Below are 57,671 nucleotides of genomic sequence, written 5' to 3'. Positions count from 1 at the left end.
GATTTGTATGAACAGAATTAACCTCATTACTTTAGGTGTAAGGGATATTGGAAAATCACTCAAATTTTACCGTGACATCGGTTTTGAAGCATCGGTCACAGGAAATGAAGAAAAACCTGTCATTGCGTTCTTTAGAAATGAAGGATCAAAATTAGAGTTATTTCCGCTTGAAGAATTGGCAAAGGATATCAATGAAGAAAACCCTCCTGAATTGTCCAAAGGAGGGTTCTCAGGAGTCACGCTCGCTTATAATGCAAAATCTGAAACGGAAGTTGATGATATTCTTCAATCAGTCGAAAAAGTCGGTGCTCAAATTGTGAAAGAACCGCAAACATTATCATGGGGTGGATATGGAGGTTATTTCATTGATCCCGATGGCTATTACTGGGAAGTTGCGTACGGTTCGAATTGGGAATTTGACGACGCAAACATGCTGATCATTAAAGATTAGATTTATGATACATATCACTAGTGGATGTATGCAAAAACCGGAATATCCAGAAATTTGGGGAGCTTCAGCGAGAATTTTCTAGATCCTAATGGATATTATTAGGAAGTGGCATATAGAGAACTGGAACCTTGATAAAAATAACTTGCAGGAAAAGGGGGATGAGTATGTGCTCAGCTTCCTTTTATATTGTCTACTACAGTTCTTGGTGGATTACTTGCCATCTTGTATATTGTTGCTGATCGGAATATACTCGCTCCAATAGTTGCTCATGTTCTGATTAATTTATTTATTGAACCTTGGCTGATCCTAGCCGCTGTAACTGGTAAGCGGGAAGGCACAAAGTCATCGCCAGATTAAAATATTTTTTTATTCAATTAAAGGCGCGATTGTGGCATAAGGATTTGATTTTTAAACGACTTTATTGTTACGTTCATAAGCTCGTATTCGGTAGTTGCACAAGAAATCATACACTATTATTTTTACACCATCCGTAAATGTGGACGGTGTAATGCTTTTTTTAGCTTTAAAATTAAACAACCTTATTATCATTGCACAGCGGTGCTAACATTCAGTGGGGGGAGAGGGAACGCAGACTACGACCGCCATGTCCTGGGACTAAGATACAATAGTTCCTAGCCACTGAAAACCGTTGTGGCAACGTCTGCATGACCTACTTCCTGCAGGCCTAATCCCCCACCGAATAGAGTTTCACTTTTTGGTTTAACTTACCCCGCAAATGGATCAGTGTCCAGAGGACTATCCCGTCAACAAATGTTGAAGGACTTCCCGGAAGTGCGAGAAGTCTTTTGAATTGAATTACACGTTTTCCATTCGATAAATCGCTTTACGGTCACGCAGATGGCAGTCATTTTGTTTAAAAATTCCTATCATAGCAAGGTTTGCTTGATCGGTACTGCCTACATAATAACTTGCATTCAGGTCTTTCAAAAGAGCCAGCGTTTTCCAGTGGATCTTTTTACCAAACCCATGCCCGCGGTATTCGGGCTTCACCCCAAAATAAAATAGACGACCTTCATCTTCGGTTCCCATCTCAATATGGGGAATGGCCATTCCAATCACAGCCTGATCTTTTGAGAAAATATAGCAATTAGTACGCCAATTCGTCCCCAGTTCTTTTCTTAAAGAGCTCATTACTTGATCCATTGTTTGTTCCTTATTTTTATTTGCCGTCCCACTTCGGCAAAGTTCATACAGCTGAACAAATTCCTGATCAGTCATTCTGCCTTCAGCAAGACAATGTGTTTGTATCTCTGTTTGTCTAAAATTTTCCTGTTCCAGTCTTCTTGTATATTCTACCATTGTGGAAATTTTACGAAATCCCAGGTTCACCATCTCTTCTTCCAGCATTGGATCCATCAGTACGGAAATATAACCTGCTTTTTCTGTTTTCCAATCATTCAATAATTGATTAAATTCTTTTAAATATTCATCGTTCGCTGTATTACTCTGTTTCATCTGATCAACAAGCCAGTATTCCTTCTCATTTTTAATAATGTTAAACAGCTTTTTTCTGCTCATGTTTCAGCAGCCATTCCTTTCTCCACAACCCGCCACCATAGCCTGTCAATTTCCCGTTTGCACCGATAATTCTGTGGCAGGGGATAATAATGCTGATTTTATTTTTCCCGTTGGCGCCGCCGACTGCTCGGACAGCTTTTTCACTGTTCACAGCAATGGCGATATCCCGGTAGCTTCCTGTTTTTCCGTAGGGAATTTCCGTTAGTGCGTTCCACACCTTTTTCTGAAATTCTGTCCCTTTCAGCACATAACCAATGGAAAATGTTTTTCTTTTTCCCTGAAAATATTCATCCAATTGCTCGCTGCATCTGTGGAAAATAGATGGATGATTTTGATCTAAATTATTTTCTGTTTGCTTTTTATCCGTGAAGTTTAATTCATAAATCGCTTCGTCCGTACCAATAATTTCCAGCACTCCAACCGGTGAATCATATTCTATTTTATAAAAATTCTCCTCCATCTCATACACTCCAATTCTATTTAATAGTCTGTTATATTCATTTTAACAGATTTGGCAAATAAGAAGACATGGTATAAAAAATTGATTATAATGAAGGATAGATTTGCAGGGAGGGGTTTCGTGTGTACGAACTAAAAACAAAGGAAACTGACGCCAGTGTAATTGAGTTCATTAATAAGGTGGAAAATGAAAGAAAGCGGGAAGAGGCTCTTAAGCTGCTGGATATTTTCACCGAGGAGACCGGATATGAAGCGAAGATGTGGGGACCCAGCATCATTGGCTTTGGCTCCTATCATTACAAATATAATTCGGGTCATGAGGGGGATGCACCATTGGTCGGCTTTTCGCCAAGAAAGGCAAAAATCAGCCTGTACTTTGCGACAGGTGATCCTGATCGTGAAGCACTGCTGAAGGATTTTGGCAAGCATACGACAGGCAAAGCATGTGTGTATATTAATAAAGTAGCGGATATTGATGTGGATGTTTTAAGGAAAATGATTCACCAATCGATAGCCTTTTTAAGGGAAATGTATCCGCAGCAAGAGGGGTGATTCGGTTTATGCAAGCAACATTTAGCCTGTATCCATCTTCCATTGCCGATAAAGAACAGTTGGCTGCACTTCGGCTGGAAGTAATGGAAGCAGATATCAAGCGGCACGGTATTGAGCCGGAGCGCGTTTACCAGCGTTTTATGGAAAAATTCGATCCGTATACAACGTACATTGTCGAAGCCGAGAATCAATTTATGGGTTGTATCTCGATTGTTCCTAAAGAACACGGACATCATCTCAGCCATTTTTATTTAAAGCCAGAGTTTCAGGGGAACGGGATCGGCTCGGAAATTCTAAAATATATTATCGAAAAACATCGTGAAACGGATCAGCATTTATCCCTGGCTATTTTCAAAGGGAGTGCGGCAAAGCATTTATATGAAAGGCATGGGTTTGTAGTAGTAGAAGAAGATGAATTTGTGGAGAGAATGAGGCTGACTTATGAGTGATTGTTTTAAATGAAAAACCGATGGAGTAAATTTTCTCACCGGTTTTTTTATTTACCCTAAAATGCCCAGGTTCCGGGTTCGGGGAATATGGGAATGTACTTTATCACTGCCAGGATAGGTTTAATCAAACATAATAGACTCTAAAATGCCCATCACTTGATCTGTTACTTCATGTGGTGCTTCCTCAACAAATTTGTATCTTCTCGCTTTTAAATCAAATGTTTTTACTTGATCTGTAAAAACCTTGCCGTGTGTTTGTATTCCTGCAGGCAGTTCAACAAAAAAAGCCCAATCTCTGGATGTACTTGTAATGGGACAAACCATGGTTACAGTAGAAACTTCATTATAGCTTTGTTTGGATACTACGATTGCCGATCGTCTTCCTGCTTGTTCATGTCCACTTTGGGCATCAAAATCACATATAATGATATCCCCTTGTTTTAAAGACACCCCCATCTAAAATTGTTCATCTCCTACGCTGCCTGTTTGAATTTCTCCTGGAGGGTACTGTGTTTTTGCTTCAGCAACCAGTTCATCCAGCGAATATTTTTTTCTTGTTACTTTTTTCGGTTTTATAATTAATGATTGATTTGCATAATCTACAGTCACTTCCAGAGGAGACCCGTTCTCAATGTTGAGGGCTTTTTTCCATTCACTTCGAATAATCACAGCAGAACTATTCCCTTGCTTTTTCAAGGTCGTTTCCATTGTGTCTTCCCTCCCTCTAAATCTTTTCTCATTCATTATATCACCACTTTTTACCAATGTACATACTAATGTTCATACATATTGTATGTCATTATAGCCATTTGATGATTGCTTTATTCAATTAGAATATAGAATACCAACGTGATATTCAGGATATCTGTTCGATAAAAATTGAATAGTTAAGCTGTGTTTATCACTATATGAAAATAAAGAGACGGAACAGGTATGCAATTCATTGTCGAACTAACACTAAATGTCATTTTCCTTGTTAATAAAAAAGAAAGAACTTGCTCTCCATAAGCAGGTCCCCACTTTGGATAAGTCCTTTCTACGCCACTTCCGGCCGTATAGACTTTCCAATTATCCCATGTTTCGGCGCACACACAAAACTTACCAAAAATATAAGCCCAGTTGCAAATGCCATCGAGCCGGAAATAGAGGTATCGATCCAAGCGGCAATATAATAGCCCCCCACTGCGGCTGCAACGCCAAAAGCTCCACTAAGCACAAGCATGACAGCCAATCGATCTGTCCAAAGGTAAGCAGCCGCAGCCGGGGTAATCAGCATGGCAACCACCATGATAGCACCCACAGCATCAAAAGAAGCCACAGTAGTTACAGAAACAAGGCTCATAAATAAATAATGCATAGCAACAACCGGGATGCCCAAACTTGCTGCAAGCTTCGGGTCAAAAGAAGTAATTTTCCATTCCTTATAAAAAGCGATGATGAAAAACAGCACCACAATAAAGGCAAATGCCAGTAAAGCCGTAGCCTCAGGGATTTGACCGATGATCGGCAACGTTATCGTATTCCACGGGATAAATGTAATTTCTCCCATTAAAGCATGCTGAACATCCAAATGGGCATTCCCGACGCTTGTTGAAATCAGGATAACCCCAATCGCAAACAACGTGGTGAACACAATCCCCATGGAAGCGTGATGTTCCACTCCGAGAGAATGCAGCCACTGAACAAGGAATGCTGTAGCCAAGCCTGCCAAAATGGCACCAATTAATATAGGCGGGCCGCTTAACTGCCTCGTAATAAGAAATGCAACCACAATACCGAGCAGTACTGTATGACTAATCGCATCCGCCATCATCGCCATTTTTCTCAGAATTAAAAAAACACCAATCAGACCACAGGTAAGTCCTACGAGAGAAGCGGTTAGTATAATCCACCCAGTATAGGTCATTTAATTCACTCCTTTTGAGGGGAAATGGGCGTTTACCTCTTTATACCCCATTCGTCTTTGATGATATTTAAACTGTAAAAATTTAACCGAAATCCCCTTTTCCTTTCCAAAAAGCAAAGAAAATACAAATATCAAAGCTGCTGCAATGACAATAAAAGGTCCTGTTGGCCAACTGCTGCCCATAGCGCTGATCAAGGTGCCTCCTGCTCCCGCTATCCCCCCGATGCCTGCGGATAATAACAGCATCCAATGAAAGGATTTTGTCCAGTACCTGGCGCTTACTGGTGGAATGATCAGTAGCGCTGCGATCAAAATCACCCCAACTGCCTGAATGCCAATGACGATCACCGTTACCAGTAAAATCATATATAAAGCACTCATTCCTTTGATGGAAAAACCGGAACCTTGCGCAAAGGATGGATCAAATAAAAACAGCTTCCATTCCTTAAACAACAAGTAAATCAGGAAAATAACGACAATACTGAGCCCGATCATCGTATACATATCACTACGGACCATTGCTGCAGCCTGGCCGAAAATAAAATTGTCCAGTCCACTTTGGTTTCCTCCTGCTGTCCGGTTAGCAATCGTCAGCAGCATAATACCAAAGCCATAAAATACGGATAAAATAATTCCCATGGAAGTATCTTCCGTAATTCTTGTGGAAGCGCGGATGGTTTGGATAAACCAGGCACCAATAAACGCACTCACGGCAGCACCACTGATAAGTACGGCAATATGCTTTTCACCGAACAGTAAAAATGCAAGCACTACTCCCGGCAATGCAGCGTGAGCAAGCGCGTCACTCATCAGGCCGTGTTTTTTCCAGTAGGATAAACAACCGACCAGTCCTGCGGCAATGCCCAGCACTAATGTACTTACAAGAACCCATTGTAGGTTACTGCTTAACAACAGTGTGCTCATCAGCCCGCTCCTTTCCCATCCAGCGCATATTGCCCCCATAAGTTTGGGCAATATTTTCCTTGGTAAATACTTCTTCTGTCTTTCCATAATGCATGACGGTCCTGTTTAAAAACAGAACTGAATCAAAATAATCTTCTACTGTCTGCAAATTATGATGAACGACCATCACCGTTTTTCCACGGCTTCTTAATTCTTTTAAAATAGCCATAATCGCCCGCTCCGTCTGTGCATCTACACCTGCAAGGGGTTCATCCATGATGTAAAGGTCAGCATCCTGCACCAGTGCCCGTGCTAAAAACACGCGCTGTCTCTGACCGCCGGAGAGCTGACTTATTTGTCTGTTGGCGTAAAAATCCATCCCCATTTTCTTCAATGCATCATAAGCTTTAACCTTATGATGCCGGCGGGGGCGTCTGAGCCAGCCAATTTGCCCGTACAGCCCCATGGTTACGACATCGATAGCCGTCGTTGGAAAGTCCCAGTCCACCGACCCGCGCTGGGGCACATAGCCGATTTTTTTCTTCACTTTTTTTAAAGGTCTACCGAAAATCTTTACTTCACCGGATAAGCGGGGATGAAGATCCAATATCGTATTTAATAGGGTGGATTTACCCGCGCCGTTAGGGCCGACGATCCCTGTTAATGAACCCTTTTCTATTTCAAACGTGACATCATGGAGGGCTGTGTTTTTCCGATACGCTGCAGCAAGATCTTTCACTTGGACGACTTTATTTTCCACACTAATCATCCTCATTTCCTGTCAGGGCTTCATAAATCGTATCGACATTATGTTTATACATTCCTATATAGGAACCTTCCTTTGTATCTTCTTCTCCCATGGCATCAGAATACAATTCCCCGCCAAGCTCTACTTCAAGCCCTTCATCCTGTGCACCTTCCAGTACAGCCTGAATGGCACTGTCATTAATACTTGTTTCGATAAAGATGGCCGGAACTTCATGATCTTTAATGATGTCAATCGTTTCATTAATATCGGAAATACCAACTTCCCCGTCCGTGCTTAAACCTTGCAAGCCGATCACTTCGATATCATGCAGTTCTCCAAAATAACCGAAAGCATCATGGGCAGTAACCAACACACGCTGTTCTGCTGGGATATCGGCAAGCTTTTCGGCATGCTTTTTCACTTCTTCCAGATCGGAAACATATGCATTCCAGTTATCCTCAAAATAATCTGCATCTTCCGGCGCGTATGCCTTTAATTCTTCCACAGCTTGGTATAAAGCTTCTTCCCATAAATGAAAATCAAACCAGATATGCGGATCCGTCACACCATCTTCTTCATCCAAAAGCAGATCGTCTGAAATGGTTTCTCCTATTGCCATCACGGGCTTGGTTTCGGAAATTTCGTTAAAAATATCCACCATATTTTCCTCTAAATTCAGTCCGTTATAAAAAATGAGATCCGCTTCATCAATAGTTGAAATATCACCCTGTGTAGCCTGATATAAATGCGGATCAACGGATGGTCCCATCAGGCTGGTTACCTCGACCAGGTCCCCGCCAATTTCGGCGAGCGGTTCACCAATTTGTGCAATGGTTGTTACGATATTCATTTTTTCTCCATCATCGTTATCAACTCCTTCGTTTCCTGCTCCTTCTTCAGAGCCACATGCTGCAAGAAACAGGATGATACTAAGTATAAAAAGCCTTTTTACCTTTTTGTTTAACATCTTCAATTTGCCTTCCTCCCCTTTTGTTGCCTAAGGGCAAAATAAAATCGTTAATACTAAATTAAAGCTTTTGTTCTCTCGTGTCAAGTATTTGTCGTAAAGAACAATGTTTTGCATCGAGGAAACTTAATGATTTATATCTATGAATAAAATCAGCGGATGTGACCATTATTTAAAAAATAAGCAGATATTAGAGATTGACTTTATTTGACCAATATGATATTAAAAGTAGTGTAAACTATTTTTAAATATGCAGTAAGGAGAGTAGAATAATGGAGAAAAAGACGTTTCAGGCCGAATCCAAGCGGTTATTGGAAATGATGATTAACTCAATTTACACAAAGCATGAGGTATTCTTACGCGAGCTGATTTCCAATGCAAGTGATGCAATCGATAAAACATATTACAGGGCATTGACAGATGAAACGATCAGCTTTGATCAAAGTAAATACTACATTAAAATAGAGCCGGATCAAACGAACCGGACACTTAAAATTTCTGATGCAGGTATTGGCATGACCAAAGAGCAGCTTGAGGAAAACCTTGGTACGATTGCCCAGAGTGGGTCGCTTGCATTTAAAAAAGAAACTGAAATCAAAGACGGCCATGATATTATTGGTCAATTTGGGGTTGGTTTTTACGCTGCGTTTATGGTTGCAGACGTTGTAACCGTAATTAGTAAAGCGGTAGATGCTGACCAGGCGTATAAGTGGGAATCGGAAGGCACGGAAGGGTATACAATAGAACCTTATGATAAAGAAGAGACGGGAACGGAGATCATTCTGAAATTAAGAGAGAATGGGGAAGACGTGGATTTTGACCAGTTCCTGAACGAACAGCGTCTGCAGGAAATCGTGAAAAAGTATTCTGACTTTATCCGCTACCCGATTCGCATGAATGTGACAAAGAGCAAGCCTAAAGAAGATGATAGTGAAGAATATGTTGATTATACAGAAGAAGAAACAATTAACAGCATGGTTCCCATCTGGAAAAAGAATAAGAGTGAGCTGACCGATGAGGACTATGAGAATTTTTATCTTGAAAAGAATTACGGGTTTGACAAGCCCTTGAAACACATGCATATCAATGTGGATGGAACGATTCGCTACAACTCTATTTTATATATCCCGGAAAGTGCACCATTTGATTTTTATTCAGCCGAATATGAAAAAGGGCTGGAGCTTTATTCCAATGGTGTGTTAATCATGGATAAAAGTGCGGATCTTTTACCGGACTATTTCAGTTTTGTAAAAGGGATGGTTGATTCCGAGGACTTGTCCCTTAATATTTCCAGAGAGATGCTACAGCATGATAGACAGCTGAAAGTAATCGCAAAAAATATCCAAAAGAAAATTAAGAGCCAGCTGGAAGGCATGCTGAAAAATGAAAGAGAAAAATATGAGACTTTCTTTAGTGCGTTTGGCAGACAGATTAAATTTGGTGTGTATAGCGAGTTTGGCGCCAATAAAGATGTGTTGAAGGATCTCCTGATTTTTTATTCTTCCACTGAGAAGAAATTGGTGTCTTTAAAAGAGTATGTTTCCAGAATGCCTGAGGATCAGCAGTATATTTACTATGCAGCTGGGGAGTCCAATGAGAAAATTGAACGCTTGCCGCAGACTGAACTTGTGGCAGATAAAGGATATGAAATTTTATATTTCACTGATGAGATTGATGAATTTGCGATTAGAATGCTGATGGATTATGAAGGGAAGGAATTCAAGTCTGTTTCCAGCAGTGATTTAGGATTTGATGAAGAAGAAGAGAAGGAAAGCAAGGAACAGCAGGAGGAACATAAGGAATTATTTAGCCATATGAAAGATGCTTTGCAGGGCAAAGTGACGGATGTCGTCGTTTCTAAACGATTGAAGTCCCACCCGGTATGCTTGTCTGCTGCAGGTGAGGTTTCCGTGGAAATGGAAAAGGTGTTAAGTGCCATGCCGAATAACCAGGATGTTCAGGCAGATAAAGTGCTAGAGATCAATACGAATCATGAAATTTTCCAGTCACTGCAGAAAGCATTTAAACAGGATAAGGGGAAACTGGATCTATATTCCAATCTATTGTACAATCAGGCGATGCTAATTGAAGGGTTGTCGATTGATGATCCAGTAGCGTTTACGAATGATATGTGCAAGGTGATAGTTGAGGCGAAATAGATAGGAGGGGGAGCCGCGGTGCGCTGCTCCTCCTTTTTATCCTTCATCCAGTCAGGGTAGTTTAACTGATCATCAGTTTGCCATTATACAAAGCACGAAACGTAACCTTCCAAATTAAAGGTGTATGCATTTTCAGAAAGAAAACCTCATTTATTGTATTCTATTCAATTTATACTTTGCAAAATCCCATGTTGACAAAAACCGAGTAGCAGCATCATAGCCTGAGGCATAAAGGGAGTCAATTTCAGCTTCACTTAAATTAAAATCTGTAGCAGTAATATCTCCGGTGGGGATTTGAATAGTGCGTTCTCTTGTATCTTCATTTAAATAACGGAGATCATGTGCCTGCAGCATCGTCCTGAAAATGTTTTCAAACAAATGCAATGGTGAGGGGATAATGGAATCTCCTATTACATTTTCTTTTACGAAATGAAAGCCAAAGGTCGGGAAGCGTGGTTCCCTTTTCTCATCAAAAATCCATATAGGAAAGTTACTGAGCAGGCCGCCATCGAGGATATATGACTTTTTTCCGTTTTTCCCTTTCCAGATAACAGGTCTGTAAAAAAACGGCATCGAGCTGCTCATCATGACTGCTTTTGAAATGTTCACATCTGCTGGGGACATACCATATCGGGGGAGGTCATCCGGAAAAATAAGCATTTTACCATAGGAAATATCGGACGCGATTATTTTCAATTTCCCCTCTGGTAGATCCGCGAAGGTTTTAATGTCTTTATTTGTGAGAAGGTCATCCATCCATGATTCCAAGTAATCATTTTTATACATTCCTAAAGAGAACACTAATTGCATGAGGTTACCAATCAAAGGGATTCGGTTGACAAAGGTTCTGCCGCGGAATTGCCCGAAATCCATTTGCCCCAAAGCAGTTCTTATTTCTTGACTTGTGTATCTGGCCGCTAAAAGAGCTGCTACTATTGCTCCTGCAGAAGTCCCGGCAATTCTCATCCACTCTACATTTTGTTCTTCCATTGCTTCAATAGCACCAGCGAATGCAATACCTCTCACACCGCCGCCTTCAAAAACTGCATCAGCCTTCATTCTCATCACCTCTTATATATAGCTTTAAAGCAGCTTTCTATTAAATTTGTTTTCTTTATCATAGCATGCTGGCTGTGGAGCGCGCATGGGGCGACTGGCCTGTTTCTGGAAAATAAGGCGCATCATTAAGTCAAGTTTATTATATTCTTTCACATGAATGAGAAAAGATAGTAAATCTATCAATCCCAGTCGAGAGTACCCCATCCTCAAGGAACCATGTGAGTAGGGAGGGGGTGAATCGACTTCGGATCAGGGTTCCGACTTCCCGATCAAGAACATAGGTGCTACAATAAAAAGAACATATATTCTTTATGGGAGGTGAAGTCTTGTCAAAAAAGAATCAAACGTTTTATTATAAAACGGACCAAATCTGGATCAAGCCGGGGCATCGCATGCATCCATACTTCAACCAGAAGTGTCAAAATGCAAAAAACATGTATAATGTAGTTAATTTTTACATCAGGCAGGTTTTTACTGGATTAAAAGCAGAAACACTGCACCCCTTACAACAAGAAGTTTTGGAAACCATTCGTCAAAACTTGGAACCTATGAATGAACGACAGCGACAGGCATACGGACGCAGGCTGGAAAAAGAAAGGAAAAAGCCTGTTGAAAAGCGAAAAGAAGTCACATGTAACTTATTTGAAGCACCTACAAAAGAAAAACCATATCTTCATTATAATTTTCTAAACAGCTTATTTCATGTGATTAAGCAACCCGATTATCTTTCCTTACCAATACAGAGCAGTCAATGGGTAATGAAAACTGTTTTTCAAAACTGGAAAAGTTTTTACGCCTGTTTAAAAGATTACAAAGAACATCCGAAAAAGTACAAAGCAAGACCCCGCATCCCAGGATATTCCTGCACCTCAGAAAAAGAAATTATTTTCACCAACCAGGATTGCTGCATAAAAGAACAGAAGTATTTAAAGTTCCCGAGGACAAAATTGAAGCTTAATATTGGCAAATTGGGATTGCCAGAAGGAAAATTAATGCAAGTACGTATTATCCCTAAATATGGTCACTATGTGGTGGAACTAGTAAGAAAAGTGGAATATGACGCAATAGAACCAACGGACAGCAACAGATGCATGGCACTGGATTTAGGCATAAATAACCTCGTTTCCGGGGTGACAAATACGGGTGCATCTCCTTTTGTAATAAAAGGGGGAAATGTTAAATCCATCAATCAATATTACAATAAACAAAAAGCGCATTTGCTTGGGATTCTTCGTCATGGAAAGGCATCAAATGAAGGACCTTTCACGTCAAAAAGGTTAGAACGGCTTCATCAGGTTAGGCACCGAAAGCTAAAGGACATCTTTCATAAAACCAGTCATAAGGTTGTGAATCTTGCCTTGGAAAAAAAGGTAGACACAATTATTATTGGGAAAAACGAAGGCTGGAAGCAGGAAGTAAATATGGGCAAAAAAAGTAATCAAGCATTTGTCGGCATTCCGCATGCTATGTTGATCAACATGATTACATACAAGGCGGAAAAATGTGGGATTCGTATCATCATGACAGAAGAATCGTACACATCAAAAGCGAGTTTTATAGATGGGGATGATATTCCTATATTTGATGAAAAGAAGGATAATCCCGTATTCACTGGAAAACGAGTGAAACGTGGGCTTTATCGTACTTGTAAAGGATTACTGTTAAATGCCGATATAAACGGAGCAGCGAACATATTAAGGAAATTTGTGAGTAAGTTACCAAATAAACAAGCGCCGACTGCAGACTCCGTGAATGTTTGGCAACCCAGGATTATTTAAAAGAAGTACCAAAGGCGAGACCGATGGTATAGAGGGGCTGGGTGTAAAGAGTTCACCAATGTGACAGCTCCACTGACGTTAAGCGGCGAATGTGTCGATACGTTAGAAACCCCCACTTCAAATTTTTGAATAGAAAATTAAGTGGTGGGAATATTCATTAAGTTGACTTAGTACGCCTATAATAGTTAAAATATATAAGGTTGATAATTCATACCTATTTACAATGAATTAAAAGGAGGATTTACATGAAAAAACATATATTCTTACTAATATTTTTTATAGCACTACTTATTTTAACAGCATGTGCTGATGAGCCTGATACTACAAATGAGGAAGGTGCAAGTGAAAACGATACAGAAGCAGAGGGAGAAAATTTAGTTGTTGATTTGCGGTCTGATCCTGTCTCTCTTGATCCGCATGCTGCTAATGACGGAAATTCACTGTACGTCATGAACGCCATGTATGATACGCTGGTTGCTTTGGATACAAATCTGGAGCTGCAGCCAGCATTGGCGGAAAGCTTAGAACAAGTGGAGGATACCATCTGGGAAGCAGAAATCAGAGAAGGTGTTATGTTTCATGATGGTTCTGAATTAAATGCTGAAGTGGTAAAAGCAAATCTGGATCGTGTGTTGGACCCGGATATGGGGTCGCCTTTGGCATTTCTCTTTGACATGATAGCTTCGGTAGAGGTAACAGATGAATATACGGTGGAGATCACAACAGCATATCCATTTTCCGCGCTGCCGCTTCACCTGGCACATCCAGGTGGCCATATCATCAGTCTTGAAGCCATTGAAGCTGATTATGAAGCTGTTGAAAATGGGGAAGAACCTTTTGCTTCCGTTAATGACAATCCGGTTGGAACTGGTTATTTTCAATATGACGACCGGTCCCATGGAGAAAGTATAACCCTTGTGAAAAATGAGGATTACTGGGGAGAAGAAGCACTAGTGGATGCCGTCACATTTAAGGTAGTTCCCGAGGATTTAACCCGGATTGCTGAGCTTGAGACGGGAGAGGCAGACATTATTTATCCGGTGAATGCAAATGATATCGAGCAGATTGATAGCAATGAAGGCACCCATGTAAAACAATCCGACAGTTCCAACCTGACCTATGTTGGAATGAATACGGAACAGGAACCTTTTGATGACCCGCTTGTACGCCGGGCAGTAGCGATGGCGATTGATAATGAACCAATCATTGAGGGGGTAACTGATGGTGTTGCATTAACGGCGGAAGGCCCGCTCGCACCTACTGTTTTGGGCTATAGTGATGAATTAACACCAATAGAACAAGATTTGGAAGAAGCGAGTGAGCTATTGGCTGAAGCTGGCTATGAAGACGGATTTACAGCAACAGTAGCAACAAATGACCGAACAACTTCAGATATTGCGGAAATCATACAATCCCAATTAAATGAGATTGGCATTGAGCTTGAGATCGAAATGATGGAAACGGGGGCTTATCTGGAACAAACTGCAAATGGTGAAACAGATATGCATGTCGGCAGCTGGGGGACGGTAACACTGGATGCCGATTATGGACTGTATCCAATGTTTCATTCTGAGAATGCCGGTGCCCCAGGGAACAGGTCATTTTTCAGCAATGAGGAAGTTGATGATTTATTAGAACAGGCAAGACAAACAACAGAAGAAGAAGAAAGACTGGAACTGTATAAGGAAGTACAGCAAATTATTGTTGATGAAGCACCAATTGTACCCATTTACCATTCTGTTCTCCTGGCAGGACTGCGCGATGAGGTAAATGGATTTTATCAATATCCGAGCAGCTTTCCGTATTTAAGAAACGTTACTTTGGATAGTAATTAATCTGATTTAAAAAAATGTAGAACTAAAGGCTGACAAAACGTTACTTTTTAGATGTTTTTGTCAGTCTTTTTATTAACTTATATTCCTTATCTCTTTTATAAACCGGTAAATCGAAGTGATTTGAGGCTGACAGCCGCTATTGCCACATTTTTGCCAAACAAATTGCAGCTGATGCATTGAAAACAATTATCATTATCAATTAGAATGGGGTTAGGGATATTTTTAACAGTCTGTTTATAATGGAGGCGATGATAGTGAATAAAATGCTCATGCTTTATGCAAGCCAGACTGGAAATACAGAATTGATGGCAGAAGCAATAGCTGCTTTTCTGGAGCAAAATAAAATCGACGTCACAATGAAAACATTTGACTTCGATCCGATAGATGTGGAAGAACTTAAAAACTATGATGCGGTATTGATCGGAACGCATACATGGGACGATGGCGATCTGCCGTATGAAGTGGAAGATTTCTATGAAGAACTGGAAGATGTTAATATAGAAAATAAATTATTCGGTGTTTTTGGTTCCTGTGATGCCTTTTACGATACGTATGGTGGGGCCATTGACCTCATGGGAGAAAGGCTGGAGGAATTAGGTGCCAAAGTGGCTACACCATGGCTGAAGGTAGATTTGGAGCCGAATAAAGAAGATGTTGTTGCCTGTGAAAACTTGGCTGAACAGCTCATACTTCATATAGGTGAAAAAGTGTAATAACCCTTGATAGAGCGTAAGGAAACGTTATATATTTTTATATATAACGTTTTTTAATTAAAATTTAATTTCAGAAAATACTTGTCTATTTCATAAAAAAACGATATTGTATATAGTGAAGGGGGCGTGTGAATTGAACTATGTTGTCGGAATCGACGGTGGGGGCACCAAAACAAAAGCACTGCTTGCAGACGAGACCGGAAAAGTGATTGTCAGCACAGTCGCCGGGCCAAGCAATCCCAATGTCGTAAAAGAAAAAGAACTTGCCAATGTTTTTCACACATTATTTGCTTCCTTGAAACAAAGGTGCGATGATATGGCGGAAAATACCACCTCCCTATACGCAGGTATTTCCGGAGCGGGAAACAAAGAAAATGAAAAAAAAATCCTGGAAATACTAACAAAATATTTTACCGAACATACTGCCATTAAAGTAGAAGTCGATGCAGTAAATGCGCTTTATGCAGGTACATATGGAAAGCCCGGCATTGTACAAATTTCCGGGACTGGCTCGATTACTTACGGAAAAAACAGCCAAGGAGTAGTCGGTCGTGTCGGTGGCTGGGGCTATTTATTTGGGGATGAAGGAAGCGGATATGACATCGGGAGGCAAGCGGTAACAGCTGCCTTGAAGGCTTATGATGGCCGGGGACCTGAAACCTTACTGTTAAATATGTTAAATGCGCATTTTCAGCTGGAGGATCCGCAGGAATTAATCCGAAGCATTTATACATCTCCAACACCAAAGCATAAAATTTCTCCGCTTACTCACATCGTCTTTCAGGCATACAAACAAAACGACAGCGTTGCCGGGGAAATTATTAATCGGACAGTAAGAAACTTATCGTTAAATATAATAGTCTTACATAAAAAGTTATTTTCGTCTGGTGAAAAAGTCCCTATCGTTCTATCCGGCGGGATTTTTCAGGAAAAAGAAATTATCCCGTCATTGTTGGAGAAAGAATTAAACGCACTGCCTTTAGTACTGCCAAAAATGTCTCCTGCCGGCGGGGCACTAATTGGGGCATATCTAATGAAAGAAAAACAAATGGACGAGAAATTTATAAAAAATATAATTCATACAGAATGAGAAGGTGATCCTATGTCCTACGTTAAAGGCGGTCTCGTGATTTTAAAGGAAATGATTAACAGTTTACCGCCCTCAGAGAAAAAAATTGCGCAATATATTTTAGACCACCCGGAAGAAGCTATATTACAAACCGCTTTAATACTCGGTGAAAAAAGCAATACGAGCAGTGCTGCTGTCATCCGTCTCTGTAAATCACTTGGTTTAAGTGGATTTCAAGAATTAAAAATTCGTGTTGCCGGCGATCTTCAGTCAGAAGAAAATACAGAATATCGTGATATTGAGCCAAATGAAGGCTTTAAAGCCATCATGAATAAAGTAACGTCAAATACAATACAAACATTGCGGGAAACGATGGACATTATGAGTGAAAAAAATCTGGAAGCAGCTGTTTCTGCATTAACCATGGCAAAATCAATTCTTTTTGTCGGTGTAGGCGCATCCTTCATTGCTGCCAATGATGCAGAACAGAAGTTCCAGCGGATTAATAAAAATGCCTATGCTTTTTCTGATGTGCATTTAGCTGCAACTTCGATCGCAAACAAGGGAGAAGCGGATGTCGTGGTCGGCATTTCTTTTTCAGGCAATACCCAGGAAATTGCCAGAATGCTGGAGCTTGCGAAACAAAAGAATTGCACTACCATAAGTATCACAAAATATGGTAATTCACGTTTAAGTAAATGGACTGATATTTTATTACACACATCCGCTGCCAAGGAAGCAACATTCCGAAGTGGTGCGACATCGTCAAGGATTGCCCAGCTCCATATTATTGATATTTTGCTGATGTGCCTTGCTTCGATGGAATACGAAGAAACGATTGAGCATTTAGATGAAACGAGAAAGGCTGTGAATTTTTTGAAGGGGGAGACGGATGAGGAATAGCGGTAGTCGAATTGAAATTTTATTACTAAAATATAAATAATATGTTGACAAAAAAAATCATAAAGTCTATAATAAAATCAAATTTCACATAGTAAGATAGTAATAGTGAAAGCGGTTTCTGGTGAGAGGATAGTAGGAATTTTGGTGATGAGGAGATCAGCGTACATATGAATTTATCTAAATTAACAACCGAACAGAGAAATCGAAATAGTATGAACATGGATCAAATGTCTACAATGGAAATGTTAACCATGATTAATGAAGAGGATAAAAAAGTGGCACAGGCAGTGGAAAAGGTACTTCCCCAAGTAGAAGTCGCCATTGAAGTAATCCAGAGGGTACTGAAAAACGGCGGAAGATTATTTTATGTTGGTGCAGGCACGAGTGGAAGAGTTGGCGTTATCGATGCATCCGAATGTCCACCGACATTTATGACACCTCCTGATCTGGTGCAGACTGTGATGGCAGGTGGCAATGGCGCTTTTTTTGAAGCAGTGGAAGGCTCTGAGGATAGTGAGGCTCAGGGTGAAGTAGATATACAAGAAAAAGGAATTTCAGAGAAGGATGTCGTTATTGGAATAACTGCAAGCGGCAGAACACCGTATCCAATAGGTGCTTTAAAGTATGCCCGTCAACTTGGAGCGTACACCGTTTCTTTGACTTGCAATAAAGAATCTGAAATCAGCAGTTTTGCAGATTGCCAAATTGAGGTGATTGTTGGGCCGGAAATTTTAACCGGGTCAACAAGAATGAAAGCTGCTACATCGCATAAAATGATATTAAACATGATTAGTACAGCCGTTATGGTGAAACTTGGAAAAGTCTATGAAAATTTAATGGTAGATGTCCATGCCAGTAATTTTAAACTGAAGGAACGGGCGAAAAGAAATATTATAGAAATCACGAAAGTGTCCTATGAAAAAGCGGAAGAAGTGCTGAATCAGACAAATCATGAAGTGAAACCTGCTATTGTCATGATTGAAACAGGTGTCACCATGGAGGAAGCGGAAGAAGCTATTGAAAAAAATAATGGCTATGTGAGAAAAGCAATCGATGACTTAACAAAGAAACTCCATTAATAGTTTCATAGTCGAGCCGGCTTTATACCAGGCTCTAGAAGAGGCAGATGGGATTCACTGCTTTTGCAGCTATTAATGTGTTTCATATATTTTTTGCAGGCAGGAGAGCATAGATCTTTACTGCTTGCATTTGCAACCAAGGCTTTTAAGCCAAGTTTGCTAAAAATTTAAAGGGGGCAAATAAAGTGAAGAAAATGTTGAATGGCAAACTTTTGTTATTGTTCATTGCCATGTTCATGCTGGCATTTGTCGTTGCTTGTGGAGACAACGGCGACACGGATGACGAGGGAGCAGATACAGGGGATACAGATGATACTGAAGAAACTGATGACACAGGTGACACAGCTGATGATGACGGGGAAGCTGCCGGGGACGCGGATATTTCCGGTGACTTGGAAATTCAGTACTTTGTAGGCGGTTACGGGGATTCCTGGTGGAAGGAAGTTATTGCAGATTTTCAGGAAGTGTATCCTGACGTAAACATTATTGAACATGCAGGTCCGAATATTAATGATGAAATGCGCTCACGCTGGGTTGCCAATGATCCGCCTGATGTCGTTTATATCGATGGTGCCGGATCCAGTGAAACGCAAATGGTGGAAGACGGTCAGTTAATGAATCTTGACGAATTTGTTCAGGAGATTGAGCTGGAAAACGGAGATACGCTTTTGGACAGCTTTATTGTGGAGCCAGCCACCTATGACGGGGAAATTTATTCTTTACCATTAGTTTTTGATACATGGGGAACTTGGTATGATCGTGCTTTATTTGAAGCAGAAGGCTATGAAGTGCCAACAGATTTTGAAAGCTTTATGAGCTCTATGGAAGAAATTAAAGAAGCGGAAGGCATAGATCCATTTGTAACTTCCGGACAGCATCCTTATTATTTCCTTCGCGGTATGCTGAACCCGGCATTTGGTGCAGCAGGAGGAGATGAGTTGCTGGCTGATGTTACCACCGGTGCAGAAGGTGCATGGACAAGTGAGCCTGTTGTAGAGCTTATGGAAAAAGTAGAACGTATGGCACAGGAAGGAATGTTTGATTCCGGCCTTGGTGCGCTGAATCATACACAATCGCAAATGAATTTCCTGCTGCATGATAATGCGTTTATCCCGGTAGGGTTCTGGCTGCCAAATGAAATGGAAGGAGATATTCCGGAAGAGTTTGAGTTTGGATTTATCCCTTCTCCAATGCAGGATCCTGGTGAACCATTTGCCATTGTTCCCGATTTACGTCCATTAGCGATTGCGGAAAATGCAGCAAATCCGGATGCTGCAAAAGCATTTGTAGAGTTTGCTTTCACAAGGGATTATGCGCTCTCATTCTCTGAGCATACAGGCGCGATTATGAACCTGACAGATGTTGATTTATCACAAAGTGACGACGTTCCGGTTTATTTAACAGAAGCGAATGAAATGATTAATGACCCGGAGCAGGTGCAGATTTACCATATGCCGCATCCGATGAGTTCGGATCTGGAAAATCCAATTGGCGATGCATTGATGTCCTTAATGCTGGGCAATAGTTCAGCGGAGGAATTTGTGGAAGCAGCAGAAGAAGCAGCTGAAAATTACCGTAATTAAAAAAGATGATTTAAGCGTGTGTGGAACATAGACTAAATTGGAAGTTTGTTCTATGTTCCATACATATTTTCTCTTTATTATGATATGAAGTTAAGGAATTGAAATCGGCTATTTTGCCAATTTTTCTTCTAATCCGGCTTCTTACCTCTGACCTCTGAAAATACGGGGCGGGAGCCGAGTTTTTCTTGAAAGAGTGATTGGAATGGTACAATCTAGGAAACAAAAATACATATTTTTAGCATTTTGTTTAGTGCCGACGTTTATTATGTTTTCCATATTTACTTTGTACCCTTTGTTCAGTGGCTTGTACTTTTCATTTTTTGACTGGTCTGGCGCTTCACAAAACAGGGAATTTGTCGGTTTTGATAATTATGTTCGGCTTTTTAATGATGCAATCATTCCCCGTACTATTATTCATGATTATTTCCTGGTTGTAACGAAAATTATCGGTATTATGATTATGGCATTATTTTTTGCCGTAGCTTTAACGCAGCTGAAAATTAAAGAAGCACCTTTTTACCGGATTATCTTCTTCTTTCCTAATATCATGTCTGTAGTAGTGATTGGTATATTGTGGACATTCATCTATAACCCATCCATGGGGCTTGTGAATTCCGGGTTGGAGTTCCTTGGGCTGGAGGCCCTGGCACGTCCATGGCTGGGAAGTGAAACATGGGCACTGCCGAGTCTTGTACTGCCGTCAATCTGGGCAGGGATTGGTTTATTCCTCCTGCTACTTATGGGAGGGATCTCCAATATTTCCAAGAGCTATTACGAGGCAGCTGAAATTGACGGCGCTACAGAATGGCAGCAATTTTGGAAGGTTACACTGCCGCTTATTTGGCCGCAAATTAAAATTTCAGTTCTTTATATTATCATTACGACATTAAATGGTTCCTTTATTCTTGTACAGGTCATGACCGGCGGCGGGCCGAATAATGCGACACATGTAATGGGGTCCTATTTATACCAGCAGGCATTTGAGCAATATAATTTCGGTTACGGAGCCACGATTGGTGTCATGATTTTAGTGCTGTCACTCATCACAGTTCTGTTCTTCCAGTTCCTCATGCGCAGGGAGAAAGTGGAATACTAGCTGAGCTTTTAATGAAAGCCTGTTTTCCAAAAGATTGCTGCTTTTTATCTTCTCAGTCGAAGGAAACTGCGGCGTAACTTTAAATGTTGTTTGAGTACCGATTAACGCTCCGGAAATACACTACGCTTTCCGCGGGTGGCTGGTGAGCCTCCTTGCCCCGACAAGGGGTATGCCGACGTTGCCCGCAAAGGGCGGTTTTAGTCGGCCTTCATTTGTCGTACTGCGGGGTCTCACCGAGGCCATTCCTCCCGTAGGAGTCTCCGTGTATTTCCTCCGCTGGAATTGGTTTACTACCTATTACTAGTGCAATTGACCGAAGCAATTGTGCTCTCACTAGTCCGGGTGAGCGTAGGGCGGTGACTCCTCGAAAATATAATGCAATTTTCTTCGTGCGATGTAATGCTGACGCAGCCTTCCTTGTCCTGCGGGAACAGCACGAGTCCGAAGATCCCGCAGAGCGGTCGAGTGGATGGAAGGCTAAAGTCGCGACGTCCTGTCGCAACGCCTTCATGACTAACATCCTGTTAGCCCGAGGCTGAGGCCGTGCCCGCGGAAAGCATCCGCCCGAAGCGATCCCGGACGGTAGGTGTTGCTTAGACTTAGGAAATAAAGAATAGTTACGTCACAGTTTATAGATTTTGTAGTGTAAACAATAAAATTTTTTCGGTGGGACGAGTATTTAAGCGTAGTGCCAATCTATTTAAAATGATCCTTAACGAAATTTAAAAAAGCACATACAGAGATAAATAGAACGTAAGAGGGAGGAAGGAATTGTGAGACGAACTGTCGGTCAGATGCTTGGCAGAACTGGAATTAGAATACCGTTAATTTTATGGACGATTGCCGTACTATATCCAATTATATGGATGTTTATCGGTTCATTTAAATCGAATGCCGAGATATACAGGAACCCATGGGGTTTTCCGGAATCATTTAGCTGGCAAAACTTTGCTGATGCTTGGACGAATTATAATTTAGATACGAGTGTGTTTAACAGTTTAATCGTGACAGCGATAGGCGCAATTTTAACGCTGGTCATGGCGATTCCTACTGCCTATGCCATTGAAAGGATGAATTTTCGCGGCAGCAGATATTTATTCACTTTGTATGTATCTGCCATGATGATTCCTATGGTGCTCGGGTGGATTCCATTATTTTTCCTGTTGATGGAATTGAATCTGTTGGATAATATTTTTGGTTTGGCGATTGTTTATGCAGTCAGTCAGCTGCCATTTACGATATTTGTTTTAACAAGTTTTATGAGTACCATACCCAAATCCTTGGAAGAATCAGCAGCGATGGATGGCATGTCTCCGTATCGGGTGTTATGGAAAATTATTACACCGCTAAGCATGTCTGGGATTATTACTGTAACGATCATGAATACAATTCAATTTTGGAATGAGTATTTCATGGCACTGATTTTCCTGCAATCATCGGAAAACTACACGCTGGCTTTGGCTATTGACTTTATTGCCAGTGAAGCACAATACACGAACGCATGGGGCACCCTATTTGCCAGCCTTGTCATCGCCATCATACCTGTCATCATCCTTTATGCTATCTTTCAGCGAAGGATTGCCAAAGGGATGACAGAAGGAGCGATCAAAGGGTGAAACAGCGGGACGGTTTTTTGTTTCATTTTGCATTTTAGATTGAAGAATTATTTAAGATTCCTGTGGAGAAATATTTTCTTCGCAGGATTTTGTCGTTTACGGGAATTTATAGGTATTTATAATCAGTTGAAATGATGAAAAGGAATTAGAACTGTCACATCCTGTTTATCTGTTATACCTGTTTTACGGGGTGGGTAAATGATAAAGTTTGGTTTTTATTGTTTGTTCCATACTTTTAGACCTGGTTTAATGTTGGTTTAGTAATAGATGACCAGTGAAGAAGAGATAAACTTTCAGGAAGTATATTTGGCAACACGATTAGTAAAATTGGGGAATCGGGCCATAAGATAAATTTTACATTATGGTGCATTTGCATGTGCACACCCATTCACATTCTCCACTTCAACAAAAGAACGCCCACCGGGATGTGGCCCTTTTGGCTTAGGTATATTTTCCTTCATTTTTGTTTTCGCTATTTCTTTCATCCTAATTTGCTATTTTTTGATATAGTTCTTTGTCATTATTTTTAGAAAAATTTAAAAATATGTCTAGAAATTTTATAAAGTATCTGTTAATGTCATATTTAATAGATTACATAAAAGACAATAGACATCATTGGCATTAAAAATAAGATAGAGAGGCAGGTGATTATACGAGGTCCACTTTAATACACATTAAACACTGGGAGTATGAACATAATATATGTCAATTAAAGTAATTTTGCAACAAGAGAACCGTCCCGGTGTTGCAAGAAAAGTGTATTTTTATAAGGCTCATCGTACCATCGTACAAGCTGTAAAACAGGTCTATAGAAACACGAAAGTAAGCGCTTTAATTATGTAGGTCGGGAACAACAGCTATGTTATTTATGCCAAATAATTGAGGAGGAATATCATTGAAGCCAAACCGATGGGTGATTGGTTTGTCTATTCTTTGCATCATGATGTTTCCGCTCCAAATCTCAGCAAATCAGGCACCAGTAGATGGTGATTACCAGGAAATTGAAGAAATGATGGAAAACATGACACTGGAAGAGAAAATCGGTCAGTTGTTTATTGTTCATGTCTATGGAACAACACCAACAGACCCTGATTACGAAAACACAAACTTGCAAAATAACCGCGGCGGGAAAAATTTCAAAGAAGTCATAGAAAATTTTCATGTCGGCGGGGTCATTTATTTTAATTGGACGCAAAATATCGGTACACCGCTGGATGCCCAGCAAGTAAATGAACTTTCCAATGGGCTTCAGGAAATCGCAATGGAGGAGTCAACAATCCCACTTTTCATTTCAACAGACCAGGAAGGGGGGATCGTTCAAAGGGCGACTAGTCCTGCAACAGTATTTCCGGGGAATATGGCACTGGGAGCAACAGGCTCTAAGGAACTCGCTTCTGTAAGTGGTAGTATTCTTGGAATAGAAATGGACAGCCTTGGCATTAATATGAACTTTGCTCCGACCGTTGATGTAAATGTGAATCCGGATAACCCGGTAATTGGCGTTCGTTCTTTTGGAGAAGATCCTGACATGGTTTCCCGCCTTGGTGTTGCACAGATTACTGCCATGCAAAATGAAAATGTAATCGCTTCAGCTAAACATTTTCCGGGACATGGAGATACGGATGTAGATTCTCATTACGGATTGCCTGTTATAGAAAAAGATTTAGATGAGCTGTATGAAGTTGATCTAAAGCCATTTGAAGCGGCTATTGATGCAGGAGTTGACTCCATTATGACCGCACATATTGTGGTACCTGCGCTGGATGACTCCGGGCTGCCGGCAACACTTTCCAAGCCTATCCTTACTGACCTGCTCCGGGATGAAATGGGTTTTGAAGGCCTGATCATTACAGACAGCCTGGATATGCAAGGTGCTGATGTTCTCCCGCCGGAAGAAGTTCCGGTAGAAGCATTTAAAGCAGGAGCAGATATTTTACTGAATCCGGCTGATGTGGAACTAGCTTACAACAGCATGCTCGACGCAGTGAAATCTGGAGAAATCAGCATGGATAGAGTGGACGAATCTGTTTACCGTATTTTTCAGGCAAAAATGGATAAAGGCTACTTTGACAATCCATATACAGACCCTGGGGCAATAGATAATATTGGCACTGATGAGCATCTCAATGCGGCACAAGAGATCGCTGATAAAAGTATTACCCTGGTGAAAAATGATAACGAGGTGCTGCCACTGGATGAAAATGATAGTGTGTTCATCACCGGGCCATCGCTTGCTAATCCGGCCGGGATTGCAAATCAACTGGAAAGTCGAGGCATAGAAGCTGCCAGTCATGCAACAGCTACCAGTCCGACCGCGGATGACATTTCAGAAGCAGTAGAACAAGCAGCAGCTGCAGATAAAGTTATTGTTACTACTTATACAGCAAATACGAATGCTGCTCAGCAGGAATTGGTACAAGCCATGATGGGAACAGAAAAACCGGTGATCGTGTCAGCAATGCGAAACCCGTACGATTTTATGGTTTTTCCTGAAGTGGATGCCTATTTGAATGCATACAGCTATCTTGATGTCTCCGTCAGTTCAATGGCAAATGCACTTGCAGGAGAAATTAATCCATTTGGCAAATTGCCTGTAACGATTCCTCAACTTTTTGAAGTAGGCCATGGAATCGATTATGTGAATCAGCCGTTAACTGCGGAAGGACTTCATGCGCTGACAGATGATCTTTCAGATGCAGGAGATATTTTAAATGATACATCTCACCGGACACTCACCATGCATCTGACAGCAGTGCAGCAATATGAAGAAATGGAGCAGCAGGATAAAGTGCTCCGTCATATGGAAAGTTTTCAGTTACTGCTGGACCACTATAAAGATGCAGGATTCATTTCAGACAGAGGTTACAGTTACCTGGAAACACGAACCATCAGATTAATCGAAAATTGGACAGATTAACAGACTGCTCAAGGGAGGAAGATGGAATGAAATATAACAATAAGAAAAAGAGACCGAGACTATACAAGAAAATTTCATTACAGATTCTCTCCATTATGTATCTTTTGTTTTTGATTACACACCAGATTCATTCTCCGACAACAGCGTATTTTACTGATTCGAATACGGCTCAGGGAACGATGGAAGCAGCTGAACACTTTGATGAGGAAGACGCGGTTGAGGAGACGTCGGAATCAGATAAGGATCAGCATGAAAAAGAGGATGAAAATACCAAATCAGAACGGCGTGATGATCAAAATGAACCACAAAAAAATAAGAAAGATGAATCATCAGGTACTGAAATGGAAAATGAAGAAAATGAAAAAGGACAAGCCGAGCAAGAAGCAAATCAAGGAGAAGCTTCAGTAGAAGAAGCTGAGAATGATGAAGATACAAAAACAAATGAGACGGAAAATCAAAGAGAGTCAGAAACAGATGAAGATAGCGAAGCATCCGAGGAAAAAGATGAATAAAGCAGAACCCAAGTAATGTGTCGGTACTTTCAAACACTGTTTTTAAACAAAAAAAGGGTGATCACAAATGAGCAAAGGCAAGAAAATATTAAAAATCATGAGTAATCTGCTATCGTCCATGCTATTGGTTGTATTGCTGGTTACCCTGTTTATGGTTGTCATCACGAAAGCCTCCGGAAATGAAGCAAATCTATTTGGTTATCAGATTAAAACAGTGTTATCCGGCTCCATGGAACCAAGCTTTGAAACTGGTTCTATTATTGCGATCGAGACAGGCGGTGATATGACTCGTTTTCAAGAAGGGGATGTCATTACATTTCAAACCGAGGAAGAAATACTGGTCACACACAGGGTAATGGAAGTGAACAACGCGGGGCAAGAGTACATTACTAAAGGGGATGCAAACGATGGAGCAGATATAAATCCGGCCTTATCTGAAAATATCGTCGGTAAATATACCGGATTTAACATTCCATATGCTGGATATGTGATGAATTTTGCTAACACAAGAGAAGGAGCCGCACTCCTGCTTATTGTACCGGGGATTTTCTTTATCGGATACGCTACAATCACTATTGGACGTACGATGAAACGTGTAAAACAGCTAGTAGACAAGAAGGAAATACATTCTGATTAATATTTTAAATAATGAGGGGAGAAATTTTAAATGAATATTAAAAAACAATTAGGTATGGGGATTATGTCAGCAGCTTTAGGGATTTCATTAATTGGCGGAGGAACATTTGCCTATTTCAGTGACTCGGAGACAACGGAAAATACATTTGCTGCAGGAACTTTGGATCTGTCAGCAGAGCCGACAACCATTATTGATGTAGACAATATGAAACCGGGTGATTCCATGACCCGTACGTTTGAACTGCATAACGATGGATCACTTGATATTGAGCGTGTGTATCTGGATACCGAATATACTGTGGATGATGCAGAAAACAATAACACGCAGGATTTCGGCGAGCATATCCAAGTAGAGTTTTTATATAATGTCGATCATTTGGACGAAGTTATATTTGAAACTACACTTGCTGAATTACGGGAGATGACACCGGAAGCAGTTGGTGAGCATGCGTTAGATCCAATTCTTGGGGATGGGTTGCCAAACGGGGAATATCATGACTTAGTCGTTAAGTTCAACTTCGTAGACAATGGTGAAGACCAAAACGAATTCCAGGGAGATTCACTTAACCTGGAGTGGACATTTACAGCTACACAAACAGATGGTGAAGAGCTATAAATTAAGAGAAAACAGTTGGGTAAGGGGAATATCGAGGATGCAGGTATTCCCCTTTCTCTGCTTTTAGAAGGGACAGAGGGACAGATTAACTGTCCCACTACAAAATGGAATTTAGAGACAGGGATTACTGGTCTACACTAAAATGGGACGAGGTACCTGTCCCTCTGTCTCTCTCTATTCTATTAATTTGGAGGTATCATGTATGAAAAAAATAAGTATTGCTGTTTTTTCACTTCTTTTGGTCTTGGGTACGCTGACGATGGTAACAATGGCTGGCCAGGAAGGATCAGTAGATGAACCTGCAGATGACCTAAAGCTTGGTGTGGAAATACTGCTGGATGAGCAGATGGATTTATTGGACGGGAAACGAGTAGGATTAATCACAAATCCAACGGGTGTTGACCAAGAGCTGAATCATATCGTTGACGTACTTCATAATGACCCGGAAGTGGAGTTAACAGCATTATATGGACCGGAACATGGCGTGCGCGGGGATGCCCAGGCAGGTGATTATGTAGAGTATTACATCGATGAAATTACAGGATTGCCTGTATATAGCTTATATGGTGAAACAAGAAAGCCAACACCGGAAATGCTGGAGGATGTCGATATTCTATTATTTGATATTCAGGATGTAGGTGCTCGTTTCTATACGTATATTTACACGATGGCCTATGCAATGGAAGCAGCACAGGAAAATGATCTTGAATTTATCGTGCTGGACCGTCCTAACCCGATAAGTGGGTATGATGTGGAAGGTCCGGTACTGGATCCGGAATACGCTTCTTTCGTCGGGAATTATCCGATCCCGCTGCGCCATGCAATGACAGTAGGAGAGCTGGCACTATTTTTTAACGAAGAATTTGAAATCAATGCAGACATGACTGTCGTGGAAATGACCGGCTGGGAAAGAGATATGTATTATGATGATACTGACCTTGAGTTTGTCATGCCGTCACCAAATATGCCTACACTGGATACAGCTTTAGTTTATCCTGGGTCTGCGCTGATTGAAGGTTCAAACCTGTCTGAAGGAAGGGGTACAACAAAACCGTTCGAATTATTGGGTGCTCCATTTATAAACAGTACCGAATTTGCAGGAGCTATGAATGAACTTGAATTGCCAGGTGTTAATTTTAGGGCTGCTTCATTCACACCAATGTTTTCCAAGCATAGCGGTAACTTGAGTCACGGTGTTCAAATTCATGTAACGGATAAAGAAGCATATAATCCGGTCGAAACAGGGCTTCATATTGTAAAAACATTACATGATATGTACACGGATGACGTAGAATTAACCTCATTTTTTGACAACCTGATTGGAAATGGCTGGATCCGTGAAGCCATTCAAAATGGCGATTCCGTGGAATCCATGGTAGAGGAATGGCAAGGGGAACTGCGGGAATTCAAGGATCTGCGCCAGGATTATCTGCTTTATAAAATTACCGTAGATGAGATTCAGGAATTACTTGAAGCATTGGAAGCAAGCGGCGATGTGTCAGAAAATGCGGTGCGGGCATTAAACATGCATCTCACTGCTGTCAGTCAGTTTGAAGGGAATAGAGATGGTGGAAAAGTAGCAAGGCATATGGAAAGTTTCATGTTGCTGCTTGATCAGCAATACGGAAATGATCAAGTCACAGATCATGCTTATGAAATGTTGAAAGCAGATGCTGATGATTTGTATAGACAGTGGAAATAATGAAAGTGGGAAAAACCTCTTTTGCCCGATGGACGGTGCAGAAGGGGTTTTTCCAAATAACTCGTTAGTACATATCCATGCAATGAAACTCATATTTCTATAAGTAAGCCGAACAGATTAAATTGCAAAAGAAAAAATTCTAAATTTTCATTTATGGTATAGAGGAATAGGGGTAATGTAAAAGCAATGTTCTGTCCAAAATATAAATTGGAGGAGGAGTTTAATGGAATATGCCATTGACGGCTGGACACTATTCTGGTTTGCTGTACCACTGCCATTATTGATAGTATGGGCAATAATCACTTTTTTCACAGACAGAGGGAATGATTCATGACCCCCACAATGATTACGTTTATCGTCTACCTTGCCGTAATGCTTACCATCGGGATGATAACCTACCGAATGACACATACATTATCGGATTATGTTCTTGGCGGACGAAAATTAAACAGCTGGGCTACTGCTTTTTCTGCTTCAGCAAGTGATTTCAGCGGCTGGCTGCTTATCGGATTACCTGGTGCAGCCTATGCAGCAGGATTGGGACAATGGAGTTTATGGATTGCTGTGGGACTGGCGATCGGTGCGATGATTAACTGGCAGTACGTTGCCAAACGATTAAGAGTTTATACGGAATACTCCAATAACTCAATTACATTACCACAGTTTTTCGAAAATCGGTTTCGTGATAATTCCCACCTCCTGCGTGTCGTTTCTGCTGCATTTATTTTAGCATTTTTCCTGTTTTATACAGCATCAGGACTTGTAGCCGGTGCAAAGTTGTTTCAGGGAACATTTGAGATGGATTACCATCTTGCATTAATTGTCGGCGCACTCATTATTGTGGTATACACATTCCTTGGCGGTTTTTTGGCAGTAAGCTATACGGACTTAATTCAAGGGATTATTATGTCTGCTGCTTTATTTTTTACTGCTGTATATGGTTTGATAGAAATAGGCGGTTTTGGTCCGCTCTTTCAGCAATTAGGTTCGATTGATCAAAGTTTAATTAATGCCTTTCAGGATACTTCCTATGAACTGCCGGGCGGTATTTTATGGGAATCTGCCGGTGCAATTGGAGCAGTTGGAATCATTTCCGCGCTGGCATGGGGACTAGGATATTTTGGCCAGCCGCATATTTTAGCTCGTTTTATGGCAATTAAAAGTCACAGGGATGTGCGGAAAGCCAGGTTGATCAGTGTTTCTCTCGGGTTGGTTATTCCACTTTATGGTGCATTGATTGTTGGTATGCTGGGAATTGTAACATTTGATCAGCCGCTTGCCGATTCCGAGCAGGTTTTCATTCAGCTCGTACAGGTTGTTTATAATCCCTGGATTGCAGGTATACTACTTGCAGCAGTACTCGCTGCCATTATGAGTACGGTTGATTCCCAATTGCTCGTATCTTCAAGTGCATTGTCGGAGGATTTTTACCGACGATATTTCCGGAAGAAGGCGAGTGATCAGGAATTGGTCTGGGTCGGACGTTTTTCCGTTTTGGCTATTGCGCTACTGGCAGTAGTGATTGCCTGGAATGAAACGAGTTCGGTGCTTGATCTGGTTAGTTATGCCTGGGCAGGATTTGGTGCTACATTTGGACCAGCAATATTATTTTCATTATTTTGGCGTAAAACGTCGCGAAATGGAGCCATTGCAGGTATACTTGTTGGCGGGATAACGGTATTTCTTTGGCCACTGACAGGTTCAGAATTATATGAAATGGTTCCAGGATTTTTATTATCAAGTCTGGCTATTGTTATCTTTAGCCTTATAGGCAAAGCTCCTTCAAAGGAAATTTTGAGTGAGTATGATAAAGTTACAGGAGTAAAATAAGGAGGGTGAAAATGAGTCAGGACAGGATATATGGCAACACACCTTGTTTTTTAAATGGTAAGAAAGTGAATATTAATGATGAAATGGCCTCGGCAAAAGATGTATTGGTTTATGGTGTCCCTTGGGAAGGCGCTGTCACCTGGGGAGACTATACCGGCTGTGAGCTTGGTCCGAAAGTGATCCGTTTAAATTCTGCACGTTATTCGGGATATTTGCCTGAACTGGACGATATCGATGTTTTTTCCCATTATTCTATTGGTGATTTAGGAGATGTCGATGTTGTTCCGGCAGACACGAAGGAAACGATGCGCCGGATTGAAGACTTTGCAAGTAATGTATGGAAAACGGATAAATTCCCGGTTGCTTTAGGCGGGGATCATGGGATAACTTACCCGATTGTCAAAGCATTAAGTGAGGAAGTAGATGGCCAGGTGGGAATCATACATTTGGATGCTCACTACGATAATGCGAAAGAATATGATGGAGAGATTTATGCAAGGAATACTCCTTTTCACCGAATTTACGAAAGTGAAAGTGTGAGGAACGAAAGTATTGTACATCTTGGCATTCACGGTCCTCGCAACCGGCCGGAAACAGGGCAATATGCGCTAAAAGCTGGTGCTAACACAGTGACGATTAGAGATATTCGAAAAGCAGGTAGCTTGGATGAACTAGCAAAAAAAGTATATGAAATGGCAAGCAAAGGAACAGAAGCCGTTTACTTAAGTATTTGCAGTGACGTGCTGGATTTTGCCTTCAACCCAGGAGGACCGGTGGATGGAAATGGATTAACTTCCTATGAGTTGCTTGAGCTGGTGCACGCATTTGCAAAAATGGGCGTTCGTGGCATGGATTATGTGGAGGTATACCCGCAGCAGGATACAAATGATAATTCTTCGCATTTTGTATCTTATGCTGTGCTGTATGCACTGGCTGGGAATATATTGCATGAGCGAAATTAACAGGAGTGAAGTCGTCTTCTGATGTGGGAGGCGGCTTTTTTCCAGTCTAGCTAGATACAGGAACATTGCCCAATTGCTGGGACAATGTTCCTGTCCCTCTGTCCCCTTGTTGTGTAGACGCCTACATGATAAAATTCTCAGTAAGATTTTAAATTATTTAAATTTTTATTCAAGGGAGGATTTTTATGGACAAGGTTAAGAATCGGTGGCTGATTGCTGCTGCAGCGGTAGGTCTTCACTTATCCATTGGGTCTGCATATGCGTGGAGTGTATTCACTAATCCAATGGTTAATCAGTATGGCTGGGAACAAACGCAAGTGTCCACGGCATTTAGTATTGCTATTTTTATGTTGGGGTTTTCAGCAGCATTTATGGGAAGATTTATTGAAAAGTGGGGGCCAAGGAAATCGGGGATGATTGCTGCTATCTTCTTTGGCATTGGCGTTGCTGGTTCCGGGTTTGCTACAATGATGGAATCATTACTATTACTATATTTTTTCTATGGAATTATTGGTGGTATTGGGTTAGGAATAGGATATATTACCCCAGTTTCCACACTGGTGAAATGGTTCCCGGATCGTCGCGGACTTGCTACAGGACTTGCAATTATGGGTTTTGGGTTTGCTGCCATGATTAGTGGTCCAGCGGCTGCCTCCCTCATTGAATCTATCGGTATTCCAATTACATTTCTCATTTTAGGAGCTGTTTACTTTATTGTAATGACAGCTTCGGCACAATATTTATCACCACCGCCGAATGGATGGGCACCAAAAGGGTTTAAGGAAAAACAAGAAGCAGCTGCCAGTAAAGGGAAAATAAACAAGGATCTTTCCCAACTTACAGCAAAAGAAGCCATTAAAACACGACGTTTTTGGTTATTATGGTTCATGTTATTTATTAATGTAACTTGTGGCATTGCAATTTTAGCGGTTGCTTCGCCAATGGGACAGGAGATTGCGGGTATGACCGCAATTGCAGCAGCAGCTATGGTAGGTATATTAGGTGTGTTTAATGGTGGTGGAAGACTGGGCTGGGCATCATTATCGGATTATATTGGACGTCCAAATGTCTATACGACCTTTTTCGTGATCCAGATTGTTGCTTTTTTCATATTGCCATATGCGACTAACCCCATCTTATTCCAAATTTTATTGTTCGCGATCTTGACTTGTTATGGTGGCGGATTTGCTTCCGTGCCAGCGTATATTGGCGACTTGTTTGGTACGAAACAGTTAGGTGCAATTCATGGCTACATTTTAACTGCATGGGCCATGGCTGGAGTGGTAGGGCCAATTCTACTATCACTAATATATGATTCAACGAATAGTTATAATATAACAATGGTAATCTTTGGTTTTATGTTCGTTATTGCTTTTGCACTTTCACTTTGGATTCGTCTTGATATTAAGAGGTTACAAAGTAAGCAAAAAGAGACTTTTAAAGTTCAAGGGGTTACAAAAGAAGTATAGGAATTCATTAGGGTCCGACGTTAAGTCCATGGGAAAAGTGCGGTCAGAATGGGAAATATATGTAGAATTGGCTAAAAGAGTTATGCCTGAGGCACAGGAGTTAATAGATTTTAAGGATACTTTTGAAATCCGTGAAGAAATTGCTAAAGAAGCTCCGAATTGTGAAGGAATACAGCATCTTAAAGATCGTGGGGATGTTTACAATGGGGTGGTGCATGGTTATGCGAAGAAAGTATTTGTCCAACGCCTGACGGAAAAGGGAATTTAATTGCCATGGGCTTACCGAAGCTGCGCAAACCAGAAGGACATATTTATGTAACAACACGTCGTGGAAAGCAATTTAATTCGATGATCTATGATGAAAAAGATCCATTTAATAATGCGGAACGTTGTGATGTCTTAATGGATGAAGAAGATGGAAAAGAACTGAATATTAAAAGGTATGTTTAACGGTAACGCTAAATTTGTTCATCTAAAAATTGGAAATGTCGAGGTTCATTGGCCAGAAGAGAATGTGCTTAATGGTGTATATGAAGACTTGGCAGGGATTCCGGAATATAATGCAGCAGTAATAATTGAAAAAGCGGAAACGTATATTGCTCAAAAGGATAAGTGACGTAGAGAAACGGATTGAAGAACTTGAAATGGAAACTAGTTAGAGGGTGATGGTTTGAGTGTTATTAATTTGAATGGTTGGGAGGCGATTCGTTTTGATGGAATGTCGATGGCCATTTATGATGAAGAAGTTGCAGCTGAATTTGCCCTGACAATTGTTTTAAATGGGGAAGAGTTTGCAACGATGGTTTGCTCTCCATCTGATCTAGAAGAGCTTTTGATCGGGTTCCTTGCTTCAGAGGGAATCATCCGCTGGACGAAGGAGATTAAAGATATAAGTATAGATGAAACGATGGGATTTGCTTATGTTGAAACTTATAAAACGCTTGATCTTTCTCAGCAAGATTATTCGAAGCGAGTAATTGGTTCGTGCTGTGGCAAGAGTAGACAGTTTTATTTTAAGAGTGATGTGAAGACGGCTAAAACCATTACGAGTAACCTTTCTTTATCTGTGGGTCGGTGTTATGACCTGATGAGACAGCTGCAAACAAACTCTGATCAATTTAAGCGAACGGGTGGTGTGCACAATGCAGCGCTTGCTGCTACTAATGAATTATTGACTGTTTATACGGATATAGGCAGGCATAATGCGCTGGATAAAGTCTATGGTTATATTTTAAAGGAACGGATTACTGTAAAGGATAAATTGATCGTGTTTAGTGGCCGGGTTTCTTCAGAGGTGTTACTAAAGATCTCTAAAATCGGTGCAGGTATTATTCTCTCCAAGTCTGCACCAACGGATTTAGCGTTAAGATTGGCAGATGAATTGGGCATTACCGTTATCGGTTTTGCAAGAGGCTATAAACTGAATATATACACCCATCCTCAGCGAATCCTGGAAGCAAATAGATAAGTTTAAAACATGGTAGATTGGTGAAAGTTCACATGGGGATTTGCATTTGAGATCGTCGAATCAGCGTATATTGAAGAAGCTTGCAAAAGGTATCGTTACAATAATAGAAGAGACGGAAATTGATTTGCTTCCGTTTCAGAACATTTTATCTGACCTGTAGACGGGCTGGACTTGCAGCAGATAGTAAAATATAATTCCCGGCTGATTAATGAATAGCCGGGATCTTTATTTTCACTGTAAACTGCTCGTCTTTATGTACAAAGTCAAGAAACCCATGATGGCCTATCACAATATCGTGAATTTGTTTTGTACCCAGTCCGGAATGGCCATCCGATTTCGTAGTCATCCCATAGGAGTGAAATAAATTATCCAAAATGTCATTTGGCACTGGTATTGTTTTATTCCTGCAAATAATGATATACAACCCGCTCCGTTTATTGAATTCAAGGGAAAGCATTGCCTGTGATTGATTATTATCCTGCCATTCTTCTGCAGCTTCGATACTATTTGATAACAAATTGTCAAGTAATGCAGTCATCTCCTTATCAGATAGCGGCAGTGTTGATAAAGGAATATCTATGTCATATACAATATCAATTCCTGAGGCTTTGGCACGTTTATACATTTGGTGAAGAATGGCCGCCACTGTGCCTCGCTCTCCTTTAATGGACAAATTTGTTTCTTCATACCCTTCTACCAACCCGTCCAAATATTTCTTCGCTTCCAAATATTGGTCATTTTCCAGCATGAAATGAATGGCTGATACGTGTTTGAGAAAGTCATGCCTTTCACTGCGCACAGCCAGGAATGTTTCGTTCATCCGCTCGCGCTCGGCTTCATTATTTTCCACAAGCATGTTTAAAATACTCATTTTTTCAGATAAACCTTGTCTAATCAGTTCAACACCAATAAATAAAATAAAAGGAATAAGATAAAGCCACGAAGGTGCCGCAACAAAATACATAATAAGTATTAAAGGCTGAAGTCCATATAATAATGCATTCCAAAGGACTCCAAGTTCCGAAATAAACAGGATAACGCGTTTATATAGCAAAAATACCAGCAAGGCTACCAGTAAAGCCGTAACTAATATCGGCATTTCAAATGGTAATGCCTGCAAGTGAATAAACCCAAATATGGCTATGTAGACCCAATAAAGCAAAGTGCTGCTCAAAAATTTCACCACCTCCCAAAACGTATGCGATTAAAAATAATTATCCTGCAAAAAATTCACTTTATCCTTTGTAATGATAGCCTTCTCCTCAATTCCTTCAAAGGTGACGACAAAGGAGTTTTTTGCATACAACGAAAAGTTTATCACGTAATGGATATTTATAATAAAAGATCGATGGGAGCGAATAAAATCCCTTTCCCTCAGTTCCCCTTCCAGTTCGTTTAATGTCTGATAGGTTTTGATATTGTTCGTTTTCGTATGAATGGTGGATGATCGGCCTGTACGCTCAATAAAAATAATGTCTTTTTTCTGGATAATGTGAATATCGTTTTTACTTTTAATATAAAGCCTGCCGGTAATTTCGGAAGTTTTCATTTTATCCATGATTCGTTGGATGGAAGTCATTAATCTTTCCTTGGCGTAGGGCTTCATTATATAATCCTGAACATTTAATTCAAAAGCGTGCACCGCATAGCTGCTTTTTGCCGTCACAAAAATTACCGCTATGTCAAGCGCATGAGAATGGATAATATCCGCTAGCTCATAACCGGACAGGTTCGGCATCTCAATATCTGCAATCAAAAGATCAATTTCCTCTTTTTTTATCTGTTCATAGGCTTCTTCTGCAGAAGTCGTGGAAAAAATAATCTCCACCCCTTCCAGTTGGGAAACAATTCCTTCCATTTTATCCAAATCAATCGTTCTGTCATCTACAAGCCCAATTTTCAGCATGCTGTCCTTCACCCAATCAATGTGTTTTCACCTCATTATAACATTCCCAATAACGGATGTGGCCAATTCAAGACAAGAAAAGACATTTTCACGACATGTACAGAGATTATCAAGCTGTTTTTCAGTAAACTAAAGACAGCAGCTAAAAGAGGTGAAAAAATGATTGAAGTTCATGAAGTGACAAAAAGATTTAAGGATAAAAAGGTTTCGGTTACGGCACTGAATCACGTGTCTCTGACAATCGAAAAGGGACAGGTGGTCGGGATGCTCGGTGAGAATGGTGCCGGGAAAACAACCTTGTTAAGGACAATAGCTACGTTATTGATGCCAACCGCAGGACATGTATTGGTTGACGGATATGACACCGTGAAAAAGCCTGAAGAAATCAAGAAAAAAATTGGCGTTTTATTTGGCGGAGAAACGGGTTTATATGACCGTCTAACTGCAAAAGAAAATCTGGAATACTTTGCAGCTTTATTCGGGTTGAGCAAGCATGAATCGAAGGTGAGAATCGATGAATTAACGAGAATGTTTGGCATGAGAGATTATTTAAATAGGAAAGTAGGAGGTTTTTCAAAAGGGATGCGGCAGAAAATGGCCATTGCCAGGACATTGGTTCACAATCCGGATATTATTCTTTTTGATGAACCGACAACCGGCCTTGATATTACGGCATCCAATGTTTTCCGTCAGCTGGTTGAACAGCTAAAACAGGAAGAAAAGACAATTATCTTTTCCAGCCACATTATGGAAGAGGTTGCCTCACTATGTGATGATGTTGCCATGATTCATAAAGGAGAATTGATTTATCATGGGGATATTGAAGAACTCTATGAAACTGAGGACAGCAGGGATTTAAATTATATATTTATGAGTAAATTAGTTAGAGGTGGCGGTAATTATGCTTCGTAAAATCTATATGAAAGAAATGAAGGATGCTTTCCGGGATCGAAGGACTTTATTATTAACGGTTTTGGTCCCTATCCTGATGATGACTGCGATGACTTTTTTCTATGAGAGTATGATTTCCGGCGATGAAGGTGAAACATATAACCTGGCTGTGGCATCTTCCATCGGTACAGAAGAAGAAAGTATTCTCTCGATGAACGAAAATATTGAAATCATTAAATCGGAAGAGCCGGAACAGGCAGTGCTGGAAGGGGAAGCACATGCAGCACTTTTATTGGAGGATGATTTTCAGTCGGAAATCATAAGTGGAAGTCAGGTGGAAGCAACAATTGTTGGTGATTCGTTTAGTCAGAATTCAGCTACTTTAATGTCCATCGTTACTTCGCATCTGCAGTTGTATGAGAGAAATATAGTTGCTGAAAATCTTCAATCACAAGGGATAGATCCGAGTGTGGTGGAGCCTATTAATCTGGTAGAAAGGGAGATTTCAGCGGAAAATCCAAATATTAATCTGTTAGCGATGCTTATTCCGTTAATGCTGGCGCTTGCCATCGGGATAGGAGCAGGTCCAGCTGCGGCAGATTTATTTGCCGGGGAAAAAGAAAGGAAAACAATGGAAGCATTACTCATGACACCCGTCAATCGTTCCACGATGCTTTTAGCAAAATGGCTGACCATTGTTTCCATTGGATCTATTATTGGTATCGTAACCTTGCTCGTTGTAGCATTGGAAATTCAATTTTTTACGGTTCATTTGCAGGAAGCCGTTTCCGATTCATTAGAAGGTCAGACATATGTAATTATTGGGGGGGGAGTTGTCATATCCATTGTTTACGCCATGTTCACTGCCTCTTTATTAATGCTGACCAGTATTATCGGTAAAACGGTGAAGGAAGCACAAAGCTATAGTACACCTGTGATGATGCTCGTGATTTTTCCAATTATGGTCATTACAGGTGTAGGTGTGAATGAGCTTTCATTTATCCATTTTGCCATACCTTTTCTGAATCTTTTCAGCCTGATTAAAGAATTACTTTTTGGCATAGTTAATTATGAGCATATCCTGATTACGGTTGTCAGCAATTTGATAGTTGTTGTCGTCGTCTTGATCATCAGCAGAATATTATTTATGAAGGATAGATGGGTGATGGACTAACGGTAATTATAAAATCTTATGTTTAAAGTCATCTGCAGCATCGAATTGGAAAATAACCAGCAAAACCCCCGATTTAATAGGGTTTTTGCTGGTTATATGTGTTTAAAGCAGGTATTGTAAAAGATTTCTTTTCTTTATTCATCATAAAGCAGCTGTAGATAAAAGCCCTAGCGTCGAGTTTTAAACAAAATTGTATCAGGCATTTATTCTATTTTTAAGGATGTTTCAAATATAAGGGTTGCGAGATGTTTCATATGTGTATATAATGTGTATATATTATATATACATTATGTAAATATATGATTTTCAGTACCCACCCAGGGAGGAAAGAAACAATGAAACAAGTATCGATCATTGGAATTATTTTTACCGTTGGTTTACTCGTTTTTTTAAAAGTTTTTCAGGACGCCATACCGAGAATTAGTGAGCCAATAACAAATACACTCGTTTTTGCAGGGGTTGTTATATTTGGGGTGATATATGGTGTGTCCCAAATTAGAAAGAGCAAATGAGAAAATAAAGAAGAGGGATTAGCATGCAAATAATTATTTCCAACAGTTCAAAGGAGCCGATTTATGAACAAATTACGAAACAGATTAAATCGTCTATTTTATCAGGTGATCTTCAGGAGGGGACGTCTCTGCCCTCCATACGTCAGCTCGCAAAGGATCTGAAAATTAGTGTGATCACGACAAAGCGTGCCTATGAGGAATTGGAGAAAGCAGGATTTATCTATTCCATTGTTGGAAAAGGCTCTTTTGTCGCAGAGCAAAACTTAGAGGTCATCAGGGAGAAGAAGCTAAAGGTTATTGAGGAGCAGCTGAGTGCGGTCATCACGAACAGCAGGGAAATTGGGCTGCCACTTGATGAACTGCAGCAATTATTGAAGATTTTATATGAGGAGTGACAAGCATGGAAAATACGGTTGAATTAAAAAGTGTTACGAAAAATTTCAAAGGTTTTTCTGTTAAAAATATCGATTTACAAGTGAAGAAAGGCTTTGTAACGGGCTTTATTGGCGCAAATGGTGCCGGTAAATCGACTACGATAAAAATGATGTTGAATCTGTTAAAGCCGGATGCCGGGGAAGTGAAGCTTTTCGGATTGGACTATAAGACGCATGAAAAGGAGATCAAAGAGCGAATTGGGTTTGTATACGATAGCAATGTATTTTTTGAAGGAATGAACTTAAAAGATATAAAGCGTATTGTTGGACCAGCCTACAAACACTGGGACGATGTGTTGTTTTATCAATATGTGGAACAATTCCAATTACCGCTTAATAAAGCGATAAAAACTTTCTCAAAAGGGATGCAAATGAAGGCTTCATTGGCGATCGCCCTGTCCCACGATGCAGAGCTGATTATCATGGATGAGCCGACCGCAGGGTTGGATCCTATTTTTAGAAGGGAGCTGCTGGATCTTCTGCAGGAATTAATGATTGATGGCAATCGTACCATTTTCTTCTCCACGCATATTACAACCGATTTGGATCGTATCGCGGATTATATCGCTTTTATTCAGAACGGGGAATTAGTATTTAATCAGTCTATTCACGATGTAGCTGATAAATATGCCCTCGTAAAAGGTGGAACGGAATTGCTTGATAGAGACACGGAAAAGGCTTTTGTTCATGTTCATCGAGCGCCAACTGGATTTGAAGCATTAACGGATAATATGAAAGCAGTGGAAAATACTTTTGGGGATTCGGTTGTTATTGAACAAGCATCTCTGGAGGATATTATGTATTACGTAAAAGGGGGAGTGAATCATGTTTAATTTGATCAGGCGTGATGTCATACTGCAAAAAAGGCATCTATTCATCTTTATTCCTTTTATTGCATTTTTTATTATTATGAACGCACACCCAGTTTTGACTTTACTCGTTGCCAGTATTTTTATTCCGTTTAATGCATTTGATTACGATAATAAAGCGAAGACGAATATTTTGTTAAACTCTTTACCTTATACACGTCAAGAAATTATCGCATCACGTTATCTTGGTGCTATTGTTTATATGGCTTTAGCTATTGGGGTGACAAGTCTGGCATATTTTGTTTTGAATATATCTTTTACGATAACTGATATTGCCATTGCCTGTGGTTTATTTCTGCTGTTTGCTGCATTCACCTTTCCGTTGTTTTATATATTTAAGTCAGGCTATATTTTTCACGTTGTTCTCATTAGCTTTATTCTTTTAGCAGGTATTGGACCGCCTATTGTAAGGTTTTTGGCTGAACACTTAACGGCGATTACTGACTTTATTGTTAGTTTATCCACCCCCGCTTTATATACGGGAGCAGCGGTGATTGTTTTGTTCCTTTATGCAGTTTCTTGGGGAGTTACTACGATCATCTATCAACGAAAAGCATTTTGAATAAAGGTGTTTACATTAGCTGCAGTTGAAAGATTCAAACTTTCTATTCAGCAGTTTATAAGGAGATGAACAGGAATTGAAGAATACGTTTTCTATATTAATTGCCGGCTGGGCGACCGTAACTGTCGGATTATTTCTGGCTGTAGTTGCTGGTAATATTGTCGAAGACCAGTTTTCAATTACTGGTGATGGCAGATTAATTGTTCAAGCAGTCGTTATGAGTATGATAGTAGTTCCCATAATTTTATTTTTGTATAAACAGCTGCACAGCCGTATAAAGTTGGTAGAAAATCCGTCCTTTTCCAGAAAAAGAGCTCCGCATTTTTTTACAGGTTTCTTTGTTGCAACTGGTTTAGCACTCATAGGTTTGTTCATTGCAAGTGCACTAAATTTAATTAGTATAGAACAGTGGCATGCACCAAATCATTGGATCGGTGCACTTCTGCTCAATATGCTTATTGCGTTTTTTTATGAAGCATTGCCGGAAGAACTAGCTTTGCGTGGTTTGGTTTTTGATGTGTTAAGGAATCGTTTGGCAGTATGGCTATCGGTGATTATTCAAACATTCATCTTTGTGGCAGTCTCTGTTGGGGTCACCCTTCTGCAAACGATGATTGGAATGGCAACTATTGACATAGCAATCATACCACAATTAATGCTTCTATTTGTTTTCGGGATCGCATTGGCATTAATTCGTGTTTATACTGGAAGTTTATGGGCAGCAATTGGCTTTCACTTGGGATATCTGGCGATGGCACGATTTTTTATCATGCCTGCAGGATATGGCGCACCACCGATTGTTACATTTCAAGAAGAGACGCAGGGCTTAGGTTCACTCTTCATGATTGGTGTTATGATGTTTGGCTCCATTGTGATATTTCTATTGCTGTTAGTTATAAGAAGATCGAGGAAAAAACAGAAATAATTTTGCAGGATGTGTCGTTTTGAGGTTCAACTTACGAAGGTCAAAAGGACGCATAGCATACATTCGACACAATTCGAGCCGATTCGGGGGGGTGACTAGGCACCCAGTAAGGCAAATGTAGCGTCCTCCCTCATTCGTTACTTTAAATAATCAAGCCAGCAATAGAGACAAATTACCTACCTAACGTATACAAAGATCCTTCTTTATACACTTGAGGGTAATTTTATGAAATGATATGATAACACCGTTGATATTCAAAAACAGTGAGGGAGGTATCAGGTTGACCAAACAAATGCTGGAAGATCTGTTACATGCTATCACAGACCTGTTAGAAGAACTGGATGATATAAAGACAAACAGCCATCAAATCAAAGACCTATACTCAGATTTGGAAAATCAAGTCAATGATATTGAATTGAATATAGATGGGTTGGAGCAGAACCTCAAAGAACTGGATGAAAAAATTGCAGTGGTAGCAGAAGGCAAGGAACGTAAATCAAACAACATCATAGCACAGAACATCATTTGAAAATGAGCGTGCAAAAAAAGCAGGCTTATTTTTTTTGAGCGAAATACGGCGAAGGATACTGTTCTTCAGTTAGTGGGATGATATACCTCTCCTTGATTCCCATGCTATAATTTGTGCAGGAGGCTTTGAAATGATAAATAAATTAAACGCTTTATCGGGGGTCCTGCAACGAAATAAATTTCTTATGTGGCTGCTGATCATTTTAATTACATTAATATGGGGGTATGCTTGGGTGTTGATGAAGGCCGCTTTGGATTATATGGGGCCATTTACATTTTCCGCATTCAGATTCAGCATTGGAGCGATCACCTTGCTGCTCGTGGTCTGGCTGCTAAAGACAGGTGCTCCTCCAAAGAAATACATAAAACATATTATGATTATCGGATTGTTACAAACATCGGCTGTTTTTCTGCTTGTGATGTACGGCCTGCGCTTTGTAGATGCAGGACAATCGTCCGTCATATTATATTCCATGCCATTATTCAGCAGTCTGCTTGCATTAAAATTTCTTGGTGAAAAAATCAATGCCGCAAAATTTGCTGGTTTACTCATGGGAATGCTTGGTTTGGTAACGATTTTAGGATGGGACATTTTCATTGGGCAGCCATGGCAAGCGATTTTTGGCCAGCTGTTAATCATTATAGCTGCTATCGCCTGGGCCATATCAAATGTATACTACCGTCTGAAGGTACCTGATTTGCCGCGGCTGCAGGTATCTGCCTTTCAAATGACTTTCGGTGCGGTGGGAATTATTATCGTGGCACTGTTTATGGAATGGAATGAGCCGATTGTTTTAAACGCAGAAAGCATTTATTATATAGTATTTACCGGAGTGCTTGCCTCTGCCTTATGTTTTACGGCATGGTTTTTTATTATCAGCTTCATTGATATGGTAACGGCAACCATTTCTACACTGCTTGTGCCGATATTCGGCCTGTTCTTCAGCAGTTTGATTTTACAGGAGGAAATGACCATTGGTGTGATCACTGGAACTGGACTCATCATTTCCGGTATTATCATTGCCCAGATAAAAAAGCGGAAACGTACTTCTTTCCGTGAGCAGCAAGAAAAGCCTAGAATATCAGACAGCACATAACCATTATGCAAAAATTTCCGATAGATTCATTACAAACTTAATATTTTTTAGCATAAGATAAAATATACAAGCATTTATGCAGCTTGTATCATGTATGTCAGAAGCAAAACACCTCATTCGCCGCATAAGGATACACGAAAAAATGTACACCCATATAAAAACAGAACAAATATTCCTGTTATGGCGTATGTTTCCTTTCTGGCATGTCATACTATGAATGGGCATGGGCTTACAAGGAATTTCTGCTAACCCTCAAGGATCAGAAAGGGGGTGGTGCCACATGGGTGTCTTTGAAGTGTTTATGCTAATGATTGCGTTCGGGACCTTTATTATTACGCTACTGACACTCGTAATGCGCATGATCAATAAAAAATAGACCTCACTCCGAGAGGCCTATTTTCGATAGCTGAACCAAGGTGAACAGCATATCACTTGACCGCAGTACCAGCTGTGGTCTTTTTTTGCAGGTTTGAAAGCGTACACTTTCTTACTTGCATAAGTGCAACTAAGGCTACCGTCATTATAACTGGCGGCAAGCCAAGTTTACTAATATTATATGCAACTACATACCTAGATTATACCGGAAACCAAAAATAATCAATCGCCGCTTTAAGGTCAAAAAACCCATGTAAATGACCCGCACAAATAAAAAAACACTTCAAACTACAGCTCTCTTTCTTTTTCTCCACAGCCTAATGTGCTATATTCGTATGTAGGTTTAGAGAAAGGAATTGTTGTATGAGCATCCAGGATGAAAAATCACATCAGTTATATCGAATCTTATTGATTATCGGAATAATCATCGTTGCCATAAATTTACGGCCTGCTATCACTTCGGTGGGACCACTAATTGGCACGATCCGTGATGACATCGGTTTGTCGAATTGGAGAGCTGGTATTTTAACCAGTCTTCCGCTTGTGGCTTTTGCTGTGTTATCCCCGATTGTCCCGAAGCTGGGGAATCGGTATACGAATAAATTTATTATGCTCATGGGATTAATTCTTTTATTCATCGGTATTAGCGCCCGCTCGTTTTCTTTTGTGTTTTTTCTTTTCCTGGGAACCTTGTTAGTAGGTTTAGGAATCGCCATATGTAATGTATTATTGCCTGCAGTCATAAAAGATAAATTCCCGGCCAAGGTTGGATTAATGACAAGTATTTATTCCACAGCAATGGGGGTTTTCGCTGCAACAGCTTCGGGGGTAAGTGTGCCCATCGCCTCCGGACTCGGATATGGATGGCAGGTTGCGCTCTTAGTATGGGCTATTCCGGCAGTGATTGGAATTATTATATGGGTATATCTGGTAAAAAAAACGGAGGCCAGTGATAGAGAAGAAATGAAATTTGTCAGTACTTCGGAAAACCGAATGTGGAAATCTCCTTTAGCCTGGCAGGTAGCTGCTTTTATGGGCTTGCAGTCTTTTCTTTTTTATGTAACGATATCCTGGCTGCCGGAAATTTTGCATCATTCCGGCTTAACGTTGTCAGCTGCAGGATGGATGCTTTCCTTTACACAATTTGTCGGTCTGCCTGCAAGCTTTATAGTCCCTGTACTTGCTGGAAAATTTTCATCTCAACGCGGGATTGTAATTACGCTTGGTATTTTTTCTGCTGGAGGGTACACCGGTTTGATTATTGGTGAATCTATGGCAGCTATAGTGTTTAGCACAATACTTATCGGGCTGTCACTTAGTGGATCATTTGCCTTGGCCTTAACCTTCCTCGGCCTGCGTGCACGTGACGGAAGACAGGCTTCTGAGTTGTCAGGCATGGCTCAATCCATTGGGTATGTGCTTGCGGCCATTGGACCAATGTTTATCGGCTATTTATTTGATTTAACCGGGGCCTGGATGCTGCCTCTCTCGACCATGATTATGGTAGCTGCCCTTGTAACGATGTTTGGGCTGGGAGCAGGCAGGGATAAATTTGTACTGGATTGATGGCGGAAACCGGAAGTGAGGGTTAGGGTTGAGGCTCTTCTTTCGTCTTGATTTTTTTGCTATAAAAAAATGCAGCTCTATATTCAAAAGAAAAAGCAAGGGGAATAAAAATGTCGGATGTTGCAAAAAGACTTATTGGAGAAGCAGTTGGATGGGTTTTAACGGCAATTGGCGCCTATTTTGTATATGAGAATACTTCCAATATTATTGCCTATATTATCCTCGTAATAGGAATCTTGCTTGTTATAATCAATTTTTTGTTTATCGGATATAAAAGAAGAAAATAATGAGAAACCATTACTTAGCAAATCCCTAAAAACAGGAAGCATAGAACGGAGGAGTTTATCATTGAAGGATTCAATTAAATTAGTTGCCTTGGATATGGATGGTACTTTATTAAATAGTGATCAGGAAGTATCGGATTACACAAAAGAGGTCATAAAAAAGGCGATGGAAAAAGATGTGCATGTGGTGCTCAGTACGGGACGCTGGTTAAAATCGTGCTATCCGTATGCTGAGGAGTTAAATCTGACTTCTTATTTAGTTACTGTAAATGGCGGTGAAATTTGGACAATGGATCAAGAACTGATTGACCGGCATTTACTGGCTGCGGAAAAAGTGGAAAGAATGTGGCATATCGGTAAAGAAGTTGGGGTCCATATGTGGATGATGGCGACGAATGAAGCATTTCGCAATACGCCGCCGGATGATTTTCATCATTATGACTGGTTGAAGTTTGGATGCCATTCTTTGGAGCAGGAGAAACTGGATAAAATGATCGAGGAGCTTTCCTATATTGAAGGACTGGAGCTTACAAATTCCATGCCGACGAATGTGGAAGCGAATCCTGCAGGTGTGAGTAAGGCGTCGGCTTTAAAAAAAGTGTGCAAGCAAATTGGAATTACGCTGGACGAAGTGATGGCTTGTGGAGACAGTTTGAATGATATTAAAATGATCCAGGAAGCAGGAATTGGTGTTGCGATGGGCAATGCACAGGAGGCTATTTTGAAAGCTGCTGATGTGGTGACGGAGACGAATGATCGGGATGGAGTGGCTCTTGCGATTGAGAAGTATGTGCTTTGATTTTGGCAAGTAGGACAATTTATAAATTTTTCATAGGCTTTTGACAGCGTTGTATAAGTGATGAGAAAGGAGTATAATAAAAAAAGAAAGGGGATGCTATCATTGTCGTTTTATCGAAAAGAACCGGTTCCCGAGGTAGAAACGAATATTTGGTCTTGCACGAGTGCCGATTGTCAAGGGTGGATGCGTGAATCTTACAGCTTTGAAGAAGAACCTGAGTGCCCGCTTTGTAAATCTGCTATGGAGCAGGAGACACGCGTGCTGCCTGAATTAAAATAAGTTTAGTATCTCTGTATTTATAATGTATTCAGTTTTGAAAGACGTTGGGGTTGCTGGCGTCTTTTTTTGTTTTGTTTGAGTGCGCTGAAAGAATTGTCCGGTATAAAGTACATATGGAATAGACAATTCTATTAACGATATCTTTGTAAAAAGCTCAATTTGCAGTAAACCGACTAAAAATGGAAAACCATCTTAATCCTTGATATACTTGATGTACAATATTCTTCACACTCATTTTCCAAAAACAAATTAGCGGTTCACTGCAATTAATGTTCTCTGGATGGACTATAAACCTTGATGTGAAGGAGTTTATGTGTGTTTTTTTATGGGGTATTATTTGAACGTAGTGGGATATAAAGCTTATAGCTATAATCTTTCTGCTTTGGTGGTTTGTGTATTATTTGAACGTAGTGGGATATAAAGTATTCCTGCTCTTGCTGCTGTTGTACTCATTAACCGTATTATTTGAACGTAGTGGGATATAAAGGAAGAAATGGGGTTATACAGGGAAGTCAGCGCTGAAGTATTATTTGAACGTAGTGGGATATAAAGAAAATGGCGACTAAGTTATACGGTAGTGGAATTGTGTATTATTTGAACGTAGTGGGATATAAAGTGGTCAACCCATATTTCATTGATCTGAACATTAGAGTATTATTTGAACGTAGTGGGATATAAAGCCTCGGCAAAGCTTAAACAAGGGACCTCTCACTATCAGTATTATTTGAACGTAGTGGGGCATAAAGCACGAAACAGCAAAACAGATTAAAAATCTGATGAAAGTATTATTTGAACGTAGTGGGATATAAAGTGATAAGCAATTGCCCCGGCGACTATCTGAAACGCCGTATTATCTGAACGTAGTGGGATATAAAGATCATTTTCATGAACCGCTTGGTGTCGTAGGGCAAGTATTATCTGAACGTAGTGGGATAAAAAGAGGAATAATTTGGCCAACAACGCCAAGCATTTCATTATATTATCTGAACATAACTGGATGTTAGGCATACTTAATTAAATATACAAATTTTATAGCTGTTTTTCTTATAATCAAGGTATTTTCATAGGGATAGCATTATTTTGCATAGGTTTTATGATAATCTAGTAAATATAATTACAACTTTCTTCTCTATTTAAACCTTGCTTATTATGCTAATCTAGTTTGTATATCATAATGTAGCAGGATATAAAGATTAATTTATTCTATTTTATATCAGAATTATATATCTGAACAGAGAGGGAAGTTGTGTGTAAACCACGCAACTTTTTTTATTTTCTAATTTTTTGTTGACAGGCTGGTATAATTACTATATATTGGATATTGAAACTTTAAATAAAATAAATTAATAGGGGGGTGAAAGAATGAGAATTCAACTATCATTCAGTATGAAAGCAATTCCTATTTCATATCGACTTGGAACCTTATCAATCATTAAAGAAATAATAAAAAACGGTTCTTTAGATTATTATGAAAAACTCTTTGAAAAAAATAAAAGAGAAATGAAACCGTTTTCCTATTCATGTTTTATTAGAAATCTAGATATAAAGAATAATCAAATTAATGGTGAAGAATTAACGCTTACTATATCTAGTTCGAGTTATGAATTTATTTTGCACTTAATGAATGGTTGTAACAGAGCAGATGTATATTATATTTCAGATTCTACTCTTACACTGAAGTCAAAACGTTTGCTGCCGAAAACAAATATCAGTAAAGGAAATGTTATTTTTAAAACGCCTTCCATGCTAATAGAAAACAAATTCGGAAAACCATTACTGGCAACTGATGAAGCGTTCGAAAAAGAATTTCAATATACCGCAAATCTTATTCTTGAAAAATTGTATCAAAGAACACCAAAACAGCCCATACAAGTGTTGCAGACTCTAATGACCAAAATGGTTATGAAGGAAAACTTACATCAAACACAAGACAAGCCGTTATATTTAACAGCAAATAAAGGGTTGATTCAATTGCAAGGCAACGCAGAAGATCTTCAATATCTATATGACTCAGGCGTTAGTATGCGCAGATCTCTGGGTTTTGGATTGTTGGAATTAGTAGAGGAGGTGAATTAAGTGGAACAAATGGAAATATCAATGAATGAATGGGCATTTACACAAGGGATGATAGGGTATCGCAGAATACTTCAATATTATGATGTCGATGTGCCTACTACAAGCGATGGTATTGTTGTAACAAAAGAACATTTGCAGCTGTTGCCTGAAGCATATTTTCAATATTTCCTGGATAAGTATAGTGTGGCAAAAAGACATGAAGCATTATTATGGTCCTGGCATGCAAAATGGAGAAAGGGAGATAAAAAGTTTAAAAAAGAATTAAATAGCAGGTTGAAAGATATTGAAACTAAGGTTGGCAAGTATTTTACGGATAATGAAGCTGGAGAAAGAATACTTGAAAACATTAAACTTTATAGGGCTGAAAAAGACTATAGTGAAAAATTGGACAAATATGTGGAAGAAATCATCCATGATGTAAAGACGAAAGAAATAGATGAAAAGTTGACTTGCAACACATTCAAAGCTGTTTATTTATCCCCTTACTTTGGCCAAGTTAGTTTCTTGAATGTTACCAAAAATGCCAGTTCTGTTGAAGAACAAAAAAGTATTTTTAAACAAGATTTTATTCAACCTGTGTTGGACGAATGGGAATTTCTCCGTTACCTTGATGAGGAAAATAAAGAAGCCTGTTTAGATTTTCTTCAAGACAGTCCACATAAGCTTTTAACATCATTGAAAACCCCATTTAAGAAAAAAGACTCCGAAGCGATGAAACAATACATAAATGAAAAAATTCTTAAATGCAGTCTGACCGATTTTCCTTTAGGATTATATTCATTTGAAGAAAGCATCTTCTCACCTTTGGCATTGAGCATTAAAAATTCTTTGAATAGTACGTGGAATAGTGAAGGAAAAAACTTCTTTCCAATTAGTGCTATAGCAAAATTAATTTTGTTTTGTGCTCCGGCCGGTGCGACGATTAATAATAAAAAATCTATATTTGTACAGTTTGATGGAACATTTGAAGAAATCTATCATGCAAACGAACATTACAATACAGAATCTGATCGGGATACGTCTTTTGATGAAGTTGTTTTTGATCTGGTGAGGGAGCAAAAATTAAGATCCAACTGGAAAAGAGATAATTATGTAATCCTTGAATACGAATCAGATTATTCATCGAAGAAAACAATACTGGACTATATGATTCTTACTCCGAATTTAATTAAACTTTTCCAAAACCACGATAAATTACTTGACTATTTAAATTACTATAACAAAGTTCCATTTATAAAACTGCTCTTAAAAAATATTGACACCAAAGTATTCACCTTCAATCTTTTACGGGAAAAAATTAAAAATGAATACTCATCTCTGGAAGTTATGTTTATGACACTATTAAGGCATTACAATCAATTTTATTTAAAGGAGGCTGCATATCAGATGGATTCAGAAAAACAACAGAGTTATATATGGGTTCTATATAAAAGTGCTGGAAATGTAAGAAGTAAGATCGGTTTAAAAAAAGCTCAAGGTATTGCTTATCGATTATTAAATGCTGTACAGGCAGGTAATAAAAACACTTTTATGGATACGGTCATGCGCGTATATGTGTCAAGTGAAATTGAAATGCCTTCATTATTATTAGAAGCATTACATGAAAATAAAATGGATTTTGAAACTGTTGCAAATGCGTGGGTAGCTGGATTGATCTCTAAACCTAATGAAGAAGGAGTGGCTAAAAATGAATAATAAGGCAATTACATTTACAGTAGTATTTAAAGCGAATTCGCTCAATTATGGTGAAGGAACTGCTAATATATCAGAATTGAAGAAGTTTCATCGAGGGAACGGAGGTGTGTACACTTTTGCTTCGAGACAGAGCTTGAGGTATGACATTGTACGTCTCGGAAACCAATTTTTTGATTGGAACCTGGATGTTGTTGATAAAAATCAGGGTGTTGTTCAATTTAAACAGGACTCTACCATTGAAGATTCTGTTGAAATGGATTTGTTTGGATATATGAAAACAAAGGCAAAAACAGGTGCATCAAAGCGGTCGGCGGTTGTTAGAATGAGTCATGCAATTTCCCTGGAACCATATAAAAGTGATCTGGAGTTCTTAAATAATATGGGGCTGGCAACAAGAATTAAAGAAGATGCTAATTTAGCAACTATTGAACAGCATATTAGCTATTACACTTATACCGTGACCATTGATTTATCAAGAATAGGCGTAGACGATGGAATCGAGTTAGATGCTGCTGAGCGTATTAATCGGGTAAAACAATTTCTGGAAGTATCAAAATTACTGAACCGTGAAATAAGAGGCAGGCAGGAGAACCTGGCACCATTATTTGTAGTTGGGGGAGCGTACCCTATCCCAAATCCGTTTTTCCAGGGGAGAGTGGGGCTTACAAAACAAAATCCAAATAGAATTGATGTTGAGCCTTTATTAGATACTGTACAATCCAAAGTATTTAATACACCTTTACGTGAATTTACACAAATAGGTTATGTACGTGGTATTTTTTCAAATGAAGAAACATTCTCCGATATAACAAAAGCAGGTAGTGTAGATGATTTTTATGATTTTCTTCATCAAAAGACAGAAAACTATTTTGGAGCATTGACATGAAAATTCTTAGAATAAAAGCCTTTCAGGAAACAGTGTGCTATAAGAAACCATTTGCGAATAAGGTGACAGAAACATACCCTTTACCGCCTTATTCTACAGTTAAAGGGCTGATTCATTCAGTATTAAAAGCCGATCACTATATACCTTTTTCATTGTCTATACAGGGAGACTATGAAACACAAATTATTGATTATCGAAAAACGTATTTTGTAAAGAAACATGAATTTGCCATGCCTATCATTTTAGAAGGTATTTCTGGAGAAACACCGGCTTATTCTTCAAAGGTAATGACTTCGATGCCTTTATATACACACATGCTTTATAATGTGAAGCTTGTTTTTCATATTAAGGCAGATGAAGATATATTATCAGATATTTTCCATGCTTTCACCACAGCCGATTCTTTTTTATCGCTGGGAAGACATGAAGACTTGATAAGAATTGATAAGATTAACTGGGTAACGCTTCAAGAAACAGATGAGTGTAAGTCTGTTCACTCTATTTTCGTTCCAAAGGCACAATGTGAGGAAGAAGGGATGGGAATACCTTATTTATTAAATTGGAAGTATAACATCAAAAAAGGAATCAGGGAGTGGGAAAGGATTCCTTCTATTTATATGGCTCAAAATGAAGATCTGGTTGAAGAAAATTTTAATAGCCCTATTTTAATAGACGAACAAAACTATCCTGTTTTTTGGAATCAATAGCTATTTTAGCCAATGCAGAGCAAATGCTGTATTGGCTAAAAATTTATAAGGAGTGGAATTGATGATTATAGCAAAAACAAAGCCTGAAGTAGAAACTTTATGGGAGCATACAAATGAATTGCTGGAACGCTACAAAGTATTAAAAGAAGCCTATTTTGACCATTTACCAGATGGTAAAGCATGGAAATTATTATACATTTCAGCACTCTACCACGATTTAGGGAAGGTGAATAACCATTTTCAAAATAGAATGTCTAAATTATTAAAACTGGACAACCGATCAGAGCCGTCTGAATTTGGTCACATACCACACAATTATTTATCACCATTCTTTGTCCCTATTGACAGCTTGAACCTCTCTAAAAATGAAAGAAAAGTATTGATCCAAGCAATTGCTTTTCACCACGAACGCAATGTGCAGCCAGAAAAACCACTACTTACGAATATATATCATAAAGAACTGCTGAATCATTTTCCGAAAATAAAGGAAGAAATGAATATCAAATTGGAACTCCCTGATACCAATCAAAGTGTAACCAGGATTACCAAGGCAATGGAACGACGAATAAAGGAAGTTCAGGGTAAAGAAGAAGATTACTATCTATATATATTGGTTAAGGGTTTGTTACATCGTCTAGATCATGCTGCTTCAGCACATGTTCCAATTGAAATAGACAGTGATATTAAAATTGCAGAAATAACAAATAATTATATGGCAAATAAATTTGGACCTAATTCATTGCGAGAATTACAAAACTTCACTTACCAGAACCAGGATAAGAACCTAATCATCGTAGCACAAACAGGTATGGGAAAAACTGAAGCTTCTTTACTGTGGGCGGGGTCAAGCAAAACATTTTTTACCCTTCCTATACGTGTTTCATTAAATGCATTATATGACAGAGTTTATGAAGAAATGGGCTATAGTCAAGTTGGATTATTACATTGTTCAAGTGCTGCTCATTTAGATAAAAAAGGTGATGAAAATTGGGAAGTTATTTTTGATCAATCGAAACATTTATCCAACAAGTTATTGTTTACTACGATAGATCAAATATTGAAATTCCCTTTTAAATTTAAAGGATATGAGAAATTTTTTGCTACAATGGCTTATTCAAAAGTGATTATTGATGAAATTCAAGCTTATGATCCGTGGATTACAGCAGTAATTTTAAGAGCAATCGAAATGATCCATAAAATTGGTGGTCGATTTATGATTATGACTGCTACGATGCCGCAAATTTATCTGGATGAACTATACAAAAGAAATATTATTGATGAAAATTGTATTCAGGAGGAATTTGTTGATGAGTCATTTATCAGACATAAACTCGGTATGAGACCAAAAGAAATAAACGATGATATTGATTCAATTAAAGAGGCAGCAGAAAACAACAAAGTATTAGTAATAGTGAACACAGTTAAAAAAGCAGTAGAACTTTATCAAGAAATGCAAGGAGATAACGTTTACCTGCTCCACTCAAGATTTATTCTAAAAGATCGTTTACTTTTAGAGAAAGAGATTAAAAGTTTTGCAGAAAGTGATAAAAATGGAATATGGATTACGACACAGCTGGTGGAAGCTTCTATCGATATTGACTTTGATATTTTGTTTACAGAATTGTCATCTATAGATAGCTTATTGCAACGCTTTGGCCGTTGTTATAGGAAGCGTGAACTATCTCATAATAATCCCAATATTTATATTTATACGGACAACATATCAGGAAATGGTTTTGTCTATGATAAAGATATTTTGTTACTTACATTAAAGTATTTAAGGGATTTCCACGAGAAAAAGGTTAATGAAAGAGAGAAGATTGAACTAGTAAAAAAAATTTATTCAACCAATGAATTGCAGGGAACACAATTCTATGAAAAGTTTAAGAACGCTGTTCATAAATTGAATTACCTGGAAGATTATGAGTATACGAATGAAGAAGCCCAAAAAATGCTCCGTGGAATGCAAACTATTACTGTCATACCAAGACCTGTATATGATGATATTTATGATTTATTAGTGGAATTAGAGAAAACTTCAGATTCAAAAATGAGGACTAACATGCGAAGAAAGGTTGAGGAATATACGGTTTCTGTCCAAAAAACTATGATAAAAGGTAAACATCATCCTCTTGATTTTTATCAAAAGGGAAAAGATGGTAGAAGATATAATGTTATGCCTTATGTGGAAGTATTGGATGCAGACTATGAGTTTGATGAAACTAGCTTAAGTGGTTCAGGTTTAATCATTCAAAATGATAATCCTGGTTTCTTATAGAAAGAGGTGAAACACATGTTAAATGGTATTCATATACAATACTACTTTGTTTGTCATCGAAAACTTTGGTTGTATTCAAAAAATATTCAGTTGGAAGAAGGTCACGAACGTGTACAGGCAGGTAAGATATTGCATGAAAGATCCTACAAAGATGCAGATAAAAAAGAACTTGCTTTAGATAATATCAAGATTGATGCTATTGAAGGAGAATATGTCCGGGAAGTTAAGGTAACAAGTAAAATGAGTCAGGCAGACAAATGGCAGTTGTTGTTTTATTTATATGAGTTAAAGAAACGAGGATTAAATAAAAAAGGACTCATTAGTTACACAAAGGAGAAGAGAACGGAAGAGGTTACTTTAACAAAAGAAGATGAAGAAAAACTGGATCAAATTATCGATGAGGTGTATCAGATTATTGAGTTGGACAAGCCTCCGAAAGTTATTAATGCTCCTTACTGTACTAAATGTGCTTATTACGACTTTTGTTATTCAGACGAGGAGGACGGATAAATGAATAAAGATTATTATATCTTTAACAGTGGCAGAATGCGGCGTAAGAACAATACATTTTATTTCATCTCAGAGAATGAGGAAAAAAAATCATTACCAATTCATCAAATAGAAAATATTCATGTTTTTGGAAAAGTGGATTTTAACACTGATTTTTTACAACTGCTTACGTAACATGATGTAAGAATACATTTTTACAATTATTATGGTTTTTTTACTGGAACATATTATCCTCGATCAAAAAAGGTATCAGGCTTTACGGTTGTAAATCAAAGCAAATATTATTTAGATAAAGGTAAAAGGGAATTTTTGGCGAAACAGTTTGTTGATAGCGCAGTTTTCCATATGATACGGAATCTAAGAAACTATAGAAAATATCCTGAGGTAGACATTATTATTGATAAAATAAAAACGAATTTGGGTTTACTTGAAAACGTTAAACGCATACCGGAAATAATGGGTATTGAAGGCACGATTAGGCAGCTTTACTATTCAGCATTTAATCATTTCCTGCCTGAAGAGTTCGCATTTGATGAAAGAACGAAACGACCTCCAAGGGATCCATTAAATGCAATGATTTCTTTCGGAAACAGTCTTTGCTATACAAATGTATTAAGTGAGATATATAAAACACACTTAGATCCTACTGTGAGTTTTTTGCACGAGCCATCATCAAAGCGATTTTCATTGAGCCTGGATATCGCTGAAATTTTTAAGCCGCTGCTGGTAGATTCAGTTATATTTGCAATGTTAAATAGAAAACAAATTAACCAATCTGACTTTGAGTATTTAGAAGATATGGTGTTATTAAATGAAAATGGAAGAAAAAAATTCATTAAGGAATGGACAAATAAAATAGAGACTACCATACGCCACCGCAGACTGAAGCGTAATGTTTCATATAAGTATTTTATAAGACTGGAATGTTATAAATTAATAAAGCACTGTATAGGTGATCAGGTTTATAAACCGTTGAAGGCATGGTGGTAAGATGTATGTAATAATTACTTATGATGTGGATGTAAAAAGAGTAGCAAAGTTACACAAGAAGCTAAAGGAATATCTGACTTGGTCACAGAATTCTGTTTTTGAAGGAAGAATTACCAAAACTCTATTAATGACTTGTCTTAATGAAGTGGAAAAGATTATTAAAACAGAAGTCGATTCAGTTTATGTCTATAAAGTTGATAACCCAAATCATATCAGCAAGACAACTTATGGAATAGAAAAATCATTTGACGAAATGTTTTTATAAAGTGTGTCTTGCAGTGAACCGGTTTTAATTGTAAGGTTGGCTAATCAATTGGTATACTGGTAATCAAGTAGTGTTTACTTATCAAAAATCACAACACATTGGTGGTTCACTGCAAATTTAATAATTTTGATATTGTAAAAGCCTTGATGCTAAAGGTTTTGTGGGTTATTTTTTGTAGGGTTTTATCTGAACTTAGAGGGATATAAAGCAATACGGCTAACCAAAGTAAGGGCGCGAATGCAGAGGTTTTATCTGAACTTAGAGGGATATAAAGTTTTTTTCGACGCGCTTTAATTTTAGTTATTTCCTTGTTTTATCTGAACTTAGAGGGATATAAAGTTTTAGTGGCCGGGAACAAATCATCAATTGTTACATCGTTTTATCTGAACTTAGAGGGATATAAAGTTTAGAAGTATCAAAAGAGCAAGTGGAAAGTTTGGGTTTTATCTGAACTTAGAGGGATATAAAGACTGCAAAAGCAAATTAATCTCTGCCTTTAAATGCTCGTTTTATCTGAACTTAGAGGGATATAAAGTATTAAGCAAATCAATGAACATCTCGCTGTCCAATTCGTTTTATCTGAACTTAGAGGGATATAAAGGAAAATGCACCGGATAGCAACGACCAAGCGCCTTCTAGTTTTATCTGAACTTAGAGGGATATAAAGGGTCGAACAATATCACTTTTAACAGAGGAATGTTGGAGTTTTATCTGAACTTAGAGGGATATAAAGATATACATTGTTTCTATGGTTCCTTTTCCAGATTCAGTTTTATCTGAACTTAGAGGGATATAAAGCTGCCAAACAAAGTATAGCAATCAATTACATCAAAGTTTTATCTGAACTTAGAGGGATATAAAGTTGTCAGTAGCTTCTCCAAATATACCATCTGCTCCAGTTTTATCTGAACTTAGAGGGATATAAAGTTTGATCTGCCATGCCTCGACCCCCTGTTATTCTGAATAGGTTACACTTAGTTGGACAGAACAGTTAAGGTCATATAAACTTGGTTCAATTAAAAGTTGAGGAGAATTACTATGACCCGTAGAGCAAGAAGGAACTTTTCAAAGGAATTCAAGGAACAAA

56 protein-coding genes, 3 pseudogenes and 2 CRISPR repeat arrays are annotated in these 57,671 nt (G+C 39.2%); of the genes and pseudogenes, 48 read left to right on the top strand and 11 right to left on the bottom strand.

Annotation, left to right across the window (positions count from 1 at the left end):
• Positions 1–7 precede the first annotated feature (7 nt).
• Positions 8–451 (top strand): VOC family protein, encoded by a 444-nt coding sequence (locus ACDX78_RS16515; protein WP_486029256.1) that lies wholly within the window; start codon positions 8–10, stop codon positions 449–451.
• 186 nt (positions 452–637) lie between these two features.
• Entirely contained in the window at positions 638–808 is a 171-nt protein-coding gene (locus tag ACDX78_RS16510) for a hypothetical protein (RefSeq protein ID WP_486029255.1), read from the top strand.
• Positions 809–1,267: 459 nt separating this feature from the next.
• On the opposite strand, the gene ACDX78_RS16505 is transcribed toward ACDX78_RS16510, so the two are convergent.
• Both ACDX78_RS16505 and ACDX78_RS16500 read right to left on the bottom strand, forming a co-directional pair.
• Positions 1,268–1,990 (bottom strand): GNAT family N-acetyltransferase, encoded by a 723-nt coding sequence (locus ACDX78_RS16505; RefSeq protein ID WP_486029254.1) that lies wholly within the window; start codon positions 1,988–1,990, stop codon positions 1,268–1,270.
• Complete coding sequence (locus ACDX78_RS16500) at positions 1,968–2,450, bottom strand: methylated-DNA--[protein]-cysteine S-methyltransferase (protein WP_486029253.1); 483 nt, start codon at positions 2,448–2,450, stop codon at positions 1,968–1,970. Before ACDX78_RS16500 ends, ACDX78_RS16505 begins: the two co-directional genes overlap by 23 nt.
• 122 nt (positions 2,451–2,572) lie before the next feature.
• Here ACDX78_RS16500 and ACDX78_RS16495 point away from each other — a divergent pair, with 122 nt between their 5' ends.
• A complete protein-coding gene (locus ACDX78_RS16495) occupies positions 2,573–3,001 on the top strand; it encodes a DUF1801 domain-containing protein (RefSeq protein ID WP_486029252.1) in 429 nt (142 codons plus the stop codon).
• An 8-nt stretch (positions 3,002–3,009) separates the two neighbouring features.
• Positions 3,010–3,450, top strand: a complete 441-nt coding sequence (locus ACDX78_RS16490; protein WP_486029251.1) for a GNAT family N-acetyltransferase — start codon at positions 3,010–3,012, stop codon at positions 3,448–3,450.
• A gap of 120 nt (positions 3,451–3,570) precedes the next feature.
• Here ACDX78_RS16490 and ACDX78_RS16485 read toward each other — a convergent pair whose 3' ends face one another.
• The 6 genes from ACDX78_RS16485 to ACDX78_RS16460 form a co-directional block, all read right to left on the bottom strand.
• Positions 3,571–3,906, bottom strand: a complete 336-nt coding sequence (locus tag ACDX78_RS16485; RefSeq protein ID WP_486029250.1) for a type II toxin-antitoxin system PemK/MazF family toxin — start codon at positions 3,904–3,906, stop codon at positions 3,571–3,573.
• Complete coding sequence (locus ACDX78_RS16480; RefSeq protein WP_486029249.1) at positions 3,907–4,194, bottom strand: AbrB/MazE/SpoVT family DNA-binding domain-containing protein; 288 nt, start codon at positions 4,192–4,194, stop codon at positions 3,907–3,909.
• Positions 4,195–4,486: 292 nt separating this feature from the next.
• On the bottom strand, positions 4,487–5,356 hold the full coding sequence (locus ACDX78_RS16475; RefSeq protein ID WP_486029248.1) for a metal ABC transporter permease: 870 nt from the start codon (positions 5,354–5,356) through the stop codon (positions 4,487–4,489).
• Positions 5,357–6,280, bottom strand: a complete 924-nt coding sequence (locus tag ACDX78_RS16470) for a metal ABC transporter permease (RefSeq protein WP_486029247.1) — start codon at positions 6,278–6,280, stop codon at positions 5,357–5,359. It lies immediately after the preceding gene.
• Positions 6,255–7,019 (bottom strand): metal ABC transporter ATP-binding protein, encoded by a 765-nt coding sequence (locus tag ACDX78_RS16465; RefSeq protein ID WP_486029246.1) that lies wholly within the window; start codon positions 7,017–7,019, stop codon positions 6,255–6,257. Before ACDX78_RS16465 ends, ACDX78_RS16470 begins: the two co-directional genes overlap by 26 nt.
• 1 nt (position 7,020) lies before the next feature.
• Positions 7,021–7,974, bottom strand: a complete 954-nt coding sequence (locus ACDX78_RS16460; protein WP_486029276.1) for a metal ABC transporter solute-binding protein, Zn/Mn family — start codon at positions 7,972–7,974, stop codon at positions 7,021–7,023.
• 272 nt (positions 7,975–8,246) lie between these two features.
• Between ACDX78_RS16460 and htpG the strand changes: the two genes are divergently transcribed.
• The gene (gene htpG / locus ACDX78_RS16455; protein WP_486029245.1) at positions 8,247–10,133 is read left to right on the top strand and encodes a molecular chaperone HtpG; all 1,887 of its coding nucleotides are present in this window, start codon (positions 8,247–8,249) and stop codon (positions 10,131–10,133) included.
• Between the two features lie 150 nt (positions 10,134–10,283).
• Here the strand turns inward: htpG and ACDX78_RS16450 are convergent, their stop codons facing one another.
• A complete protein-coding gene (locus tag ACDX78_RS16450; RefSeq protein ID WP_486029244.1) occupies positions 10,284–11,192 on the bottom strand; it encodes a patatin-like phospholipase family protein in 909 nt (302 codons plus the stop codon).
• A gap of 392 nt (positions 11,193–11,584) precedes the next feature.
• Here ACDX78_RS16450 and ACDX78_RS16445 point away from each other — a divergent pair, with 392 nt between their 5' ends.
• The 21 genes and pseudogenes from ACDX78_RS16445 (at position 11,585) to fdhD (ending at position 34,976) form a co-directional block, all read left to right on the top strand.
• Positions 11,585–12,970 carry an RNA-guided endonuclease InsQ/TnpB family protein gene (locus tag ACDX78_RS16445; RefSeq protein WP_486029275.1) on the top strand — a complete coding sequence of 462 codons (1,386 nt, stop codon included), beginning with the start codon at positions 11,585–11,587 and terminating at the stop codon, positions 12,968–12,970.
• 245 nt (positions 12,971–13,215) lie between these two features.
• The gene (locus ACDX78_RS16440) at positions 13,216–14,805 is read left to right on the top strand and encodes a glutathione ABC transporter substrate-binding protein (RefSeq protein ID WP_486029243.1); all 1,590 of its coding nucleotides are present in this window, start codon (positions 13,216–13,218) and stop codon (positions 14,803–14,805) included.
• A 263-nt stretch (positions 14,806–15,068) separates the two neighbouring features.
• Positions 15,069–15,518 (top strand): flavodoxin, encoded by a 450-nt coding sequence (locus ACDX78_RS16435; protein ID WP_486029274.1) that lies wholly within the window; start codon positions 15,069–15,071, stop codon positions 15,516–15,518.
• A 133-nt stretch (positions 15,519–15,651) separates the two neighbouring features.
• Positions 15,652–16,608 carry an N-acetylglucosamine kinase gene (locus tag ACDX78_RS16430; protein ID WP_486029242.1) on the top strand — a complete coding sequence of 319 codons (957 nt, stop codon included), beginning with the start codon at positions 15,652–15,654 and terminating at the stop codon, positions 16,606–16,608.
• 12 nt (positions 16,609–16,620) lie between these two features.
• Positions 16,621–17,490, top strand: coding sequence for a MurR/RpiR family transcriptional regulator (locus tag ACDX78_RS16425; RefSeq protein WP_486029241.1), 870 nt, complete (start codon positions 16,621–16,623; stop codon positions 17,488–17,490).
• Positions 17,491–17,657: 167 nt separating this feature from the next.
• Positions 17,658–18,569, top strand: coding sequence for an N-acetylmuramic acid 6-phosphate etherase (gene murQ / locus ACDX78_RS16420; RefSeq protein WP_486029240.1), 912 nt, complete (start codon positions 17,658–17,660; stop codon positions 18,567–18,569).
• Between the two features lie 185 nt (positions 18,570–18,754).
• Positions 18,755–20,152: an ABC transporter substrate-binding protein gene (locus ACDX78_RS16415; RefSeq protein ID WP_486029239.1), complete on the top strand. Its 1,398-nt coding sequence runs from the start codon at positions 18,755–18,757 to the stop codon at positions 20,150–20,152.
• Positions 20,153–20,354: 202 nt separating this feature from the next.
• Positions 20,355–21,248, top strand: a complete 894-nt coding sequence (locus ACDX78_RS16410; protein WP_486029238.1) for a carbohydrate ABC transporter permease — start codon at positions 20,355–20,357, stop codon at positions 21,246–21,248.
• 773 nt (positions 21,249–22,021) lie between these two features.
• Entirely contained in the window at positions 22,022–22,864 is an 843-nt protein-coding gene (locus ACDX78_RS16405; protein ID WP_486029237.1) for a carbohydrate ABC transporter permease, read from the top strand.
• A gap of 702 nt (positions 22,865–23,566) precedes the next feature.
• Positions 23,567–23,707: a hypothetical protein gene (locus ACDX78_RS16400; protein WP_486029236.1), complete on the top strand. Its 141-nt coding sequence runs from the start codon at positions 23,567–23,569 to the stop codon at positions 23,705–23,707.
• A 52-nt stretch (positions 23,708–23,759) separates the two neighbouring features.
• Positions 23,760–25,781, top strand: coding sequence for a glycoside hydrolase family 3 protein (locus tag ACDX78_RS16395; protein ID WP_486029235.1), 2,022 nt, complete (start codon positions 23,760–23,762; stop codon positions 25,779–25,781).
• 26 nt (positions 25,782–25,807) lie between these two features.
• Complete coding sequence (locus ACDX78_RS16390; protein ID WP_486029234.1) at positions 25,808–26,293, top strand: hypothetical protein; 486 nt, start codon at positions 25,808–25,810, stop codon at positions 26,291–26,293.
• A gap of 67 nt (positions 26,294–26,360) precedes the next feature.
• Positions 26,361–26,930: a signal peptidase I SipW gene (gene sipW / locus ACDX78_RS16385; RefSeq protein ID WP_486029233.1), complete on the top strand. Its 570-nt coding sequence runs from the start codon at positions 26,361–26,363 to the stop codon at positions 26,928–26,930.
• A gap of 30 nt (positions 26,931–26,960) precedes the next feature.
• Positions 26,961–27,545: a TasA family protein gene (locus ACDX78_RS16380; protein WP_486029232.1), complete on the top strand. Its 585-nt coding sequence runs from the start codon at positions 26,961–26,963 to the stop codon at positions 27,543–27,545.
• A gap of 202 nt (positions 27,546–27,747) precedes the next feature.
• Positions 27,748–28,983: pseudogene (locus ACDX78_RS16375) on the top strand (exo-beta-N-acetylmuramidase NamZ family protein); the annotation flags it as partial.
• Positions 28,960–29,247 carry an FIMAH domain-containing protein gene (locus ACDX78_RS16370; protein ID WP_486029273.1) on the top strand — a complete coding sequence of 96 codons (288 nt, stop codon included), beginning with the start codon at positions 28,960–28,962 and terminating at the stop codon, positions 29,245–29,247. The pseudogene ACDX78_RS16375 and the gene ACDX78_RS16370, both read left to right, overlap by 24 nt.
• Before the next feature lie 330 nt (positions 29,248–29,577).
• On the top strand, positions 29,578–31,077 hold the full coding sequence (gene putP, locus ACDX78_RS16365) for a sodium/proline symporter PutP (RefSeq protein WP_486029231.1): 1,500 nt from the start codon (positions 29,578–29,580) through the stop codon (positions 31,075–31,077).
• A gap of 11 nt (positions 31,078–31,088) precedes the next feature.
• A complete protein-coding gene (locus ACDX78_RS16360; protein ID WP_486029230.1) occupies positions 31,089–32,039 on the top strand; it encodes an agmatinase family protein in 951 nt (316 codons plus the stop codon).
• Positions 32,040–32,224: 185 nt separating this feature from the next.
• Positions 32,225–33,508 carry an L-lactate MFS transporter gene (locus ACDX78_RS16355; RefSeq protein ID WP_486029229.1) on the top strand — a complete coding sequence of 428 codons (1,284 nt, stop codon included), beginning with the start codon at positions 32,225–32,227 and terminating at the stop codon, positions 33,506–33,508.
• Between the two features lie 28 nt (positions 33,509–33,536).
• A pseudogene (locus tag ACDX78_RS16350) lies at positions 33,537–34,167 on the top strand (FdhF/YdeP family oxidoreductase); the annotation flags it as partial.
• An 11-nt stretch (positions 34,168–34,178) separates the two neighbouring features.
• Positions 34,179–34,976 carry a formate dehydrogenase accessory sulfurtransferase FdhD gene (gene fdhD, locus ACDX78_RS16345; protein ID WP_486029228.1) on the top strand — a complete coding sequence of 266 codons (798 nt, stop codon included), beginning with the start codon at positions 34,179–34,181 and terminating at the stop codon, positions 34,974–34,976.
• 205 nt (positions 34,977–35,181) lie between these two features.
• Here the strand turns inward: fdhD and ACDX78_RS16340 are convergent, their stop codons facing one another.
• Positions 35,182–36,150 (bottom strand): sensor histidine kinase, encoded by a 969-nt coding sequence (locus ACDX78_RS16340; RefSeq protein ID WP_486029227.1) that lies wholly within the window; start codon positions 36,148–36,150, stop codon positions 35,182–35,184.
• Between the two features lie 30 nt (positions 36,151–36,180).
• Positions 36,181–36,882 (bottom strand): LytR/AlgR family response regulator transcription factor, encoded by a 702-nt coding sequence (locus ACDX78_RS16335; RefSeq protein WP_486029226.1) that lies wholly within the window; start codon positions 36,880–36,882, stop codon positions 36,181–36,183.
• Between the two features lie 159 nt (positions 36,883–37,041).
• Between ACDX78_RS16335 and ACDX78_RS16330 the strand changes: the two genes are divergently transcribed.
• From ACDX78_RS16330 to cas2, 22 genes and pseudogenes are all read left to right on the top strand, one after another.
• Positions 37,042–37,794 (top strand): ABC transporter ATP-binding protein, encoded by a 753-nt coding sequence (locus ACDX78_RS16330; protein WP_486029225.1) that lies wholly within the window; start codon positions 37,042–37,044, stop codon positions 37,792–37,794.
• Positions 37,784–38,947 (top strand): ABC transporter permease, encoded by a 1,164-nt coding sequence (locus tag ACDX78_RS16325; RefSeq protein WP_486029224.1) that lies wholly within the window; start codon positions 37,784–37,786, stop codon positions 38,945–38,947. Before ACDX78_RS16330 ends, ACDX78_RS16325 begins: the two co-directional genes overlap by 11 nt.
• A 335-nt stretch (positions 38,948–39,282) precedes the next feature.
• Complete coding sequence (locus ACDX78_RS16320; RefSeq protein ID WP_486029223.1) at positions 39,283–39,459, top strand: hypothetical protein; 177 nt, start codon at positions 39,283–39,285, stop codon at positions 39,457–39,459.
• 23 nt (positions 39,460–39,482) lie between these two features.
• On the top strand, positions 39,483–39,854 hold the full coding sequence (locus ACDX78_RS16315) for a GntR family transcriptional regulator (RefSeq protein WP_486029222.1): 372 nt from the start codon (positions 39,483–39,485) through the stop codon (positions 39,852–39,854).
• 5 nt (positions 39,855–39,859) lie between these two features.
• Entirely contained in the window at positions 39,860–40,726 is an 867-nt protein-coding gene (locus tag ACDX78_RS16310; protein WP_486029221.1) for an ABC transporter ATP-binding protein, read from the top strand.
• Positions 40,719–41,324, top strand: coding sequence for an ABC-2 transporter permease (locus ACDX78_RS16305; protein WP_486029220.1), 606 nt, complete (start codon positions 40,719–40,721; stop codon positions 41,322–41,324). The genes ACDX78_RS16310 and ACDX78_RS16305 overlap by 8 nt, the downstream gene beginning before the upstream one ends.
• A gap of 76 nt (positions 41,325–41,400) precedes the next feature.
• Positions 41,401–42,249, top strand: coding sequence for a CPBP family intramembrane glutamic endopeptidase (locus ACDX78_RS16300; protein WP_486029219.1), 849 nt, complete (start codon positions 41,401–41,403; stop codon positions 42,247–42,249).
• 280 nt (positions 42,250–42,529) lie between these two features.
• On the top strand, positions 42,530–42,778 hold the full coding sequence (locus tag ACDX78_RS16295) for a hypothetical protein (protein ID WP_486029218.1): 249 nt from the start codon (positions 42,530–42,532) through the stop codon (positions 42,776–42,778).
• Positions 42,779–42,908: 130 nt separating this feature from the next.
• Positions 42,909–43,874 (top strand): DMT family transporter, encoded by a 966-nt coding sequence (locus ACDX78_RS16290; protein ID WP_486029217.1) that lies wholly within the window; start codon positions 42,909–42,911, stop codon positions 43,872–43,874.
• A 280-nt stretch (positions 43,875–44,154) separates the two neighbouring features.
• A complete protein-coding gene (locus ACDX78_RS16285; protein ID WP_486029216.1) occupies positions 44,155–44,250 on the top strand; it encodes a putative holin-like toxin in 96 nt (31 codons plus the stop codon).
• A 362-nt stretch (positions 44,251–44,612) separates the two neighbouring features.
• Positions 44,613–45,815, top strand: a complete 1,203-nt coding sequence (locus tag ACDX78_RS16280; protein ID WP_486029215.1) for a CynX/NimT family MFS transporter — start codon at positions 44,613–44,615, stop codon at positions 45,813–45,815.
• A 110-nt stretch (positions 45,816–45,925) separates the two neighbouring features.
• On the top strand, positions 45,926–46,102 hold the full coding sequence (locus ACDX78_RS16275) for a hypothetical protein (protein ID WP_486029214.1): 177 nt from the start codon (positions 45,926–45,928) through the stop codon (positions 46,100–46,102).
• Positions 46,103–46,163: 61 nt separating this feature from the next.
• Positions 46,164–46,898, top strand: a complete 735-nt coding sequence (locus ACDX78_RS16270; RefSeq protein ID WP_486029213.1) for a Cof-type HAD-IIB family hydrolase — start codon at positions 46,164–46,166, stop codon at positions 46,896–46,898.
• Between the two features lie 102 nt (positions 46,899–47,000).
• Entirely contained in the window at positions 47,001–47,177 is a 177-nt protein-coding gene (locus ACDX78_RS16265; RefSeq protein WP_486029212.1) for a cold-shock protein, read from the top strand.
• Between the two features lie 330 nt (positions 47,178–47,507).
• A CRISPR array of direct repeats spans positions 47,508–48,117; the repeat unit is 29 nt; unit sequence GTATTATTTGAACGTAGTGGGATATAAAG.
• A 422-nt stretch (positions 48,118–48,539) separates the two neighbouring features.
• The gene (gene cas6, locus ACDX78_RS16260; protein ID WP_486029211.1) at positions 48,540–49,253 is read left to right on the top strand and encodes a CRISPR-associated endoribonuclease Cas6; all 714 of its coding nucleotides are present in this window, start codon (positions 48,540–48,542) and stop codon (positions 49,251–49,253) included.
• A 9-nt stretch (positions 49,254–49,262) separates the two neighbouring features.
• Positions 49,263–50,948 (top strand): Cas8a1 family CRISPR/Cas system-associated protein, encoded by a 1,686-nt coding sequence (locus ACDX78_RS16255; protein ID WP_486029272.1) that lies wholly within the window; start codon positions 49,263–49,265, stop codon positions 50,946–50,948.
• A complete protein-coding gene (gene cas7i, locus ACDX78_RS16250; protein WP_486029210.1) occupies positions 50,941–51,834 on the top strand; it encodes a type I-B CRISPR-associated protein Cas7/Cst2/DevR in 894 nt (297 codons plus the stop codon). The genes ACDX78_RS16255 and cas7i overlap by 8 nt, the downstream gene beginning before the upstream one ends.
• Positions 51,831–52,541 carry a type I-B CRISPR-associated protein Cas5b gene (gene cas5b, locus ACDX78_RS16245; protein ID WP_486029209.1) on the top strand — a complete coding sequence of 237 codons (711 nt, stop codon included), beginning with the start codon at positions 51,831–51,833 and terminating at the stop codon, positions 52,539–52,541. The genes cas7i and cas5b overlap by 4 nt, the downstream gene beginning before the upstream one ends.
• 61 nt (positions 52,542–52,602) lie before the next feature.
• The gene (cas3, locus tag ACDX78_RS16240; protein ID WP_486029208.1) at positions 52,603–54,819 is read left to right on the top strand and encodes a CRISPR-associated helicase Cas3'; all 2,217 of its coding nucleotides are present in this window, start codon (positions 52,603–52,605) and stop codon (positions 54,817–54,819) included.
• A 15-nt stretch (positions 54,820–54,834) separates the two neighbouring features.
• A complete protein-coding gene (cas4, locus tag ACDX78_RS16235) occupies positions 54,835–55,329 on the top strand; it encodes a CRISPR-associated protein Cas4 (protein WP_486029207.1) in 495 nt (164 codons plus the stop codon).
• Positions 55,330–56,319 (top strand): annotated as a pseudogene (cas1b, locus tag ACDX78_RS16230) (type I-B CRISPR-associated endonuclease Cas1b).
• 1 nt (position 56,320) lies between these two features.
• Entirely contained in the window at positions 56,321–56,584 is a 264-nt protein-coding gene (cas2, locus tag ACDX78_RS16225) for a CRISPR-associated endonuclease Cas2 (RefSeq protein WP_486029206.1), read from the top strand.
• Between the two features lie 178 nt (positions 56,585–56,762).
• Positions 56,763–57,511: a CRISPR direct-repeat array (repeat unit 30 nt; unit sequence AGTTTTATCTGAACTTAGAGGGATATAAAG).
• Between the last annotated feature and the right edge of the window lie 160 nt (positions 57,512–57,671).

It is taken from the genome of Virgibacillus oceani (assembly GCF_041521345.1).
Lineage (GTDB): Bacteria > Bacillota > Bacilli > Bacillales > Amphibacillaceae > Virgibacillus_N > Virgibacillus_N oceani_A.
The sequence above is the reverse complement of the archived record's forward strand: the minus strand, read 5'-3'. Positions and strand labels throughout refer to the sequence as shown.

Bases quoted from the DNA above. Each gene is read 5' to 3' on its own strand.
- ACDX78_RS16485 (WP_486029250.1), bottom strand. From the start codon at position 3,906: ATGGGGGTGTCTTTAAAACAAGGGGATATCATTATATGTGATTTTGAT.
- murQ (WP_486029240.1), top strand. From the start codon at position 17,658: ATGAATTTATCTAAATTAACAACCGAACAGAGAAATCGAAATAGTATG.
- ACDX78_RS16305 (WP_486029220.1), top strand. From the start codon at position 40,719: ATGTTTAATTTGATCAGGCGTGATGTCATACTGCAAAAAAGGCATCTA.
- ACDX78_RS16425 (WP_486029241.1), top strand. From the start codon at position 16,621: ATGTCCTACGTTAAAGGCGGTCTCGTGATTTTAAAGGAAATGATTAAC.
- ACDX78_RS16315 (WP_486029222.1), top strand. From the start codon at position 39,483: ATGCAAATAATTATTTCCAACAGTTCAAAGGAGCCGATTTATGAACAA.
- ACDX78_RS16255 (WP_486029272.1), top strand. From the start codon at position 49,263: ATGGAAATATCAATGAATGAATGGGCATTTACACAAGGGATGATAGGG.
- ACDX78_RS16460 (WP_486029276.1), bottom strand. From the start codon at position 7,974: ATGTTAAACAAAAAGGTAAAAAGGCTTTTTATACTTAGTATCATCCTG.
- ACDX78_RS16450 (WP_486029244.1), bottom strand. From the start codon at position 11,192: ATGAAGGCTGATGCAGTTTTTGAAGGCGGCGGTGTGAGAGGTATTGCA.
- putP (WP_486029231.1), top strand. From the start codon at position 29,578: ATGACCCCCACAATGATTACGTTTATCGTCTACCTTGCCGTAATGCTT.
- cas7i (WP_486029210.1), top strand. From the start codon at position 50,941: ATGAATAATAAGGCAATTACATTTACAGTAGTATTTAAAGCGAATTCG.
- cas2 (WP_486029206.1), top strand. From the start codon at position 56,321: ATGTATGTAATAATTACTTATGATGTGGATGTAAAAAGAGTAGCAAAG.
- ACDX78_RS16355 (WP_486029229.1), top strand. From the start codon at position 32,225: ATGGACAAGGTTAAGAATCGGTGGCTGATTGCTGCTGCAGCGGTAGGT.
- ACDX78_RS16400 (WP_486029236.1), top strand. From the start codon at position 23,567: ATGTCAATTAAAGTAATTTTGCAACAAGAGAACCGTCCCGGTGTTGCA.
- ACDX78_RS16390 (WP_486029234.1), top strand. From the start codon at position 25,808: ATGAAATATAACAATAAGAAAAAGAGACCGAGACTATACAAGAAAATT.
- ACDX78_RS16490 (WP_486029251.1), top strand. From the start codon at position 3,010: ATGCAAGCAACATTTAGCCTGTATCCATCTTCCATTGCCGATAAAGAA.
- ACDX78_RS16330 (WP_486029225.1), top strand. From the start codon at position 37,042: ATGATTGAAGTTCATGAAGTGACAAAAAGATTTAAGGATAAAAAGGTT.
- ACDX78_RS16475 (WP_486029248.1), bottom strand. From the start codon at position 5,356: ATGACCTATACTGGGTGGATTATACTAACCGCTTCTCTCGTAGGACTT.
- ACDX78_RS16480 (WP_486029249.1), bottom strand. From the start codon at position 4,194: ATGAATGAGAAAAGATTTAGAGGGAGGGAAGACACAATGGAAACGACC.
- ACDX78_RS16445 (WP_486029275.1), top strand. From the start codon at position 11,585: ATGCATCCATACTTCAACCAGAAGTGTCAAAATGCAAAAAACATGTAT.
- ACDX78_RS16280 (WP_486029215.1), top strand. From the start codon at position 44,613: ATGAGCATCCAGGATGAAAAATCACATCAGTTATATCGAATCTTATTG.
- cas5b (WP_486029209.1), top strand. From the start codon at position 51,831: ATGAAAATTCTTAGAATAAAAGCCTTTCAGGAAACAGTGTGCTATAAG.
- ACDX78_RS16380 (WP_486029232.1), top strand. From the start codon at position 26,961: ATGAATATTAAAAAACAATTAGGTATGGGGATTATGTCAGCAGCTTTA.
- ACDX78_RS16335 (WP_486029226.1), bottom strand. From the start codon at position 36,882: ATGCTGAAAATTGGGCTTGTAGATGACAGAACGATTGATTTGGATAAA.
- ACDX78_RS16360 (WP_486029230.1), top strand. From the start codon at position 31,089: ATGAGTCAGGACAGGATATATGGCAACACACCTTGTTTTTTAAATGGT.
- ACDX78_RS16275 (WP_486029214.1), top strand. From the start codon at position 45,926: ATGTCGGATGTTGCAAAAAGACTTATTGGAGAAGCAGTTGGATGGGTT.
- ACDX78_RS16285 (WP_486029216.1), top strand. From the start codon at position 44,155: ATGGGTGTCTTTGAAGTGTTTATGCTAATGATTGCGTTCGGGACCTTT.
- ACDX78_RS16500 (WP_486029253.1), bottom strand. From the start codon at position 2,450: ATGGAGGAGAATTTTTATAAAATAGAATATGATTCACCGGTTGGAGTG.
- cas6 (WP_486029211.1), top strand. From the start codon at position 48,540: ATGAGAATTCAACTATCATTCAGTATGAAAGCAATTCCTATTTCATAT.
- cas3 (WP_486029208.1), top strand. From the start codon at position 52,603: ATGATTATAGCAAAAACAAAGCCTGAAGTAGAAACTTTATGGGAGCAT.
- sipW (WP_486029233.1), top strand. From the start codon at position 26,361: ATGAGCAAAGGCAAGAAAATATTAAAAATCATGAGTAATCTGCTATCG.
- htpG (WP_486029245.1), top strand. From the start codon at position 8,247: ATGGAGAAAAAGACGTTTCAGGCCGAATCCAAGCGGTTATTGGAAATG.
- ACDX78_RS16515 (WP_486029256.1), top strand. From the start codon at position 8: ATGAACAGAATTAACCTCATTACTTTAGGTGTAAGGGATATTGGAAAA.
- ACDX78_RS16320 (WP_486029223.1), top strand. From the start codon at position 39,283: ATGAAACAAGTATCGATCATTGGAATTATTTTTACCGTTGGTTTACTC.
- ACDX78_RS16470 (WP_486029247.1), bottom strand. From the start codon at position 6,280: ATGAGCACACTGTTGTTAAGCAGTAACCTACAATGGGTTCTTGTAAGT.
- ACDX78_RS16310 (WP_486029221.1), top strand. From the start codon at position 39,860: ATGGAAAATACGGTTGAATTAAAAAGTGTTACGAAAAATTTCAAAGGT.
- ACDX78_RS16440 (WP_486029243.1), top strand. From the start codon at position 13,216: ATGAAAAAACATATATTCTTACTAATATTTTTTATAGCACTACTTATT.
- ACDX78_RS16290 (WP_486029217.1), top strand. From the start codon at position 42,909: ATGATAAATAAATTAAACGCTTTATCGGGGGTCCTGCAACGAAATAAA.
- ACDX78_RS16435 (WP_486029274.1), top strand. From the start codon at position 15,069: ATGCTCATGCTTTATGCAAGCCAGACTGGAAATACAGAATTGATGGCA.
- ACDX78_RS16505 (WP_486029254.1), bottom strand. From the start codon at position 1,990: ATGAGCAGAAAAAAGCTGTTTAACATTATTAAAAATGAGAAGGAATAC.
- cas4 (WP_486029207.1), top strand. From the start codon at position 54,835: ATGTTAAATGGTATTCATATACAATACTACTTTGTTTGTCATCGAAAA.
- ACDX78_RS16410 (WP_486029238.1), top strand. From the start codon at position 20,355: ATGGTACAATCTAGGAAACAAAAATACATATTTTTAGCATTTTGTTTA.
- ACDX78_RS16325 (WP_486029224.1), top strand. From the start codon at position 37,784: ATGCTTCGTAAAATCTATATGAAAGAAATGAAGGATGCTTTCCGGGAT.